Below are 56765 nucleotides of genomic sequence, written 5' to 3'. Positions count from 1 at the left end.
CGGCGAATGCGTGCCAAGAAACACTGGCCCACCGCCCCATCAGTAAAGGTGCCCGTATCTGCCCCACGCCGCCACTACCCTCTTACTTGCTCCACTTTACTCCACAAGCCCCCACAGTCAACGCAATCCGGCGTGTTTCTGCCCCACTTTCGAATGCGGGAGCCTGAAAACATGCGGCTCTCAGGGGTGGTTGGTGGTGGAGGAGACTTTGCGGCGGCGCTGCAAGGAGGTGTACGACGGCGGCTTCGCCAGTCGCGACTTGAGGCTCGCGAGGTGCGGCAAACATGGCGTTAAATGCGAAAAGACCCGAGATTCGGGTCTTTTCGCAATCAGGCCAGAGCCTGGTGGTGCAATGTGGAGGACTTGGCATCCGCCTGGAGGACAAGTCCCTGGATGGATCGTTCAGCTCTCCTCGCCGCGGCGGCGCTCGTCCCAGCGTTCCTCAAGGTTGCTCATGAATGAGTTCCTTGCCTTGCCCGGCTTGGCACTCTTCGACTTCCCGCCGGCCGCCCTTCTCAGGGTGGCAAAGTAAACGCCGGCGCCCATCACGATGAAGCCCAGCACTCCAAGGAAGATGTTCTGCAGGGACACACCTACCAACAACAAGAGAATCCCGGCGATAGTGCCTAGAACGCCAATAACGATGTGCCTGGTCGACCATGAGCGAATGGGGTCAGAGCCCATTGAATTGGCAAACTTTGGATCGTCCTCATGCAGTTGCTTCTCGAGTTGCTCGAGTAGCTTCTGTTCGTGCTCCGAGAGGGGCATCGCGACCTCCTTTAGTCGGCCAGCGTCTGGATACGCCGCGGCCGTTGCCTCTGTTCCCTTGAACGGACGAACCCAAAAAAGGGTTCCCGAAGACCGGGTCTTGTGAACACGGTCTCACGGAACAGACGCAACATGGCAATTTATCCAGACGGTCTAAATCTGTGTATCTCTAGGATAGTTTGTTGGCCGCTGTTCTGAAAGACACACCGGAGGGCATGCGAGGGCTGTTCGAAGCCTAGGGAGAGCCCGGCCCGTCCGGCTCCGCATGCGGCTCCAAAAGCGTCGCCGGAAGGACGGTCTTGCTGCCGAATCGCTCGGTGACACGGTCAAGCGCCTGTTCAGCCGCCCTCCAGTTGTCGTCCCGGCGATCGAAGCTTAACTGCAGCGAGGTATGTTCCGCCGGTTCGAGCTGCTCAGCCCGGACTCCTACAAGGCGCACGCTCATGGGGCGCTCCCCCAAGGACGCCAGCAACTGGCTCGCCACCTGATAGATCATCTGGGCGCTGTCCACCGGCGTATGCATTGTCTTGCTGCGGCTGATTGTCGAAAAATCCGCATAGCGCAGCTTCAGCGCGATGGTCCGGGCCAGCATTCCGGCCGTCCGCAGCCGTGAAGCGGTTCGGTGGGAGAGCCTTAGCAACTCGCGGTGCAGGAGCGCGTCATCCGGGGTGTCAACAGCGAATGTTTCCTCGGAACCAATGCTCTTTTCGAGGCGTGTGGGCGTGACCGGCCGCGGATCCAAGCCCATCGACAATCGGTGGACGTGCTCGCCCGAAGCTCCAAGGACCTTTTTCAACGAAGAAAGCGGCGTGGACGCAACATCGGCCACGGTACGAATCCCCAGCCTGGCAAGGACATCGGCGGTCTTGGCCCCGACTCCCCACAAGGCGTTCACCGGCAGGCTGTGCAAATAGGCGACGGTCTGCCCTTCCTCAATAAGGAGCAGTCCGTCGGGTTTGCAGCGCGTAGAAGCAATTTTGGCAACGAACTTGTTTGCGGCTATTCCCACAGACGCGGTGATTCCCAGCTCGGACGCAACACGGCGCCGGATCAAATGGCCGATCTGGAGTGGCGGACCAAGCCTCCTGATTGCGCCGCCGACATCCAGGAAAGCCTCGTCGACGCTCAAGGGCTCCACGAGGTCCGTTATCGATTCGAATATGCCCATCAACTGCGCGGACACCTCGTAGTAGAGGCTGTGGCGGGGCTCGATGATGACCGCGTTGGGGCACATCCGCATAGCGTTGGCCATGGGCATGGCAGACTTCACGCCCAACGCTCGCGCTTCGTAGGAGGCAGACAATACCACCGAGCGATCCACCGGGAAGCCCACAATGACGGGTTTTCCCTTGAGTTCCGTCCGGGTGCGCAATTCCACCGAGACGAAGAAGGCATCCATGTCCACGTGGAGGATGCTGGTGCGCCTCAGTTCCCGCAGAGCAGCGGGATCCGGGGCGAATTCTTGTCCGGGGCCCCGCCCGTTGTTCTCTGCTTGTGGTCTCACAAGGAAATCCTATGCCGCGGCACTGGTTACTGCTGGCTGCGTCCGGCGCCCTAAACTGGAGGCAGCATCCGGCGTCGTCCCCAGGAGGAAATCCCTGTGAAGCTCTTTGGAAAGCCTCAACCCGTCAGCCTGGCCTTGTTGGCCACGGGCGTCGCGTTGACCATCTCGGCTTGCGGGTCGTCCCCGGCAAGTACGGCATCCCAAGGGGCGGCGCCAACATCGTCCGGGGCAGCCACTGCCTCGGCAAGTCCGGCGCCGGGCGCAACTTCCACGGGGGCCGCGGGAGCTTCGGCGGCGGTCGGCGCCTTGGTCCCGGGATTCCCGCAGCAACTGATTCCATTGATGCCCAAGGCCGCTGTGGAATCCAGCAGTTTCGACAAGAACTCCTCCCCGGCGTCGGTGGCCCTGGTCGGTACCATTGCGTCCACGTCGGACTCAGTAGTGGCCTTTTATACCTCTGCGCTCACGGCGCAGGGCTTTAAGGAAGTTCCCGGCAGCACTGTCGGAAGTATCAAATCAAAGGATTTCCTCCGTGGCGACAATGAAACGGTGAATATCTCGGTGGTGGAAACCGCAGGCAAATCCACGTTCACCATCGGTGCCAACGTGGCCGCCGGGTCAATCAAGTGACCACGGAGAGCCTGGGTTCGGAACAGAGCCGTTTTGTGGCCGATGTCGCAGCCAAACTTAACGGTTTCCTTGGGGTGCAACAAGAAACCATGGCCACCATCTCCCCCGATGTCGCTCCGCTCATGGGCTCAATCACAAGCCTCGTGACAGGTGGCAAACGGCTCCGGGCCTTGATGTGCTACTGGGGATGGCGAGGTGCCGGCGGCGAGTCCGCGCACCCCGATATCATCACTGCCGGCTGCGCTTTGGAACTCTTCCAGGCTGCAGCCCTGATTCACGATGACATCATCGACCGCTCTGATACACGGCGCGGCGGCCCAAGCGTCCACAAGCGGTTCAGCCAGCTCCATGAGGGCGAAGGCTGGGCCCTCGACAGCGAACGCTTCGGGCAGGCGGCCGCGATTCTCACCGGAGACCTTTGTTTGTCCTTCAGCGAGGAGGCGTTCACAGAGATTGGTGGCAGGGCTTCTTCCGGCACGCCTGCACGGCGGATCTTCAACCTGATGCGGGCCGAGGTCATGGCCGGCCAATACCTGGACATCCTGGAGGAAGTTGCGGGCCCGGTGCGGGACCGCGCTGGTGCCGTCCACCGTGCCCAGTCCATCATCCGTTTCAAGTCGGCGAAGTACTCAACGGAACACCCGTTGGCCCTGGGAGGCGCCTTGGCCGGTGCCAGCGAAGAGCTCCTGCAAGGCTATTCCGCCTTCGCGTTGCCCCTTGGCGAAGCATTCCAGTTGCGCGACGACGTCCTGGGCGTGTTCGGAGACCCGGGGACGACAGGAAAACCCGCCGGAGATGACCTCCGCGAAGGCAAAAGGACGGTGCTGGTGGGCTTCGCCATCAACCAGGCGGGGAATACTGATTCGAGCTACATCGATACCATGCTCGGAAGGCAGGACCTTGGCGAGGCCGAGGTTGCCGAGATCCGGCGGATCATCGTGGATTGCGGTGCGCTCGAAGCCACGGAATCGATGATCGAGGAACTCAGCAACGAGGCTTTCGAGGCCTTGGAACGCCTCCCCCTGGCTGAACTCCCGCTTACCGCGCTGAGGCAGTTGGCCGAAGCCGCCGTCAGCCGGGCCGCGTGAACTCTTGCATAAAACCACGTTGAGGGCAGTCTAAACACCTGCCTTAAATACAGTGGTGGCGATCAGCTTGCTGATCGCCACCACTGTATTTAAGGCAGGATTCCCTTACCAGGCAAGCGATTGAGCCCTGCGTCGGATTTCAGTTTTGCGCCCTTCACGGAGCGCGTCGACAGGGCGGCCACGCAGCGACTCGTCCGGAGTGAAAAGCCACGCGATGAGCTCCTCATCCGTGTACCCGGCATCGCCAAGCACTGCGATGGTGCCCTTCAGGCTATCCACCACATGACCGTCCTGGATAAAGAGGGCAGGAATCGAACGGATATTGCGTTCGCCCACTCTCACAGCCACCACTGCACGCTCGTCCAGAAGACCGTGGACCTTGGTGATTGAAACGTTCAGCAGCTCTGCCACATCGGGCAGCGGCAGCCATTCGGAAACGAGGCTTTCTACATTACTCACGGATCAAGATTGCCACGCCCGCGCGCTTTGCGCCTAGCCGGACGGACGGTACGGGCGGAATTTGTGTCCCCGAATTGCCCAAGAATCGAATGCTCCGGGATTTCTTGTGCCGAATCGAAAAATGTGAGAGATTCACATTGATCACATTTGCATCACTACTAACTTTAGTAACACTGGCAACAGCGGCATTCCCAACATCCGCTGCTGAGATGAGGATTGCTCCCATGACGACGCCCCGCTCGCCCAAGAAGACAACGAGCATGCCCATTATTGCGGCCACCACAGCGGCCCTGCCCGCCGTCATGCTCTCTTCATTGGCGCTCGCCCAACCGGCAACAGCGCTTCCGGCGGTACAAACCCAGAAGATCCCCGCATCGCTGACTGCGGCCATCCGGGCCCAGGCCGCCGCCATGTCCGCAAACGTCATTCCCGCCTCCGCGGTTGCCGCGACGATCCCGGCAGCCATGCAACCCATGGCACCGGCGGCTCCGGCCACGTACACCATCGTCCGGGGCGATACCATCAGCGGCATCGCGGCGCGCTACGGGCTGGACACCAACACCGTCCTGCAGCTCAACGGGCTCTCGGGCAACACCATCATCTACCCGGGACAGCAGATCAAGTTGTCCGGTTCCGCAACGGCTCCAAGTGCCCCGGCACCCGCTCCGAGCCCGGCACCCAGCACGTCGTCGTCGGCTGCCAGCTACACAGTCGTATCCGGCGATACCCTGAGCGGTATTGCCGCCCGCCACGGCGTGGCGCTGTCCGATGTCTTCAATTGGAACGGCCTCAACGGCCGGTCCATCATCTACCCCGGACAGAAGATCAAGGTCGGCCCGGGAACGAACGCACCGGCCCCAGCGGCACCGGCTCCCGCTGTACTGGTCCCTGCATCAGCGCCGGCAACACCGGCACTTGCCAGCACCGGCCCCTACACCATCAAGTCGGGTGACACCTTGGGCGGCATCGCGTCCCGCCTTGGCGTGTCCCTGTCATCGCTGCTCTCGGCCAACAAGCTGTCCATGAGCACCATCATTTATCCGGGGCAGAAGCTCGCCATTCCGGGCGCCCCTGCGGCCTCGGCTCCGGCTCCGGTCAGCACCCCCTTGGTTCCGAGCACGTTCCTGGGCTACACCTACCCGGAGGCGGTGGTCAGTTCAGCCAACGCGAACAAGGCCCTGCTCAATGCGTCCCCGGTTCCCAGCACAGCCCAGATGAAGGGGATCGTAGCCGATACCGCGCGTCGGATGGGGGTGGACCCGTCGTTGGCCATGGCGTTCGCCTACCAGGAATCCGGCTTCAACCAGCGTGCGGTCTCTCCCGCCAACGCCATCGGCACGATGCAGGTGATTCCCTCCTCCGGTGAATGGGCTTCCCAACTGGTGGGACGCAAGCTCAACATCCTGGACCCGTATGACAACGTGACCGCAGGCGTCGCCATCATCCGGGCCCTCGTCAACACCAGCAAGGATCTGAACACGGCCATCGCAGGCTACTACCAGGGCCAATACTCGGTCAGCAAGCACGGCATGTACGACGACACCAAGACCTACGTCGCCTCGATCCTGGCCCTCAAGAAGAACTTCAGCTAAGTCGCGTCGCACAACACGGGCCCGGATCGCATGTCGATTCGGGCCCGTGTTTTTGCTCAACTAGGATCGTAGGGTGCAGGAACAAGTTTCGGACCAACTCCTCGGATCCCTCGTGGACGGGCGCTACCTGGTGCGATCGCGCCTCGCGAACGGCGGAATGTCAACCGTCTACCTCGCCACCGACGAGCGTCTCGACCGCGACGTGGCGCTCAAAGTGCTGCATCCGCACCTGTCCAATGACCAAAACTTCCTGGACCGCCTCCAGCGCGAGGCCCGGGCCGCGGCGAGCCTTTCCCACCCGCACGTCGTAGGTGTCCTCGACCAGGGACAAGACGGCCACATTGCGTACATCGTGATGGAATACATCAAAGGCCACACTCTGCGTGACGTCCTCAACGAGAAAGTAGCGCTTCCGCCCCGGCTGGCCTTCGCACTGATCGATCCCGTCATCGAAGGGCTCGCGGCCGCCCACGCGGCGGGGCTGATCCACCGCGACGTGAAACCCGAGAACGTCCTGATCGCAGATGACGGCCGCATCAAGGTGGGCGATTTCGGCCTGGCCCGGGCGGTCACTGCGACAACCAGCACCGGCGCCCTGATCGGCACAGTCGCATATCTGGCTCCCGAACTGGTCCTCGGCAAACCCGCGGATGCCCGGAGCGACATCTACTCCACCGGCATCATGCTTTACGAAATGCTTACCGGCGGCCAACCATATGGGGGCGACGTTCCCATCCAGGTTGCCTACCAGCACGTCAACGCGGCCGTCGCTCCGCCGTCGCTCGCGGTGCCCGGCCTTGCCGCGGACGTGGACGAACTCGTCCAGTGGTGCACGGCGAAGGAACCTGAAGATCGTCCTGTGGACGGATCCGCGCTCTTGTCCGAACTGCGGCATATCCGCACAACCTTGAGCGACGCGCAACTGGACATCAATCCGCCGGCCGCCAAGGCGGCAACGCCCGAAGGGCAACGGGAAGCCGCCGGGGCAACCGCGGTAGTCGCCCCTTTCCATGCCGAACGTACCGAGTCCCTGGAACGGATCGGCCGCCCGACGGAGATTATCTCAAGCCAGCGCAATCCAACCACGGTGCTTCCGCCGTCGGGGTTCTCCCCCGGCGCCGCGGCTTTCGACGTCCAGGTGCCACAGGACCGGGAACCCCAAGCTCCGGCCGAAGCCGCACCGAGCAAACGCGACATCAAGCGGATGGAGCGCCAGGAGGAAAAGGACCGCGCCCGGGCCGCGGCCACGCCGTCGCGCTCCTTGCGGGAAGGCAACCCGCGCCGCCGGGCAGTGATCTGGACAATTGTCGTGATTGTGCTGGCGATCCTGGCCAGTGCGGCAGGCTGGTTCTTCGGCATGGGGCCGGGCTCGCCCGGAACCATACCTGACACCAGGAACAAGACAGTTGCGGAGGCACAGCAACTGCTCAGGACCGCCGGCTTCCAATCCGAGCCAAAAGACGTGTTCGACGACGAAGTCACGGCAGGGTTGGCGGTTGGAACGGAACCCGCGTCCGGCCAGGTGGTCCGGAAGTTCCAAGCCGTGTCGCTCTTCGTCTCGAAGGGTCCGCAGTTGTTTCCGCTTACCGCGATGTCGGGTTTGACACTCGACCAGGCAAAGAATGCCCTTGGCGTGGCCGGAATGACCCTCGGCAAAGTCACCGAGCAGTTTGACGACAAAGTGCCTTCAGGCACGGTCATCTCCCAGTCCCCGGCCCAGGACACCGCGGTCCGCCACGGCACCCCGGTGGCATTGGTGGTTTCCAAGGGACCGCAGCCCCTCCCCGTACCAGATGTCCGCGGCCTGACCCAGCAAGCAGCCGTCAAAGCGATCAGCGACGCCGGATTGACCGCGAAAATTGCGCCGGAACCCGTCAACGACAAAAAGGTCCCCTCGGGAGCCGTGGTCAGCCAGACCCCTGCCAACGGTACCTTGATCCGCGGCGACTCCGTCATGTTGACCCTGTCCAAGGGGCCGAAAATGGTGCACGTCCCCAACTTCATCGGCAAGCAGGCGGACGTTGCCCGCAAGGCCTTGGAGCAGCTCGGATTCGACGTCAAGATCAACAACATCCTGGGTGGCTTCTTCGGCACTGTCCGTGACCAGAACCCCGTGGACAGCGATGCGCCGGAGGGCTCCGTCGTCACCTTGACCGTGGTGTAGGAACTAGCTATACGGGAAAGGCGATCCGGAGTCCCGGATCGCCTTTCCCGTATTCAAGCCTGCTCGCTGGATGGCCTGCTCGCCGGACTAGCGCTTGGTGAGGGCTCCAGCCACGAGGAATGCCATCTCGAGGGACTGCATGTGGTTCAGGCGGGGATCGCACACTGACTCGTAGCGGTCCAGGAAGGCATCCTGGTCAATCGGATCGGCGCCACCAAGGCATTCCGCGACGTCATCGCCGGTCATTTCCATGTGCAGGCCACCGGGTACCGTGCCCAAGGCGTGGTGGACTTCGAAGAAGCCGCGGACTTCGTCCACGACGTCGTCGAAGTTGCGGGTCTTGTACCCGTTGGGCGACGTGACCGTGTTCCCGTGCATGGGGTCCGTGACCCAAAGGACCTGCGCGCCGGAGGCCGTGACCTTTTCGACGACGGCGGGCAGCTTCTCGCGGATGTTCTTGGAACCCATCCGGGTGATGAACGTGAGGCGGCCAGGCTCGCGGTTCGGGTCCAGCTTGTCAATGAGCCGCAACGCGTCGTCTCCGGAGGTCCCGGGACCGAGCTTGACGCCGATCGGGTTTCGCACCCGGGACAGGAAGTCCACATGCGCATGGTCGAGCTCACGCGTGCGCTCACCGATCCAGAGGAAGTGCCCGGAGGTGTCGTAGGGAAGTCCCGTGCGGGAGTCGATGCGCGTCAGGGCACGCTCGTAGTCCAGCAGGAGCGCCTCGTGGCTCGCGAAGAACTCCACGCGCTTGAGGGCTTCGAAATCGGCACCGCAGGACGCCATGAACTTGATGGCACGGTCGATGTCCCTCGCCAGGGACTCGTAGCGGGCATGGGCGGGGTTTTCGGTGAAGCCCTTGTTCCAGAGGTGCACCAGGCGGAGATCGGCGAAGCCGCCCTGTGTGAAGGCGCGGATGAGGTTCAGTGTGGAAGCCGAGGTGTGGTAGGCCTTCAGCATTCGGCTGGCGTCGTGGGCGCGGGACTCCGGGGTGAAATCGTAGCCGTTGACGATGTCGCCGCGGTAAGCAGGCAAGGTCACGCCGTCGCGGGTTTCCTCGTTCGACGACCGGGGCTTGGCGAACTGGCCGGCCATACGGCCCATCTTGATGACGGGCATGGCCGCACCATAGGTGAGGACAACGGCCATCTGCAGGATGGTGCGGACCCTGGCACTGATCTTGTCAGCTGTGGCGTCCTCGAAGGTCTCGGCGCAGTCGCCGCCTTGGAGCAGGAATGCCTTGCCCTGGGCTGCGGCGGCCAAACGCTCGCGCAGTATGTCGACTTCGCCCGCGAAGACCAGCGGCGGAAGCACGGAGAGTTCTTTGACGGAGGCATCGAAGACGCCCCTATCGGTCCAGGTGGGTTGCTGCGAGATAGGCAGCTGGCGCCAATCGTCCAAGCCGGGATAGTTTGCCGCGCCACTTTGCGCGGTGCTGGTCAGGGGGCTGCCCAGGGAACTGTTCAGGGGGCCGGTCATGGACGGTGCGGGGTTCGCGGATAGCTCAGTCACTCTCCAAGACTAGTTGCCTTGCCCGCTGTTCGGGGCACGGCTTCCGTAACCCTTATTCGCCGGCCGTCACACTTTCCCGGCCACCGCACCGTCGCCGTCCGGCTCTGGACCGTTGCCAGTCGGGCGCCTGCCCTCCTCGCCGGCGTCGGCTGCATTCGCTTCGCTTCCGCCCGCCGGCTCCGGAAGCTGCCCGGCCAGCCGCTGCTTGACGACGGCGGCGTATTCGTACACGTAATCCTGCCCCGAGAGCCGCATGAGTTCGTACATGATTTCGTCAGTCACGGCGCGTTGAACGGAGTGGTCTTCTTCTTGGCCGTAGTACCGGCTGAAGTCCAATGGTTGACCGAAAATGATCCCTATCCGGCGGATGGTGGGCAAACGCTTACCGATGGGCTGGACTTTCTCGGTGCCGATCATCGCCACGGGAACAACGGGCACCCGGGTTTGGAGTGCAAGTTTGGCGACCCCTACTTTGCCTCGGTACAGCTTGGCATCGGGGCTGCGGGTGCCTTCCGGGTAGATGCCCAGCAGGCCGCCTGCGGCCAGGACGTCCCTGCCGGCCTGCAAGGACAACTCGGACGCGGCCCCGCCCGAACGGTCCATCGGCAATTGGTTGGTGAGCCGGAAGAACATGGCCGTAAGCCTGCCCTTGAGCCCGGTACCCGTGAAGTACTCGGACTTGGCCAGGAAACTGACGCGCCGGGGCACCATCACCGGCATGAAGATCGAGTCTGAAAAGGACAAATGATTGGAAGCGAGAATCGCGGCGCCATCGTGGGGAACATTGTCGAGGCCCTTGACCCAGGGGCGGAACAGCAATTTGAGAAGCGGACCCAAAAAGATCCGTTTCATGACCCAATAGAACACTTTGGTTCCTCTCCGGGGCGGCGTCTGCAAGGCGTCCGGACGGTCCCGGCCCGCATTCAGAAGCCACCATACTCCAGTGAGAAATGTCCCGAACAGTGACACGATGGACTCATCACGGAAAGCAGTGCCGCCAACAGAGTAGCCTCGGAGTCATCATGAACACTCTCCCCGATCCCTCGCCGTACGCCAGCGACTTCACCGGTAGTGGACCCAGCATCGGCGTCGTGATGAGCCACGGCTTCACGGGCAGCCCGCACAGCATGCGCCCCTGGGCCGAGTACCTGGCGGCCGAAGGCTACGCTGTCCGCCTCCCCCTGCTTCCAGGCCACGGGACCACGTGGCAGGACATGGCCACGCGGCACTGGCAGGAGTGGCACCGTGCGCTGGATGCGGCATATCTCCAGCTGCAGGCCGAGTGCGACTTCGTCTTCGCCGCCGGCTTGTCGATGGGAGGGACATTGGCTCTCCGGATCGCGGCGACCCGGCCCGTGGCCGGTACCGTCGTCGTGAATCCCGGGCTGGTGATCGATGATCCCCGCGCCGCCGTGGTCGGCATCCTCAAGCACGTCATGAAATCCACCCCGGCGATTGCCAACGACATCCTCAAACCAGGCATGGACGAGGGAGCGTATCCCAGGACACCGGTCGCCGCCGCCCATGAGTTGAAAAAGATGTACAGGGACACTGTCACCCTGCTCCCCCGGATTTCCGCACCGGTGCGCGTCTTCCGTTCCTCCGTGGACCACGTGGTTTCGGATCGAAGCATCAGGCAGTTGAAGGAGCGGGTCAAGGCTTCGATGGAGTTCAGCACCTTGGAGAACAGCTACCACGTGGCCACTCTGGACAACGATGCCTTGGAGATTTTCCGGGGCTCGGCCGAGTTCATCAGGAAAACGATGGCAGGACTGACAAGCAGTTCCACCGCTGCCAGCCAGTCCGCCGCCGAGCTTCGGGATTCACCCCATGAATAGGCCAGGGCCTGACTCCCCCGACCAGAGCGCCAACAAAGACGACGACGCCGTCTGGCTCGATTTGGTGGCCCGGCTTGAGTCGATGCCTTCCTCAGCCCTCGACGAGGCGCCGACGGCGGAGGAGCCCGGCAACGATTCCGGGACAGAGCCCGGGCCTGGTCCGGACGACGTTCCAGGGCGCTCATCATCCCGTTCCTTCCAAGACTTCGACCCTCTTGGATTGTCTGGAATGTCAAAAAGAAGCGCTGCGGAAGAACCCCCGGGCGGTGGGGACGGCAGCGAGGACAGCAGTGGAGCCACCGGTCCGCGTGACTACGACGTCGAGGACGGGAACGGCTTCGTCCCGGAGGACCCGCCGAGCCTGGCCGGTACCGAACCCCTGACCATGCTCGCCTGGATAGGAGCCGTGGGCGGCCCGCTTGCCCTGCTGTTCACCGCGATGTTCTGGCGCTCGGCGCCGCTCCTGGCAGTGATGGGCATCCTGGCGACCTTTCTGGCCTCAGTGGTTTACCTCATCATGAAGCTGCCCCAGGAAAAAGACGAGAACGACGACGGCGCCCGCGTCTAGGCGGACTGCCGCACCTTCGATCGCTGCACTGCGCATCCCCTCGCGGCGGAGCTCGTACTAGCCGCGTGCCCTGCCGCTGACCCGGGACAGGTCGGCAGCGCCGATCATCCCGGCCCGCGGTCCCAGTGCCGCAAGCTTGATGGCGGCCGCGGGACGGAAACCACGGCCGGTGAGGTTCCGGGTGAATGCTGTCCGCGCAGGGCCCACAAGAAGCTCACCGGCGTCGCACAGCCCACCACCGATAACGAACGTCCCTGGATCGAGCGCAGCCGCCAGGTTCGCCAGGCCGAGCCCGAGCCAGTGCCCCACTTCTTCCAAGAGCTCCCTCGAAGCGGAGTCCCCGGCTTTTGCCCGCTCCGTCACGGTAACGCCCGTGATGTTCCCGGCCGAGCCCCCGGCCGCCTTGAGCAGTTCGTAGGCAACCGGTGAATTCCGCAGGGCCAGCTCCCGGGCCTCCCTGCCGAGCGCGTTACCGGAAGCATACTGCTCCCAGCAGCCGCGGTTGCCGCATTCGCAGCGATGCCCGCCGGGCACCACGATCTGGTGGCCGAACTCCCCCGCTACACCGAAACGCCCACGCTCCACTCGTCCGTCCATGACCATGGCACCACCGATGCCGGTGCCGAGCGTGATGCAGACGAGGCGGCTCTCCCCTTGCCCTGCACCGAAGCGCCATTCAGCCCAGGCGGCAGCGTCGGCGTCGTTGGTGACGAGTACCGGGCGCCTCAGCAGGCTCTGCAGGTTTTCGCGGAGCGGCTCGTTACGCCAGGCGAGATGCGGGCTGAACAGCACCGTGCCGCCGTCGAGATCCATCCAACCGGCTGCGCCGATCCCCACAGAGGCAATCCGGTGGCTTCTGCCCAATTCCTGGACAAGCTCGACGATCACTCGCTCCACTGCCCGGGCGTCATTGCCCGGAGTGGAGCGCCGCGCTTCCTCGACCACACGGCCCGAGGGATCCACAACTCCCGCTGCCACCTTCGTGCCACCGATGTCGATCCCGATCGCCAGCCCCCTCCGGCCAAGATGGGAACGGCGCGCGGCCCATGGCACCGACTCCCAGCGCAGGCCGCCGTGCGTGGAGCCGGGGCGCCGGCCGGTTGACGCCGAACCGGACCAGGAAATCTTCCGAGCTCTTGCAGGGATCTGGTCGTTGGATGAATTCAGAGGCATGTCGCCATCCTATTCCGAGTGCCGCATATGTACTGACATGCAGGCCCTGCGGACGGGCCCCCGCACGCTGCATTGGCGGAATCCCGCGCTTCACGTAAAGTTACTCATCAGTAACTTGAGTAAGGTGAATTGCGCCACACCCATTACTTGGCCGTATAGAGTTAGAGCAGCCCCGCAATGGTCTGTTGATATCGAAGGAGCTATCGTGCGTGAATTCAGTGTTCCGCCCCTGGTGAATGTTGCCCCCGAAACCAACATCACGGACCTCGTGGTTCGTCAGGCCGCCAAGCCATCCAACCCGGCACTGTTTGCCAAGCTCAACAGCGCCGGCCACTGGCAGGACATCCGGGCAAAGGACTTCCTCAAGGACGTATCCGCCCTGGCCAAAGGCCTGATCGCGAACGGCGTTGGTGTGGGCGACCGCGTGGGCATCATGTCCAGGACCCGCTACGAATGGTCCCTCGTAGACTTCGCCGTCTGGTTTGCAGGCGGCATTTCCGTGCCGATCTATGAAACGTCATCGCCGTCGCAAGTGGCCTGGAACCTCGGCGACTCCGGCGCAGTCGCGGCATTCGCCGAGTCTTCGCACCACGAGGACGTCATCCGCCAAGCGGTCAACGCCGAAGGCCTCGGATCAGTCACCCATGTCTGGCAGCTTGAAGGCGGCGGCCTTGACGCCCTTCGCAATGCCGGCAGCAATGTCAGCGACGAGGAACTCGAGGCGCGCCGCAGCAGCGCGGAACTGGCCGACGTCGCCACGATCATCTACACCTCCGGCACCACGGGGCGCCCCAAGGGTTGCGAACTCACGCACGGCAACTTCGTGGAGCTCTCGGAGAACGCTTTGGCCTCTCTTGGCGATGTCGTCAACGAGAACGCCAAGACCATCATGTTCCTCCCGCTGGCCCACGTCTTTGCCCGTTTCATCTCGGTCCTGGCCGTCGCCGCAGGCGCCCAAGTGGCACACACGCCGGATATCAAGAACCTGTTGGCAGACCTGCAGAGCTTCCAGCCATCCTTCATCCTGGCTGTTCCACGTGTCTTCGAGAAGGTCTTCAACTCGGCCCTCACGAAGGCGGAGGACGGTGGCAAGGGTGCCATCTTCCACAAGGCCGTGGACACGGCGATTGCCTACTCAAGGGCACAGCAGTCGGGCTCCGTCGGGTTGGTGCTGAGGCTCAAGCACGCCGTATTCGACCGTTTGGTGTACGGGAAGCTTCGCGCTGCCATGGGTGGCCACGTCAGCCACGCAGTCTCCGGTGGCGGCCCCCTCGGCGAACGGCTGGGCCATTTCTTCCACGGTATCGGCTTGCAGATCCTGGAAGGTTACGGCCTCACGGAGACCACGGCACCCATTTCAGTCAACACCCCGTCCCTGATCAAGATCGGCACGGTGGGGGCCCCGCTCCCCGGCAATGCGGTCAAGATCGCCGACGACGGCGAAATCCTCGCCAAGGGCGTCTGCGTCATGAGGGGCTACTTCAAGCGGGACGACCTCGCCGCGGAAACCTTCGTGGACGGGTGGTTCCGCACAGGTGACATCGGCGAACTGGACGAACAGGGTTTCCTCAAGATCACCGGCCGCAAGAAGGAAATCATCGTCACGGCCAGCGGCAAGAACGTCGTGCCTGCCCTGCTGGAGGATCAGATCCGAGCAGACGCCCTGGTGTCCCAGGTCCTTGTCATCGGCGACAACCGGCCCTTCATCGGCGCGCTGGTCACCCTCGACGAGGAAGCCCTCCCGGGCTGGTTGGAGCGCCACGGCCTTCCCGCGTCCACGACGACGACGGCTGCCGCGGACAACGCCCTCGTCCGGGCAGCCGTCCAGGAACTGATCAGCCACGCCAACCAGTCCGTTTCCCATGCGGAAGCGATCAAGTCGTTCCGGATTGTGCCGTCCGACTTCACCGAGGCATCCGGCCACCTCACGCCGTCCTTGAAGGTCAAGCGCGCCCAGGTCATGAAGGACTTCGATGCAGTGATCGAGGAAATGTATTCGGCGCCCAAGGCGTCCTGACCCACCCCGCCTGGACTCCCCAGGAAACCAACGAAGAAAGGTCCCGGGCTTGACAGCCCGGGACCTTTCTTCTTGGGTGCGCCCGCGGAGGAGCGATCCGCTATTCGACCACGATCAACAGATCGCCGCCCTGGACCTGCTCCACGTTGTTGATGGCGAGGCGCGAGACCGTGCCGGCCACCGGCGTCGTGATGGATGCTTCCATCTTCATCGCCTCAATGGTGGCGACAGTGTCGCCGGCCTTGACGGTGTCGCCGGCCTTGACGGTCAGGGTCACGGCACCGGCGAACGGGGCTGCGACCTGGCCGGGCTGGGACGCATCCGCCTTCTCCGCGGCCTTCACGTTGCTGACCACCGACTTGTCGCGAACCACCACGGGGCGGGACTGACCATTGAGCTTGCACATGACGGTGCGCATGCCCTTTTCGTCGGGCTCCGAGACTGCTTCCAGGGAGGCGATCAGGCGCACGCCCTTTTCGAGCTCCATGACGTGTTCGGCACCGAGCTGGAGACCGTACAGGTAGTCGCGGGTGTCAAGCACCGACAGATTGCCGTAAGTGTCCACGCTCTTGAGGTAGTCCTTGGTGGGGCCCTCGAACAGCAGCCGGTTCAGGGTCCTCTGGCGGGACTTGGAATCGCCCTTGAGCGCCGCGCTGTCTTCTGCGCTCAGCTCGACGTCGCGGACCTTGATGCTGCGGCCCTGGAGCGCCTTGGTGCGGAACGGCTCCGGCCATCCTCCGGGAGGATCTCCCAATTCACCCGACAGGAAGCCGATGACGGAGTCCGGGATGTCGTAGTTCTGCGGGTTCTCGTTGAAGTCCGCAGGATCTGCATGGATTCCGACGAGGTGCAGCGCGAGATCGCCCACCACCTTGGACGACGGCGTCACCTTGACCAAGCGGCCCAACATGCGGTCCGCGGCGGTGTACATGTCCTCGATGGCCTCGAAACGCTCGCCAAGGCCCAGGGCGATGGCCTGCTGGCGCAGGTTGGACAGCTGGCCACCCGGGATTTCGTGCTGATAGACCCGGCCTGTGGGACCGGGAAGCCCGGACTCGAAAGGCGCGTAGACCCGGCGGACCGCTTCCCAGTAGGGCTCCAGGGAGCTGACGCTGGCCAGGCTGAGCCCGGTGTCGCGCGGGGTGTGTGCCAAGGCGGCCACAAGGGCCGACGCCGACGGCTGGCTCGTCGTACCGGCCAGGGACGCTGACGCGACGTCCACGGCGTCCACGCCGGCTTCCACGGCTGCCAGCAGGGTTGCTAGTTGGCCGCCTGCGGTGTCGTGCGTGTGCAAGTGGACCGGAAGGTCGAAGCGTTCACGCAAGGCGCTGACAAGTTTGGCTGCGGCTGCCGGGCGAAGGAGGCCGGCCATGTCCTTGATGGCGAGGATGTGTGCACCGGCGTCGACGATCTTCTGGGCGAGGTCCAGGTAGTAGTCGAGGGTGTACAGGTTCTCGTTCGGGTCGAGGAGGTCGCCGGTGTAGCACAGCGCCACCTCTGCTACCGCGGTGCCGGTGGCCCGCACTGCGCGGATGGCCGGAGCCATCTGGTTGACGTCGTTGAGGGCGTCGAAGATGCGGAAGATGTCGATGCCCGTTGCCGCCGCTTCGTTGACGAATGCCTCGGTGACTTCCTCGGGGTAGGGCGTGTACCCAACCGTGTTGCGGCCACGGAGCAGCATCTGCAGGCAGACATTGGGCAGGGCCTTGCGCAGGGCGGCCAGACGGTCCCAAGGATCCTCGCCGAGGAAGCGCAGGGCGACGTCGTAGGTGGCACCGCCCCAGGCTTCGACCGAGAGCAGTTCGGGCAACAGCGCGGAGACCGCCGGGCCTGCCGCGACGAGGTCGCGGGTACGGACACGCGTGGCGAGCAGCGACTGGTGGGCATCGCGGAAGGTGGTGTCCGTGATGGCCACGGCCTGCTGCTCGCGCAGCGCCTTCGCAAAGCCTTCGGGTCCCAACTCCTGCAGCCTCTGGCGCGAGCCGGCCGGTGCAACGATCCCTGCAAGCGATGGGAGCTTGGCTGCGGGGTCTGTGTGGACCTTGAGTTCGCCGTTGGGCTTGTTGACCGTCACATCGGCCAACCAGGTCAGCAGTTTGGTTCCACGGTCCGCGGAGACGTGGGACTTCAGCAGTTCAGGGCGCTTGTCGATGAAGTCGGTCGCTACGTTGCCCGCAATGAAGTCCGGGTCGGCAAGGACGGCTTGGAGGAAGGGGATATTGGTGGACACGCCACGGATCCGGAACTCGGCCAGGCCGCGCCGGGCTCGGGCCACCGCAGCCGGGTAGTCGCGTCCGCGGCAGGTCAGCTTGACCAGCATGGAGTCGAAGTGGGGGCTGATCTCGGCACCCGAGTAGACCGTGCCGCCGTCGAGACGGACGCCGGCGCCGCCCGCGGAACGGTAGCCGGTGATCTTTCCGACGTCGGGCCGGAAGCCGTTGGCGGGATCTTCCGTGGTGATGCGGCACTGCAGGGCGGCACCCTTGATGGATACCGACTCCTGGCTCAAGCCGAGGTCTGCAAGGGTCTCCCCCGAAGCGATGCGCATCTGTGCCTGGACGAGGTCCACGTCCGTGATTTCCTCGGTGACGGTGTGCTCAACCTGGATGCGGGGGTTCATCTCGATGAAGACGTGCTGGCCGGCCCGCTCGCCCTCGGTGTCCACGAGGAACTCGACCGTTCCGGCGTTGACGTAGTTCAGGGCCTTCGCGAAAGCCACGGCATCCCGGTAAAGGGCCTGGCGGATGGACTCGTCCAGGTTGGGGGCCGGAGCGATTTCCACGACCTTCTGGTGGCGGCGCTGCAAGGAGCAGTCGCGCTCAAAGAGGTGCATGACATTGCCCTCGGCATCGGCCAGGATCTGGACCTCGATGTGGCGAGGGCGCAGCACCGCCTGCTCCAGGAACATGGTGGGATCGCCGAACGCAGCGTCCGCCTCGCGCATGGCCGACTGGAGCGCTTCCGGAAGGTCCTCGCGGGTCTCCACCCGGCGCATGCCGCGGCCACCGCCACCAGCGACGGCCTTGGCGAAGATCGGGAATCCGACCTCGTCCGCCGCGGCAATGAGCTCGTCGATGTCGCGGGAAGGCGCGCTGGACTTCAAGACCGGTACGCCGGCCTTGCGGGCGGCTTCGAGTGCGGCGACCTTGTTGCCGGCGAGCTCCAGCACCTCCGCCGGTGGGCCGATAAACGTGATGCCTGCCTCTTGGGCCGCCCGGGCGAGGTCCGGGTTTTCGGACAGGAATCCGTAGCCCGGGTAGATTGCGTCAGCACCCGCTTCTTTGGCGACACGGACGATTTCATCTACGTCCAGGTAAGCACGGACCGGATGACCTTCCTGTCCGATCAGGTAGGCCTCATCAGCCTTCTGCCGGTGGATCGAGTTGCGATCCTCATACGGGAAGACCGCTACGGTCTTGGCGCCCAGTTCATAGCTAGCGCGGAAGGCCCTGATCGCGATTTCGCCGCGATTAGCCACCAGAATCTTGGAAAACATGCTTCTCCTGCATCATTGCGGGTGTAACGGTCGGTGGTCACAGTGTGTAAGACCTCCATACCCAAACACAAATCTTTGTGGTGACAGTCACACGGAGATTCGTCACGAGCAGTGTACCTTCGCGCACGGTGCAGTTTCACGTGCTAAAAGACGATCGAGCAATAGGCGGCCCGAACCGTTCCGGGCTGATAAGGCAGGAATCGGTGGCCACTCAACATATGATGTTGAAGGGCAGCGGCAGAGCCCCGGTTCCGGCAAGGCCGGAACACAAGCACCGCGACACGGCAACCGGCGTTAGGTTTTGGGTTTTCAAGTGCAAGTAGTCAGCATCAGCAGCCTCAAAGGCGGCGTGGGCAAGACATCCGTAACCACTGGGTTGGCCTCGGCCGCACTGGCCGCAGGGATCCCCACCCTTGTCGTGGACCTGGATCCCCACGCCGACGCCACCACGGCCCTCGGCGTCCAGGCCGGAGACCAGCTCGACATTGGCCGCATGCTGAAGAACCCCCGCAAGGCGAGGCTCTTGGACAATGTGGTCAGCAGCGGCTGGGTTGACCACCCCCGCGGCAACGGCGGAGGGACGGCCCTTGATGTCGCCGTCGGATCCGCCTACACCGGTATCTACGATCGGCCGGATCTTGGGCGCCGCGATCTCCGCCGCCTGACTGCGGTCCTTGCCGCGGCCGAAAAGTACGAGCTGGTACTCGTCGACTGTCCGCCGTCCCTCAACGGCCTCACCCGCATGGCCTGGAGCGCGAGCGACCGCGTGGTCCTTGTCGCCGAACCAGGGCTCTTCTCGGTAGCCGGCACGGAACGCACCATGCGCGCCATCCAGCTGTTCCGCCAGGAGTTCGCTCCGCAGCTGGCTCCTGCAGGGATTGTTGCCAACCGGGTCCGGGCGGCCTCGTCCGAGCACACGTTCCGGCTGGCAGAGATGGAATCGATGTTCGGCGAGCTTTTGCTGGCACCGCATATTCCGGAGCAGGCGAACTGGCAGCAAATACAGGGTGCCGCCCACGCCGTACACCACTGGCCTGGCGACTCCGCCAAGAACACCGCCAAGCTGTTTGACTCGCTTCTGGAGAACATGTTGTCCTCAAATAACGGCCCTCGGGAACGCCGCAAGCGTTGACAAACGCTGGGGAATCTTCGAGGCAGAAGCTACCCCCCCTCGAGAAAAGCGATGAAGCCGCCTTCCTGCTGGAAGGCGGCTTCATTGGTCTTCGGTGGCCGCTCGCGGCGATCCCGACGGCGGTTCAGCCAGTGCGGCGCGCGGAACGGCGCTTGCTGAGTTCGTCGTCCGGAAAGGACTGTTCTACAGCGTGCTCGCTCGGGAGTGCAGCAAGGCTGCCCTCGACTTCGCGCCATACGCGTCCTACGGCGATGCCGAAAACGCCTTGGCCACCCTGCACCAGGTCAATGACTTCGTCCGCTGAAGTACATTCATAGACACTCGCGCCATCGCTCATGAGCGTGATTTGCGCCAGGTCTTCCACTCCGCGTTCACGCAGATGTTCAACGGCCGTGCGGATCTGCTGGAGGGATACACCTGTGTCCAGGAGGCGCTTGACGACTTTGAGAACCAGGATGTCCCGGAAGCCATAGAGCCGCTGCGATCCGGAACCGGCGGCGCCTCGCACGGCGGGTTCAACAAGTCCTGTACGTGCCCAGTAGTCCAGCTGGCGGTAGGTGATCCCTGCCGCCTTGCACGCGGTGGGACCACGGTAGCCGGCATCTTCATCCAGGACCGGAAGGTCCTCGGTGAAAAGCAGACCCTGGGCACCGCTTGCGGGTACAGCAACGCCTGTCGAGGCCTGCTTTAGCTCGCCTGCTTCGCCTTTGGGACTCACGTGACCCTCCTTGTCAGAAGTTCCCTTGGGGATGGTGCATACGGCGGCTAACACGAAACGGGGAAATGCACTCGTGTAATTTCAACGCGTCCGCACCTTTCAGTGTGACTTGCGCGGGTCCTGTATGCAACGGGAACTTGATATCTTCGACGTTAGGCGTGCGGGAGCCTCAGGTCAAAGACGTCCGGGGCATTTTCAGATCGTGTCGAAACTTTCACCCTCAACTTTAACCTTAGGCTGCCTTCAGCCTTCGAAATCCTCCGGCTCCACGTCGTCCAGGAACTCCCGGAATCGGCGCAATTCCCGTTCTTCGTCAACTTCGGGACCCGGCTCGGTGTCTTCGCCCTCGTCGTGTTCAGTGATCCGGACTCCGGCTTCATCCATCACTGCGTCGGCACACCAGATGCGGCATTTCGCCCGCAACGCCAGCGCCAACGCGTCGGAAGCGCGGGAACTCACCACAGTGCCGTCGTCGAATTGGAGCTGACCGTAGAAGATGTTGTCCTCGACCGCCACAATGTTCACGCTGATGATGGTGTGGCCGAGTGCCTCAACGACGTCGATCATCAGATCGTGGGTCATGGGACGGGGCGGCACCACTCCTTGCTGGGCCAGGGCGATGGCACTGGCTTCGGGTGTGCCGATCCAGATGGGGACATGGCGTTCCCCGTGCATCTCCCGCAGGAGGACCAGAGGCTGGTTTGACGGCAGTTCAATCCGCACTCCAACGATCTCGACCTCAATCATCATGCGTCCATACGGGAGATTCGGTCCTGCACCAAGGCTCGATGCAGGCTGAGGCAGAGTTCGCTGATTTCCCGGGCAGCTTCCGCAGCCCGGGATTGCGACGCCGCATCCTTGCGGGACGTCAAGGGAGCGACGACCCGCTCCACCAAGCCGAATTCGCGCTCGGCCGCCGCTTGGAACGGACGGAGGTGCCTCGGCTCAAGTCCGTGGCTTTCAAGTTGGACACAGGCACGCGCCACTTGCAGGGCGTGTTCGTCGAATTTGCCGTTGACGTGGCTGATGAGTCCGAAACTGAGAAGGGACTGCAACAACGGGACGCTGGCCCCGGATTCCGTCCGCAACTGCTCCTCACTCAGGGCGCGTGCGCGGCCCTGCAGCTCAGCCGCAAGTTCGTCCGAGACAATCCGAGGGGAAACCGACACCCCCGGAGGAAGGTTTTCGGGACGCTCGCCACGGTCGATCGCGTCCAGGTAATCCTTGATGACTTTGAGGGGCAGGTACTGGTCACGCTGGAGTGCCAGCACGAAGCGCAGGCGCTCGACGTCACTTTCGGCGTATTGCCGATACCCGGCAGGAGTGCGCTTCGGATTGATCAGTCCCTTTTCCTCAAGAAAACGGATCTTGGACGCCGTCATGGTGGGAAAGTCGTCGCTGAGTTGGGCGAGGACCTCCCCGATGTTGAGGACCTGCGGTCCTCGCCGTTCCGGCTGGGGCATTGCCACAGGCGTACCCGGAATCAGTCTTGGCCTGCTGCGCGGGCAGGGCTCAGGTAGTAGGTGAGGCGGAACTTCCCGATCTGGACCTCGCTGCCGTTCTTGAGCAGGACGTTATCCACCCGGTCTTGGTTGACGTAGGTGCCATTGAGGCTTCCGGTGTCCACCACTTCGAAGCCCTCGGGGGTGCGCACGAATTCCACGTGCTTGCGCGAAACCGTCACATCATCCAGGAAGATGTCCGCATCCGGGTGGCGGCCAGCGGTGGTGGTGTCCGAGTCCAGGAGGAACCGCGCACCCGCATTGGGGCCGGTGTGGGCAATCAGCAAGGCCGATCCAGGAGGCAATGCCTGGACCGCAGCGCGCTCCTCGGCTGCCAGCGGCGGCCGGGCATCCGGCTCGTGGTGGCGCACAGGCGTGAGCTGGATCGAGGTGGTCTCCGAGGTTGGCTGTTCTACAGCACCGTGCTCGTCCCGGGCGTGGTTCCGCTTGCCGCCAACCATGGAAATCCTCCTCATCCGCCGGCAGTTGTCATCAACTGCCGGTTACGCAACTGCCCGGTTCCCCCGGGCCAAACAGGTCGCTGGCCCGCCGCCGCCGCTCCCCTGTTCCGGGGAGAACCGACTTGGCGGGCCAGATACCATTTAGCCTACCTGTTGTTCGTACTCTGATGCACTGAGAAGGGTTTCGATGGCGTCAGCTTCCGAAAGCTTTACTTCGAACAGCCAGCCGTCACCGTAGGGATCCGAGTTGATCAGGGCAGAGTCGGTGTCGAGAGCATCGTTGCGGGAGACAATTTCGCCGCTGACCGGGGCGTATATGTCGCTCACGCTCTTCGTGGACTCGACTTCACCCACGACGTCGTTGCCCTTCACCGTAGTGCCGGGCTCGGGTAGCTGGGCGTAGACGACATCGCCGAGTGCATCCTGGGCGAAGTCCGTGATGCCGACGCGCACGACGCCGTCTGCATTCGGGGCACTGACCCATTCATGTTCGGCGGTGTAGGAAAGATCGGCAGGAATGTTGCTCATGAGTCGCCTTTCATCGGGACATTTCGGACCACGACGGCGGCCCGGTCATCCGGCCACCGCTGAAAGTATAAGCACATCCCTGCCTCCTCCCCACAGGTCTCTGGAATGATTGGAAGCAGACTCAAGCCGCATAGTCCCGCAACGCCGTCGAAGGAACGCGATCATGCCGGAACTGCCCGAAATCACCGCCTTGACCGACTTTCTGGACGAGCGGCTATCCGGGGCGCGGCTTACCCGGTTCGTGCTGCCATCGGCGTTTGCCCTGAAAGTGGCCGACGTTCCCCCTGAATCGCTGGTCGGGCGGACAGTCGAATCCGTCGGCCGGCGGGGAAAGTTCCTCGTTTTCGAGATCGCGCCTGAAGCACCCCAGGACGGAGACTCGGCAGGGCCCCTGTACCTGATCGTCAATTTCGCGAAGGCCGGCTGGCTCACGTTGTCGGATAAACAGCCCCGCGACGACGCAACTGCGGCGGGCGGATACTTCGCCGCGCAATTGGGCTTTTCGAACAACGGCCACGATTTCGGCATTACTCTTAGCGACGCCGGAACCTGGAAAGGATTGGCCATCTTCATCGTTCGCCAGCCGGCGGAAGTCCATGGCATTGCGGAGCTAGGGCCGGATCCCCTTGACCCCGGCTTCGGCCTGGACGAGTTCAGCCGGCTTTTCACGCACAGGCAGCAGCTCAAGGGACTCCTGAAGAACCAGAAGCTCATGGCGGGTATCGGGAACGCCTACAGCGACGAAATCCTCCACGCAGCCAAGCTATCTCCCGTGGCCGCCGCTTCTTCGTTGGGCCCGGACGCAGTGGAGCGCATCTTCACTACTATGAAGGACATTCTCCTCGGCGCCGTCCAAGAGTTCTCGGGCAAGGAACCGAGCGAGTTGAAGCAGGCCAAGAAAGCCTCGATGCGCGTGCACGGCAGGACCGGCGAGCCTTGCCCGGTTTGCGGGGACACTGTGCGCGAGATTGCCTTCGTGGGGACTTCGCTGCAGTACTGCCCCACCTGCCAGACCAACGGCGAGATCCTGGCCAAACGCGGTTCGAGCGGCGACTGATTTCCGAACGGCTGTTCTCGTAGCCGCAGTCCGGTGGCGGGCTTTCGTACGTGTCGCCTAGGCGACCGGTGACCCCTCAGGTTCGCGTACGCCGTCGGGGGCTGCTTCCGGAGCGAAAGCAGACTGCCCCGCTCCCCCACGCCGCGCTGCTGCCGCGGCGGCGATCATGACGAGCAGGGCGGCAACGGTGATGGCGGCCCCGGCCCAGATCGGCGAGGTGTAGCCCAGACCCATGGTGATGGTGACGCCGCCCAGCCAGGCGCCCAGGGCGTTGCCCAAGTTGAAGGCGCCGATATTCGCGCCGGAGGCGAGGGTGGGCGCGGTGGCGGCAAAGTGCATGACGCGCATCTGCAGGCCCGGCACGGTAGCGAAGCCGAAGCCGCCCATGAGTGCGAGCGAGAACAGGGTGGCCACCGGGCTCGCGGCGGTGAGTGCGAAGAACACGAGCACCAGCACGAGGCCCGCGAGGATGACCACGAGGGTTTTGTCGATGGATTTGTCGGCTGCTTTGCCGCCGGCAATATTGCCGACGAACAGTCCGGCGCCAAACAGGACGAGGAGCCAAGGGACTGCGTGGGGATCGAATCCGGAGACGTCGGTCAGGGTGAAGGCGATGTAGGTGAAGGCTCCGAACATGCCGCCAAAACCGAGAATTGTGACGATGATCGACAGCCACACCTGACTGGACTTGAACGCACCAAGCTCGCTGCGGAGGCTGCTGGCGACGGCCCCTTCCTTGGTGCGCGGGACCATGAGGGCGATTCCGATGAGGGCGGCAACGCCGATGACGGTGATGGCCCAGAAGGTGGACCGCCAGCCGAGGTTCTGGCCAAGGAAGGTTCCGAAGGGGACACCCAGGACGTTGGCGGCGGTGAGGCCCGTGAACATGATGGCAATGGCTCCGGCCTTTTTGTGGGCCGGGACCAGGCTGGCCGCGACCACTGAGCCGATGCCGAAGAAGGCTCCGTGACAGAGGGCAGCGACAATGCGCCCTATCAGCATGGCCGTGTAGCTGTCCGCGATGGCGGAGAGGAAGTTGCCCGCGATGAACAGGACGAGGAGCCCGATCAGCACAGGCTTGCGGGGCAAGCGGGTGACGGCCGCTGTCACCAGGAGGGCGCCGACAACGACGCTCAGCGCATAGCCGGTGATGAACCATCCGGCGGCTGCTTCGCTGACTCCGAAGTCGGTGGCAATCTCGGGCAAGAGGCCCATGATGACGAACTCGGTCAAGCCAATGCCGAATCCGCCGAGGGCAAGGGCGATCAACCCTGCGGGCATGTTTTGCTCCTTTGTGGGGATGGATTCCCGTGAGAGTGGAAGTGCGTCGCCGAGAACCGTAGAATTAGTTGCAGACGCTGCATATATACTTGCACACGCCATGTAATTGCGCAAGCAACTACTTTTCGTGCGTCTGGTTCTTCATCGATCGGCAGGAGTTACGGGAGACATGGGCATCAAGGACGACGCCGTTGAGGTGCGGGCGCAGGGGTGGCGGACTCTCGCGGCGCTGCACGGCAACATCGAGGCGGCACTGGAAAAGGCGTTGCAATCGGCCGCGGATCTTTCCGTGGTCGAATACACAGTGCTCGACGCCTTGAGCCGCCAGGACGGCTGGCACATGCGGATGCAGCAGCTCGCCAGGGCCACAGCACTTTCCAGCAGCGCCACGACGCGCTTGGTGAACCGGCTCGAGGACCGTGGGCTGCTGACCAGGATCCTGTGTGCGGACGACCGCCGCGGGATCTATACGGAACTCACCGAGGCCGGCCAGAAGCTGTTGCTGGCCGCCAGGCCCGTACACGACGAAACCCTCGCGGAGTCCCTGACGGCCGCGGAATCGGTGCCGGAGCTTGAGCCCCTGGTGAAGGCGTTGGGGGCGTTGCAGGGGGCTTAGCGCGCCTCGTTAGACCTTCTTGACCACGCTTGACTTGAGCTGCATGGGGCCGAAGCCGTCCACTTTGCAGTCGATGTCGTGGTCCCCCACGCCGTTCACGAGGCGGATGTTGCGGACCTTGGTTCCGACCTTGATGGCCGTGGCGCTCCCCTTGACCTTGAGGTCCTTGATCACCGTCACGGTATCCCCGTCTGAGAGGACATTGCCGACGGCGTCCTTGATCTCGGTTGGCTCGGCTTCCGCTTCTTCAGAAGCCGCCGGCGACCATTCGTGGGCGCACTCGGGGCAGACCAGCAAGGCACCCATCTCGTAGGTGTATTCGCTGGCGCATTCGGGGCAAGGGGGAAGGGTTTCGCTCACCGTCCAATGATAGACGGGAGCGGTCCAACACGGAGACTGCCGCGGTCCAACACGGAGACGGCGACCCGGGCACACGGAGACGCCCGGCGAGAACCCCGGAATCTCGCGGAATAGAACACGTAGACGGGAACTGCAGACCACTTAATTCTTGGGTTTGACCACTGAGAGGCCACATATCGGCCATATATTGCCAATGCCCAAGACATCGAAAGTTGGTGCATGAACCGTGCAGTTGCCTACATGGGGCCTCGTCCTAGGATGGCTGGTCGTCAGCATATATCTTCGCTCGCTCAAGCTCTTCGCACTGATGACAGTCTGCGCTCTACCTGGGCTGGCAGCTCGTGCAGCGTCGACGCTATTCGCTGAACCTTTCCATTTGACGGCAAGCCAACAAGACGGGCTGAACGTCTTCTCTTCCATCTGGATCTACCTGACGCTGATCCTTTTCGTAGGAATCCGGCGCATGACCGGGCCAGGGTGAGGCTGCCGGCCCCACCTCCGAGGTTGAACGCGCACGTGTCAAGGACCGAGCTGATGCCTCTCTATGGAACGCTCCCGAACCAGTGGATTCCCGGGTACTTTGAGTTAATCGGCTTCAGAACCGTGCTGTCCCGTTCTCTTCCTTCATCCGTGGGTTCAACAACCTCTCCAAGCACGATGCCCATGGCGGTTTGAATTGGCTGGCGACGGTCGAAGTCCAGCTCTTCAAGGAGACGCAGGTCATAAACTCGACCAGCCAGCGCACCTCGCCAATCGTCGTAGACGACCGCGATCCGGGTGGCATCAATAGACGCAGCGTGCCTGTATCTCACACGGCCCATAATGCTTTCGTCCACAAGCTTGAAGCCTTCCTCAAATGCTCGTGCCCAAGCGTCCGCACTGTTCATGGGTGCCTGCGAATCCGCGAGGCCCGAGGGTCACTTGCTTGATGCAGTTGCATTGAGGCTTTTGAAACTCTTCTGCTGCTCATCAAAGTCCGCCCTATTGATCTTGGCCCCAAAATTGATCGGCGAGTCACATCACTTCAAAGCTCTTGACCTTCAAACAAGGTCACGACGGCGAGGTCACACTGCCGGATTCTGCTGGATAATTCTCGTCGCCGAAGTTTCGGGCAGCGAGGTCCCGCGGATCCGGAATTTGTCCATTCGAATGATTGAGCGGCGCCGGACTGAGACCGCTCAGGCTCAATCCGCGGGTACTCGCTTCCTGCGAGCGGACACCCAATGGATCACAGATAGAACCACGGCAACAATGAGTCCCACTGTTCCACTTTGGAAGAGAAACAATGCGATGGGTGAATGCGGAGCTGCACCATCCGCAAAAGCACGGACATGCGACACGGCGAATCCCATGGCCGTGTCCGGAAAGATCAGCAGCATCGACGGAACAGCGTAGGCGAACAACACGAAAGGAGCCACCTTCCTGGCATCGAACGATCTAGCAATCCTCCGCACAAGCGTCCAACAAACCATGCCGGTCGTTCCGCTCCAAACTACGAACCAAATGACGTTGCCAAGGTTAGACCCGCCCTGAAACGCCACGTAAGACTCGAAGAGGCCCAATCCGGTGTACTGCGCTGAAACGAAGAACACGGCATAGGCGCCGAGTATCCACGGAATGGCAGCAGCAAAGGCTATCGTCATGACCGCCGCTCGCATCCTCATATTCAGCCCTTCGAATTACCAGTTGCAGGTAGCACTTGGTGGCCAGACCGCGCCAATTCGGCTCCGCCAGTTCGGGTTGGATCTCCGCTCGTACTCGAGATCAAAAGTCCCCCACTCAGCCAGTCCTCCAAGGACATGACACTCCCACTGCTGCCGCATCGAATCAGTGAAGATCCACGAGGAGTGCTTTTGCTTGAGAAGATTCCATCCGGAAGTCAGGAACTGTCCGGCGTTGAAGATCACGTCGTGGCGTCCCCATGCTGAGAGTGCCACTAGAAAGCGCCCTTGGCGTCAAGCTACCCGTGGAATTGCCCGCCAGGTTGTCCCATGCTGCAAATTGAGTGCTCAAACACCTCAAAATGAGTGCCTTTTCACGAAAAATAGGTACAGAAGAGGGCCGGAGCCGTGAGGAGTAGCCGGCGCTTGCACGCGCTGCTTCGATGAAAATGGCCGAACTCCTCTATTTGTCGGGGTCCGTGCCCATGGCCTTGGAAATGAGTGCGCCTTCCCCGGACAGCACCGGATTCCGGTGGATCATTCCGCACCTCGATGCGTGCGCCGTCCTGACCTTCTTTGGTTTGGGAAATCGTTTTCGACACGGCGAGTCACGTCACTTCCACGCCCTGGCCCTTCAAACAAGGTCAGGACGGCGAGGTCAGGTCGGGAGAATCATGCAGACTGTCGGATTCTGCTGGATCATTCTCCCCGCCGAAAGGTGGCGGCCCCGGCAATACCAACGCTTAAACGCAAAAGCCGTGGGAACCCTTGAGTTCCCACGGCTTTCATTGGTCGGGCTGACAGGATTTGAACCTGCGACCCCTTGACCCCCAGTCAAGTGCGCTACCAAGCTGCGCTACAGCCCGTCAGTCCTGCCGTTCTCCGCCTAGATTTTCACCTAAGCAGTCCGGCCGAACCACCTCAAAAAGCTTACACGATGTTCGAGGTTCTCAATGACACCTTGGCGGGTGTCACCTGTGATGCGCGTCTCAATTAGCGCTTCTTGCCGCGCTTTTCGCGGACGCGCATGTTGACCTCGATCGGCGTGCCGTCGAAGCCGAAGGTTTCGCGCAGCCGGCGAGTGATGAATCGGCGGTATCCGGGGTCCAGGAAGCCCGTGGTGAAGAGCACGAACTTCGGCGGACGGCTGGATGCCTGGGTGCCGAACAGGATGCGGGGCTGCTTGCCGCCGCGGACGGGGTGCGGGTGGGCAGCCACGAGCTCGCCCAGGAACGCGTTGAGGCGTCCCGTGGGGATGCGCTTGTCCCAGCTCTCCAACGCGAGGTCCAGTGCGGGCACCAGGCGGTCCTTGTGCCAGCCGGTCTTGGCGGAGATGTTGACGCGCGGGGCCCATTCAACGTGTGCCAGGTCCTGCTCGATTTCACGCTCAAGGTAGCGGCGACGTTCGTCGTCGAGCAGGTCCCACTTGTTGAAAGCGAGGACAAGCGCGCGGCCCGACTCGATGGCGAGCTGCAGGATGCGGACGTCCTGCTCGCTGAGCACCTCGTCAACGGCCAGGAGCACGACGGCGACCTCCGCCTTTTCGAGCGCGGCCTGCGTACGCAGGGAAGCGTAGAAGTCTGCGCCCTGGGCCATGTGCTGGCGGCGGCGGATACCTGCGGTGTCCACGAAGCGCCAGGTGCGGTCGCCGAGTTCAATGAATTCATCCACGGGGTCGCGTGTGGTCCCGGCGAGCGGATCAACGACGACGCGCTCGGAGCCGGCCAGCTTGTTCAGCAAGGAGGACTTGCCGACGTTCGGGCGGCCGATGAGGGCGATGCGGCGGGGACCGCCTGAACGCTCGACGCCTTCCACGGTGGAGAACTCGGGCAGGGTGTCCATGACGTGGTCCAGGAGGTCGGCAACGCCGCGGCCATGGAGGGCGGACACCGGGTACGGCTCGCCGAAGCCAAGGCCCCAAAGCGCAGCCGAGTCGGCTTCCTGCGCAAAGTCGTCAACCTTGTTGGCCACCATGATGACCGGCTTCTTGGACTTGCGCAGCATCTTCATGACGCCTTCGTCCGTGGCAGTGGCGCCAACGGCGGAGTCCACCACGAAGAGCACGGCGTCGGCCAGTTCCACGGCCATCTCGGCCTGCTCGGCGACGCGGGCGTGAATGCCCCTCGCGTCGCGCTCCCAGCCGCCGGTGTCCACCAGCGTGAAGTTGCGGCCGTTCCAGTGTGCCGAGTACATGACCCGGTCACGGGTAACGCCAGGGGTGTCCTCGACGACGGCCTCGCGGCGGCCGAGGATACGGTTAACCAGCGTGGACTTGCCGACGTTGGGGCGGCCAATGATGGCCAGGACCGGGTCTAGCTTGAGGGGGCCGTCTTCGCCTTCGTCGTCGTAGAGTCCGCTCAGCAGGGCGGCGTCGTCCTCGTCGAGGTCATAGTCTTCCAGGCCTGCCCGGAGGGAGGCCGCGCGGAGTTCGGCTTCGTCGTCGTCCAGGGCGGCGAGGTTTTCAGCCACCTGGTCGGTGCCGGTGGGCGTGTATTCGTCGTCGCCGGCTCCGATGTTGCCGGATTTGTGAGTCGTATCGCTCATTGCACTTTCCTTAGTGGTGATCTGCCGGCGTCCCGGCTACTTCTTCTTGGCGGTGCTGCATTGGCTGTGGGCCGGTTCATTTAGTCCCCCGGAAGGGACTGACCGGTGGTCTTGACGGCATCCTGGACGTGTCCAGCCAGCGCAGCGCGGATCTCCGCAGCCGCCCTGTCCATTGAAACACGCCCCGGCTCGCCATTTCTGCGGGTCACATTCAAGGGAGCCCCGAAACTGACGTGCACGCGGCGGCGCAGCCCCGGAATGGAGTCACGGTGTTCGTCTCCGATCCGCGTTCCGAGGATGGCCACGGGAATTACTGTGGCACCGGACATCAGGGCGAGCCATGCGACGCCGTTGCCGATGTTGCCGGCAGTGCCGCTCCCTCGCGTTCCTTCAGGGAGAATCCCCACGCAACGGCCGGCGTCGAGCGCTTGTCTTCCGAGCTGGAGCGCCGCGCGGTCGCCGGAGCGGTCGATGGAAATCTGCCCCGAGGCACGAAGAACCTTTCCCAGGAAACCCTTGAACATCTCCTTCTTGACGAGGATGTGCATGGGCCGTGGAGCCGCGCCGAACATCACCGGCCCGTCCAGGAAGCTGATGTGGTTGCCCGCGAAAATGACCGGGCCGGATTTGGGAACGTTGGAGCGTCCCGTTATCGCGGTCCGGTACAGGACATGGTCCAACATCCAGCCAACAGGCCGGCTCCATATCATGGTCCAGCGTGCCGGGAGCCGGGCTTCAGTCACCGTAGATGACCTTGCCCACAATGCTCAGTGCCGTTTCGACCGTTTCTTCGAAGTCCAGGTCCGAGGAATCCAGGGTCACGACGCCGTCGGCCGCCTGGGTGAAGTTCACCACAGTGGAGTCCTTGGCATCGCGGTGGATCACTTGGGCGGCGAGCTGCTCTTTGCTCTGCGTTCCGCCCAACTGCAGGCCGCGGCGCCGCAGCCGGGCTTCCTCGCTGGCGGTCAACAGCATGCGGACCTCCGCATAGGGCGCGACGACGGTGGTGATGTCCCGTCCTTCGACCACCATGCGGCGGTGGTGCTGTTCAATCAGCTGGCGCTGTCGACGAATCAATTCGTTGCGGGCACCCAGGGTGGTTGCAACGGCGCTGACGGACGAGGAGATCCTCGGCTCACGGATTTCCTCCGTGATATCCACTCCGGCAACACTGACGTATTCCGCGTTGGCGCTGGTGCTGAGTTCCAGCGGCAGATCCTTTGAGGCCTGCTCGACGGCGGCACCGTCCGCGAGGTCGATCCCGGTCTTGAGGCAGTACCAGGTCAACGCACGGTACATCGCACCCGTGTCCAGATAGGCGAGCTTCAAGCGCCGGGCAACTTCCTTGCTGACGCTGGACTTGCCGGAGCCGGACGGGCCGTCGATTGCGACAACCAGCGGCTTTCCCGGACGTACTACGGTCTCCGGGCCGAAAAGTTCACGTTTCATTACTGGAGTACCCGCCATCCACGGTCGGTCAAGGCTTCAACAAGGAGGTCGTGCTTGTTGGGCATGACGGAGAGTTCCACCATGCCAACGTTCTGCCCGGACGAGTGGTCCAGGCGGAGGTCTTCAACGTTGACGCCGATCTCACCGATCTCCGTCAACAGCCTGGCGATCTGCCCCGGCCGGTCGTCTACCAGAACTGTAAGCCATGAATATGCCTGCGGGGGTCCGCCGTGCTTTCCCGGGATCCTTGCCTGCCCGGCGTTGCCCTCGCTGATGAGCTGGGCAAGGTCCAGGCGGGCGCCGGGGGCAGTGGGATCCTCCAGGGTACCGATCAATCGGTTGAGGTCTTCACGGACACCATGGAGGATATCCACCATCTTGGCCGCATTGTTGCCAAGGATCTGCACCCACAGGGTGGGATCGCTGGCAGCAATCCTCGTGGTGTCCCGCAACCCGTTGCCGGCCAGGGAGAGCGCGTGAAGCGGTGTCCCCTGCAAGCGGCTGGCAAGAAGCGAAGACATCACCTGGGGCAAATGCGATACCAAGGCAACCGCTTCATCGTGTTCCTCCGCCGTGAACTGGGAGACTATGGCCCCCAGGTCACCGGCAAGGGAACGTGCGGTCTGAAGTGAGTCGGCACTGGTCTCGTCGGACGGGCAAAGAACCCAAGGCATGGACGTGAAGAGCTCGCCGCGGGCAGCGACGGGCCCCGACTTCTCGCGCCCCGCCATCGGGTGCGTCCCGACGTAACGGGACATGTCCACTCCCCGGCCCCGGAGCTCGGCCTGGATTGCCAGCTTGACGCTGGCAATGTCCACCACAACGGCCTCCGGGTATTCACCCAGGGCACGCTCGACGACGTCGGCCGTGACATCCGGTGGCGCCGCGACAACAACCAGCTGGGGTGCATTCTCAAGCTCGGACAGAGGCCTGCCCGCACCGATATCCACGGCCACGGCCTGGTTGGTTGGCGACGGGTCCGAAAGGAACACGGAGACACCCCGGCCACGCAGGCCGAGACCGATGCTGGCTCCGAGCAGGCCGGTGCCGAAAACGACCACCGGGCCGTCAAGGTGGCCCCGGCCGTGCGAGTGGAATGCCGACATGCCTTACAGTCCTACGGAGGCCAGGAGGTGTCCGACTTCCTGCTTGCCGAGGTTCCGGATGCTGCCCTGGCGCTGGTCGCCCAGGCCGATGGGGCCGATCTTGACGCGCACGAGACGCAGCACGGGGAAACCCACGGCTTCGAACAGGCGGCGGACAATACGGTTCTTCCCCGAGTGCAGCACGACCTCGATCAACACGTGGCCCGGAGTGGAATCCACGAGCTTGAAGGAGTCGACGGAAGCGATGCCATCTTCGAGCTCGATGCCCGCCTTCAGCTGCGCACCGACGCCCTGCGGGAAGGGGCCACGGACCTGTACCAGGTACGTCTTGGGGACCTCATAGGAAGGGTGCGTCAAGCGGTTGGCGAGTTCGCCGTCGTTGGTCAGCAGCAGCAGGCCCTCGGTGGCGACGTCAAGGCGGCCGACGTGGAAGAGACGCTCGCCCTTGTTCTTGGCGGACTTGAGGAAATCGCTGATGCATGGACGACCCTCCGGGTCTTCCATGGTGGAAACGACACCCTTGGGCTTGTTGAACACCATGTAGAGCATGGTGTCATCGAGCTGGATGCGAATTCCGTCGACGTGGATCACGGCGGTCGCGGGATCGACGCGCATGCCGAGCTCGGTGGTGAGCTGGCCGTTGACCTCGACGCGGCCTTCCTCGATCATTTCCTCGCACACGCGGCGGGAAGCCACGCCGGCCTGGGCCATGACCTTCTGCAGGCGCACGCCATCGGCGTCGTGCTGCTCGGACTGGGCCACCTCGCCGCGGCGGCCGCGGGGCTTGCGGATCGGGCCAAGGTTCTGGCCGAAGCGCTCACTGCCGAAGGCGCGGGAAGCGTACTGTTTCTTGTTGCTGGCCTTGGGCTTCAATGCGCCCGGCGTGCCCGGAGCCTTGCCGAAGCCGGGCTTGTTGGAGCCCGGCTTGCGGGGGGCCTTGGCCGGCCTGGGATCTTGGCGTCCGGCGTCTTCACGACGCCCGTAGCCTCCGGCCGAAGTGGGGTTGTCCGGATCGAAGGGGCGTTCTTCACGCGGACGAGTGGGCTTGAAGGGGCGTTCTCCGCCCGGGGAGAAGCTGCGCTTGCTGCCTCCGGAGGCGCCACCGGCACGGCTTGCGCCACCCCGGCCGGCACCAAAACTGCTGCCTCCTGCGCGGCCGGCACTGCTGCGGCCGGCATTGCCGCGGCCTGAGTCTTGCGACTCGTTGCGTCCGGAATTGTTTCGTCCCGAACTATTACGTGGTGAACCCTGGCGTCCCGCCTGTGTCATGACCCGTCCTTTTGTTATGGTGGCCGGCTTGTTCTTTCTCAACATAAGCCAGCCGGACAGAGGATATCTGCCCTGTGTGTCTGCCCGCTACTAGCCGGGCGTTTGTAGATCCTTGCAGTATTGAGTTGTTTCGATTTGCCTGCGGCCGCGGTGTTTCCCGCGACTACATGCGTTCGGCGTCGAAGAACTCCTCGATGCCCTCCAGCCCCGGAAGGTGGGGGGACAATTGAGGCAGTTCCGCCACCGAGCCAATGCCCATGCGCTCGAGGAAGTACGAGGTGGTCCGGTAAAGGATCGCCCCCGATTCAGGATCGGTACCCGAGTCCTCGATCAGCCCGCGTTGGACAAGGGTCCGGACGACTGAATCGACATTGACGCCGCGGATGGCAGACACCCTGGCCCTGGAAACCGGCTGCCGGTACGCGATGACCGCCATGGTTTCAAGGGCTGCCTGCGTCAGCCGCGCGGTCTGGCCTTCGAGAACGAACCTTCCCACGACGTCGGCAAAATCCGCGCGTGAATAGATCCGCCACCCTCCGGCAACGTTCCGCAACTCAAAACCCCGGGGTGCAGCGCTGGCACTTGCATCAGTGTGCAAGTCATCAGCGTCCCTGCCCGGGGCTTTAACAGTATAGCCGCTATACTCCTGCCGCAGTCCCTCCAGCAAATCCTCGACGATGGCGATCGTTACGTTGAGCCCGGCAGCGAGCTCTTCCGCGGTGGCCGGTTCGTCGATCACCATCAGGACGGCTTCGAGAGCCGCGCGGGCGCCACCGGGCAGGGCTTCAAGCTCGGCGAGGCCATCCCCGCCTGTTTCCTGCTCGCTCACAGCGGTTCCTCTCCTTTGTCGATCTGCTCATACTCGTCGCTCAAGTTGTCGCTGCTCCAGCCTTCGGGGCGCCCTGTCCAGCGGACGGTCAGTTCGGCGAGCGGACCCGGCTGCTCAAACGCCACGACACGGTCGCGGAACAGCTCGAGGAGTGCCAGGAACCGGGCCACGACAACAAGCGTGGACTCGGCATCGGCAATCAGTGCCCTGAAGGATTGTGGCTGGCCGCGCTGCAGGCGGTACCCGATGATCTCGGCTTGTTCCTTGACGCTGACGGGTGTTCCGTGAAGGTGGTCGAGCCCGACTTCCTCCGGCGTGTTGTCCTTCGGAGCCAGGGTCTTGGCCGCCAGTGCGGCGAACTGTTCGGGCGTATGGCGCCAGATAAGTTCGGGCAGCATTGCCGCGAAATGCCCTTCCAACGCAACTTGCCGCGGGAAGCGCCGGGCTTCCGACTCCAACGTGCCGGACATAATCGCGGCCACCTGTTTGAAAGCCTTGTACTGCAGGAGCCGGGCGAAGAGAAGATCCCTGGCTTCCAGCAAGGCAATGTCCTCGGCATCTTCGACTTCGCCAGCTGGCAGGAGCCTTGCGGCTTTGAGGTCCAGGAGCGTCGCGGCGATGACCAGGAATTCGCTGGCTTCGTCCAGTGCCCAGTCCTCGCCCAGTTCCTGCAGACGCCGGATGTACTTGATGAACTCATCCGTGACGGTGGCCAGCGCAACTTCCGTGATGTCCAGCTTGTGCTTGGAGATCAGACCGAGCAGGAGATCGAACGGGCCGGTGAAGTTCGCCAGCCTGACCTCAAAGCCGGCCTTTCGTCCGGAAGGCGACGCTCCGGCGTCGTCCGCGCTGCTTGCAGACGAGTACGACGGCGGCGCGTCGCCCATCCGGGCGGGCGCGCCTTCAGCGGTGAGTGGCTCTGCCACGCGGGCTAGGGTGCGCCGCCGCGCGAAATCAGTTCCTTGGCCAGGCGGCGGTAGGCGTCGGCACCGATGTGGTTTCCGGCGTAGCTGGTGATGGGCTCCGCGGCAACCGTGGCGTCGGCGAACTTGATGGAACGCTTGATGACGGTCTCGAAGACCTTGTCCCCGAACGCCTCCACGAGCCTCGAAATGACTTCGCGGCTGTGCAGGGTGCGGGCGTCGTACATCGTGGCGAGCACGCCGTCCACCTGCAGGCGCGGGTTCAACCGGTCCTGGACCTTTTCGATCGTTTCGACGAGCAGTGCCACCGCGCGGAGGGCGAAGAATTCGCAGATCAGCGGGATGATGACGCCGTGCGCAGCCGTCAAGGCGTTGACCGTGAGGAGGCCGAGGGACGGCTGGCAGTCGATGAGCACGACGTCGTAGTCGTCCTCGACGCTCTTGAGCGCGCGGTCCAGCACTTGCTCGCGGGCTACTTCGTTGACCAGCTGGACCTCGGCGGCGGAGAGGTCGATGTTCGCCGGCAGGAGGTCGATACCTTCGACGCCGGTCTTCTGGATGGCGTCGCGGATGTCCACTTTGCGGTCCATCAGGACGTTGTAGACGGTGAGGTCGAGCTCGTGCGGGTTCGCGCCCAGGCCCGCGGAAAGAGCTCCCTGCGGGTCGAAGTCAACGAGCAGGACGCGCCGGCCGAATTCTGCGAGCGCAGCGGCGAGGTTGATGGTTGACGTGGTCTTGCCCACGCCACCCTTCTGGTTGACCATGGCGATGACGCGGGCCGGGCCGTGGGAGGCCAGTGGCGCGGGCTCGGGGAAGTCGCGGTGCGGGCGGCCCGTGGGCCCCATGACGGCGTCTTCCAGATCGAAATCCGTGCCCTCCAGCGTAGTCGTTCCCCGTTCGCTGCTCACGTATCTATCCACTCTCTCCACGACGGTCATTTCCTGCGGCTGTCTCCAGCACCAGCACTGCTCCCCACCTAGGCTACAGCGCCCGACACGGCATTCTGCGGAACTTGACATTGCCCGCAGTTTGAGCCTTTACCTTCTAGCTGAGGTAGAAGGTTGGCCCCCGGTACTAATAAAACGTAAGCAAGGCAGGTCCCCGAACGGGTTCCTGCCTTGCTTGCGTGGATGCTTCCAAACAGGGTGCCCGGCTAAGCGGCCACGGTCTCTTTCACTTCGGGTTCAGCGTGGTGGCTGATCATGGTCAGCTCGTCGAACGGCGTCGCACCGGACAGGACGTTAGTGACCTGGTTGCGGTCGATTTCCTTGACCCAGGTACCGATCAACACGGTGGCGACGGCGTTGCCCGTGAAGTTGGTCAGGGCGCGGGCTTCCGACATGAAGCGGTCGATGCCGACGATCATGCCGACGCCGCCCAGCAGTTCGGGCCGGTGTGCCTGCAGGCCTGCGGCGAGGGTGGCCAGGCCGGCACCGGAAACGCCGGCAGCTCCCTTGGACGCAATGATCATGAAGACCAGCAGCGATACCTGGGCGCCAAGGTCCAGCGGAATACCCATGGCGTTGGCGACGAACAGTGAAGCCATGGTCAGGTAGATGGCAGTTCCATCCAGGTTGAAGGAGTAGCCGGTAGGCACCGTGACACCGACAACCGGCTTGGAAACGCCGAGGTGCTCCATCTTGGCGATGAGCCTGGGCAGCGCCGCTTCGGAGGACGAAGTGGAGAAGATGAGCAGGTACTCGCGGGCCAGGTACTTCATCAGCTGGAAAATGCTGACGCCAGCCACTACCCGAAGCAAGGTGCCGAGCACCACGACGATGAACAGTGCGCAGGTGATGTAGAAGGCGACCATCAGGGTGAGCATTCCGAAGATTGCCTTCACTCCGGTGGCACCAACCACTGCGGCGATCGCGCCGAAGGCACCGACGGGTGCCAGCCACATGATCATGATGAGGATGCGGAAGACGAGTGCCTGCCCGTGCTGGATGGCCTTGAGCACCGGCTGGCCCTGGGAGCCCATGCGCTGCAGCGCAAAGCCCACCAGAATGGCGGCCAGGAGCGTCGGCAGGACCGGAATGTCTCCGGGGATGATGCCCAGCAGGAAATCGGCGGTGCTGTTTGTGGCAGCCTTCGCGTTGGGGTCGTACGGGATCAGCTTCAGGCCCTCGCCCGGGTGGATGATGTTGCCAACCACCAAACCGATGGCGAGCGCGAAGGTGGACATCACCAGGAAGTAGATCAGGGCGAGCCCGCCGACCTTGCCAACGGTGGCAGCCTTGGCGATCGACCCGATGCCCAGGACGATGGTGCAGAAGATGACGGGGGCGATCATCATCTTGATGAGCTTGATGAAGCCGTCACCCAAAGGCTTGAGGGATTTACCCACCTCGGGGAAAAGCAGGCCGACGACGGCGCCCAGCACAACTGCGGCGATCACGGCGATGTAGAGGTAATGCGACTTGTCCAGCCCCTTGCGCCCGGCCTTCGCGGGTGCAATCTCTCCTCTTTGAGAGGTCATGGCTTTGCTCCTTATAGATACTCTGGAAAGCGCCGTGGTTCCTGCAAAATGTCCCTGCGCCGCTCTGCTGTGATATCCATCATTGGGCGCGGCGTGACATGTATCACTGTTGCGTTCATATTGGTCACAGGATTGCCCGCAGAAAGGAGCACGTGATCCGACGCTGGAGCATTGCCCGGAGACTCTTTGTGGCAAATCTGCTGTTCATCCTGGCGCTCACCGCGATCGTGGGAACGGTGGCCTTTGTGGACGCCAGGGACCGGGCCTACAACGACGCCGGCCAGCGCATGCAGGCCGTGGCCGCGGCGATAGCCGCCAATCCCCTCGTCCTCCAGGCAGCAGGTACGCCGAATCCCTCCGCCGCCCTGCAGCCTTACGCCCAGGTGGTCATGGCTAACGCCCATACCGACTTCATCACCATCATGGCCCCGGACCGGACGCGCTGGACCCATGCGAACCCCGACGAAATCGGCAAACCCTATATCGGCACCATCGACCCTGCCCTCCACGGGCAGACGTTCACTGAGGTCACTGCCGGTACGCTCGGCCCGTCCGTCCGCACCATCGTTCCCGTCGAGGATTCATCCGGAAAAGTCCGGGCCCTGGTGGCCGCGGGCGTCACGGTGCGGACAGTGGATGTCGCGGTATCAGCCCGGCTCACCACGATCATCGCCTTCTCCCTGGCCATGTTCGCCGGAGGCTCCCTGGCCTCCTGGCTGCTGGGCCGATACCTGCGTTCGGTCACCCGGGGCTGGGGACCAGAGCAATTGGCGCAATTGTTCGCATATTACGAGTCGGTCCTGCACTCGGTCCGCGAAGGCGTGGTCCTGATCGACACGGGCGGCCGCGTGGTCATGTACAACGACCAGGCCGCGGATCTGCTGGGACTGGAACGGTCCGACGTCGATCCCGCCGCAGGAGCCGCACCGCGCCTTTCGGACCTGCCCCTGGAGCCCAGCCTCCACGGGCTCTTCGAATCCGGCCGGACGGCACACGACGAGATCCACCTCAGCGGGTCCCGGATCCTGGTGGTGAACCAGGCGCCCGCGGTGGGCCCGCCCGGGATAAGGGGCCGGCAGCGGCCTGCCGTGTTCGGCACCGTTGCCACGCTCCGCGACAGGACGGAAATCGAGTCCCTGGGCAGTGAACTCGAAACCATGAAGACCCTGTCCGACGCCTTGCGGGCCCAGACCCACGAACACGCCAACCGGCTGCACACCATCGTGTCCCTCATGGAGCTCGGGCGAACCACCGACGCCTTGGACTTTGCCACCAAGGACCTTGAACTGAGCCAACAGTTGACCGACCATCTCGTGGCATCAGTGGACGAGCCTGTCCTGAGTGCACTCATCATGGGGAAGTCCGCCGAGGCGCACGAACGCGGCGCGGAGCTGACCGTCACGGTGACCGGCGGGGACGGCCTCCAGGGCCTGGCCGTCCAGGACCTCGTGACGATTTTGGGAAACCTGCTGGACAACGCACTCGACGCCGCCACGGCCGCTCCCCCGCCGCGCAAAGTGGAACTGGGCATCGAATCCGGACCTGAGGGAACCACATTCACGGTGGTCGATTCCGGCCACGGAATCGATCCCGGCATCGTGGACGACGTCTGGCAATACGGATTCAGCACGAAGGCCGCCGGCATCGGACAGGCCGGCCAACCCGGGGCTCCTTCCCGCGGCGTGGGCCTGGCCCTGGTACGGCAAGCGGTGCAGCGGCTTGGCGGTACGCTGTCCATCAGCGAATCCACGAGCGCCTTGGGCGGTGCGTTCTTCCGCGTGGCGCTCCCCGCGCCGGACTCCAGGAAAGAAGCCGAATGACCGAAATCCGCGTTCTTGTTGTCGAGGACGAACCCATCGCCGCCGACGCCCATGGCGTCTACGTCGGCCGAATCGACGGCTTCATTGTTGCGGGAACCGCCCGGGACGGACAGTCGGCCCTGCGGCTACTCAATGAATTCGCCGTTGCCGGGCAACCAGTGGACCTCGTCCTGCTGGATATGAACCTGCCGGATCTTCACGGGCTGGATGTTGCCCGCCGGATGCGCGCTTCGGGGCTGCTCGCCGACATCATCGCCATCACCGCCGTCAGGGAAGTGAACATTGTCCGGAGCGCGGTGTCGATCGGCGTCGTGCAGTACCTCATCAAGCCGTTCACGTTCGCAACGTTCGCGGACAAACTCGCCAGCTACCGCACCTTCCGTGAGCAACTCGCCGCCCCGGCGTCGGGCGCGCGGGCGAGTGGAGCCTCGCAAAGCGATGTGGACCAGGCGTTTGCCAGTCTCCGCGCACCCACCGAAGTCCCGCTGCCCAAGGGCCTCTCCGCCCATAGCCTGGAGTCCGTCAAAGACCTCCTGGCCGGCCTTGGCCGGGCCGTGTCCGCGAGCGAGGCAACTGTCGCCCTGGGGATGTCCAGGGTCACCGTGCGCCGCTATCTCGAGTATCTGGCCGACGCCGGGATGGTCACGAGGAATCCGCGATACGGCACTCCTGGACGGCCGGAGAACGAGTACCGCTGGAATCGGAGTTAGCCCACGATTCACCGTGGATGTATACACAGTTCGATCACAGGCCTGATTTTATCGCCAAAAGCTAGGCCTAATCGCGGTTTATGTATACACTAAGGGCATCCGCCCAGTGAAGGAGGGTCCATGCGTGCCAGCGACAAAGCCTATGCGGCCCTGCGCGAAGACATCATTGAGTGGCGCCTGGCACCCGGAACGGTCCTCGCGGAAGTGGAACAATCCGAACGCCTGGGCGTGTCCCGCACACCCGTCCGGGAGGCGCTGAGCCGGCTCACCGCCGAAGGGCTGACGACGGCGGCAGGCGGACGCGGCGTCGTCGTCACCGACATCTCGCTGGAGGACATCGACGAACTGTTCGAGCTGCGCGAAACCCTGGAAGGCAAAGCCGCCGCCCTCGCCGCGGAACGCGGCGAACGCCCGGTGTTCGCCCGACTCCACGCAGAACTCCTCCGGGCCCCGGAGATGCTCAACGATTCCGATCCCGCACGGCACGACTACTACGCCTTGGTGGGAAGGCTCGACGAAGCGATCGACGAAGCCATCTCCAATTCCTACCTCGCCCAGGCCATGCGCAGCCTGCGCGTCCACCTGGTGCGGGTCCGGCGCCTCGCGGCCGACGACGCCGAACGCCTCCATGCCGCCGCGGCCGAGCACGCCGCGATCGCCGAAGCCATCGCGGCAGGCAACCCCAGGCTCGCCGAAGCCGCCACCACCCTTCATCTGCACCGCAGTCTTTCCCACGTCAAAGCCACCCACACACCTCACTAAAGGAGCACCATGGTGAAGAACAACCACGTCCGCGTCTATAAGAGCGAAGAGAACCTTGCCCGTGAGGAGCAGCTGGCGCACAAGATCGCCACGGTCGCCGCCGACCCCGTCGAGGTGACTCCCGAGGTCACCGACATGATCATCAACCGGATCATCGACAATGCCTCGGTCGCCATTGCCTCCCTGAACCGCGCCCCGATCATCGCCGCCCGGGCGCAGGCCCTGACCCACGCCCCCACCACCAACGGCAAGGGCTCCTCCGTTTTCGGAATCAGCGACAAGGTCTCCCCCGAGTGGGCCGCCTGGGCCAACGGCGTCGCCGTGCGTGAACTCGACTACCACGACACGTTCCTGGCCGCGGACTACTCCCACCCGGGCGACAACATCCCGCCGATCCTGGCCGTCGCCCAGCACGTCGGCGCCGGCGGCAAGGACCTGATCCGCGGCATCGCCACCGGATACGAGATCCAGGTGAACCTGGTCAAGGCCATCTGCCTGCACAAACACAAGATCGACCACGTCGCCCACCTCGGCCCCTCCGCCGCCGCCGGCATCGGCACCCTCCTGGGCCTGGACGTCGAAACGATCTTCCAGTCCGTCGGCCAGGCCCTGCACACCACCACGGCCACGCGCCAGTCCCGCAAGGGCGAAATCTCCACCTGGAAGGCCCACGCCCCCGCGTTCGCCGGCAAAATGGCCGTCGAAGCCGTAGACCGCTCCATGCGCGGCCAGACCTCCCCCGTGCCGATCTACGAAGGCGAAGACGGCGTCATCGCCTGGATGCTCGACGGCCCGGACGCCTCCTACGAGGTCCCGCTGCCCGAGGCCGGGGAGCCCAAGCGCGCCATCCTGGACACCTACACCAAGGAACACTCCGCGGAGTACCAGGCCCAGGCCTGGATCGACCTCGCCCGCAAGCTCCACAAAGAGCACCCCGAGGCCACGGACCCGGCCAACGTGGAATCCGTCCTGATCAAGACCAGCCACCACACGCACTACGTGATCGGTTCCGGCGCCAACGACCCCCAGAAATACTCGCCCACCGCCTCCCGTGAGACGCTGGACCACTCCATCCCCTACATCTTCACCGTCGCGCTGCAGGACGGCTCCTGGCACCACGTCGACTCCTACAGCCCCGAACGCGCGGCCCGTCCCGACACCGTGGAACTCTGGCACAAGGTCACCACCGTGGAAGACCCGGAATGGACCCGCCGCTACCACTCCCTGGACATCTCCGAGAAGGCCTTCGGCGGCACCGTTGTCATCACGCTCACGGATGGAACGGTCATCACGGATGAGATCGCCGTGGCCGATGCCCACCCGCTCGGCGCCCGGCCGTTTGCCCGGGAACAGTACGTGAACAAGTTCCGCACGCTTGCTGCCGGTTTGGTCGAGGAGGCCGAGATCGAAAGGTTCCTGGACGCCGTCGAGCGCCTCCCGGACCTGGGCCCGGGAGAGCTGGACCAGCTGAACATCGCTGCCGCCCCCGGCGTCATCGACCTCGCCGCCGCACCGAAGGGACTGTTCTAGATGCTCTACTCCAAGACCACGCCCGAGCAGAAGCGCCTCGCCCTGCGCGAGATGCTCGCTTCCGGGACCATCGTCCAGTTCCCCGGCGCCTTCAACCCGCTCTCGGCACGACTGATCGAAGAGAAAGGCTTCCCCGGCGTCTACATCTCCGGTGCCGTCCTCGCCAACGACCTCGGCCTGCCGGACATCGGGCTCACGACACTTACGGAGGTCGTGACCCGGGCGGGGCAGATCGCCCGCATGACCGAGCTCCCGTGCCTGGTGGACGCGGACACCGGATTCGGCGAACCGATGAACGTCGCCCGCACCATCCAGGAACTCGAAAACGCCGGACTCGCCGGGTGCCACATCGAGGACCAGTTCAACCCCAAGCGCTGCGGGCACCTGGACGGCAAGAACGTCGTCGACACCGACACCGCCGCCAAGCGCATCCGCGCCGCCGCCGACGCCCGCCGGGATGCGAACTTCCTCATCATGGCCCGCACCGACATCCGCGCCGTCGACGGCATCGAAGCAGCCCAGGAACGTGCCCGGGCGCTCGTCGACGCCGGCGCCGACGCCATCTTCCCCGAAGCCATGAAGGACCTCAGCGAGTTCCAAGCCATCCGTGATGCAGTGGATGTGCCGATCCTGGCCAACATGACCGAGTTCGGCAAAAGCGAGCTATTCACCGTGGAACAGCTCCAGGGCGTCGGCGTAAACATAGTGATCTACCCGGTCACCCTGCTCCGCATTGCCATGGGGGCTGCAGAGCGTACGCTGGAAACGATCAAGGCCACAGGAACGCAGGAGGCGCAGGTGGAGAACATGCTCACCCGTGCGCGGCTCTATGACCTCGTGGACTACGAGGCTTACAACCACTTCGACACGAGCGTTTTCAACTTCCAGGTTCCTGGGCTCAGCCGGTAACTGGATCAACCAAGGGATGCAGGCGTTCCGGCTATTCCGGAGTGCTTGCCGATGAACGAAGGAGAACAGCATGGTAGCTGTTGAGATCAAGAAAGGCCTGGCCGGCGTCGTGGTTGACTATACCGCGATCTCCAAGGTCAACCCGGACACCAACTCGCTGCTGTACCGCGGCTACCCCGTGCAGGAACTCGCCGCCAAGTGCAGCTTCGAAGAAGTCGCCTTCCTGCTGTGGAACGGTGAGTTGCCCACGCCGGAGGAACTTGCAGAGTTCACAGCCCGCGAGCGCGCGGGCCGCGCCCTTGACCCCGTCGTGAAGCAGGTCATCGACACGCTGCCGACGACGGCCCACCCCATGGATGTCTGCCGGACGGCCGCTTCGGTGCTGGGAGCACGGCACCCGCTGGCCGAGGATTCCACGCCGGAAGCCAACATGGCCAAGGCCATTGACTTGTTCGCGGCCATGCCCGCGGTGGTCGCCTACGACCAGCGCCGCCGTCGCGGCCAGGGCGTCGTGGAACCCCGCGAAGACCTGGGCTACTCCGCGAATTTCCTGTGGATGACCTTCGGCGAGGACCCGGTGGACGAGGTCGTGAAGGCATTCAACGTCTCGATGATCCTTTACGCCGAGCACTCCTTCAACGCGTCCACCTTCACGGCCCGCGTTGTCACCTCCACCCTCTCGGACCTGCACTCCGCGGTCACCGCGGCAATCGGCGCCCTCAAGGGCCCGCTGCACGGCGGCGCCAACGAGGCCGTCATGCACACCTTCGAGGAAATCGGTATCCGCACCGAAGAATCCCTCGATGAGGCCGCCAGCCGGGCGAAGACCTGGATGGAGCACGCCCTGGCGCAGAAGAAAAAGGTCATGGGATTCGGGCACCGCGTCTACAAGCACGGCGACTCCAGGGTGCCCACCATGAAGGCCGCACTGGACAAGATGATCGCCCACTACGGCCGGCCCGAGATCCTGGGCCTGTACAACGGCCTCGAACAGGCCATGGACGAAGCCAAGGCCATCAAACCCAACCTCGACTACCCCGCCGGGCCCACGTACCACCTCATGGGCTTCGACACCCCGACCTTCACCCCGCTGTTCGTCGCCAGCCGCATCACCGGCTGGACCGCGCACATCATGGAGCAGCTCGGATCAAACTCGCTGATCCGCCCGCTCAGCGAATACAACGGCGTGGACGAACGGCACCTGCCGTAATTTCACGATGTACGACGCCGGGCCGGTCACCCGGGTGACCGGCCCGGCGTCGTTCTCGTTGCTATTGCTGTTGCCGCCCGGAAGTCAGCGCTCGCCCGGATCCAGCCATTCCGCGGTGTGCACTTCCGCGACGCTTTCGTTGTCATCCGCGAGCACCACCTCAACTGCGATGCGCTGGCCGGAAATCATCGCAGGCAACCAGTGTTCGGCGTCGGCCCACATCCGCTCGACGGGGAGCCCGGCCACTCGGTACCACTGTGGTGCTATTTCATCGCTTTCGGCTGGTTCGCCGGTCCATTGCTCGGTCAGATACACCGTGGTGAACATGTTCCACTCGGCCTTGGCTGGGAAGACGAAGTCCACTGTCCCGGCGGGAATGAGATGCCGCTTTGCCACGTGGACGAAGATTTCTTCTTCCACTTCCCGGCAGACAGCCTCGGCAGCAGTCTCTCCGGGCTCCACATGTCCGCCTACGCCCACAATCTTCCCTGTGCCGAAGCCGGTCTTCTTCCGGCCCAGGAGCACCTCCTGGCCGGCGTCGCCGTCGCGGAGCAGGAAGCACAGGGTGACGTGGGCTGCAGTCATTGACCAAGCCTAACTCTGCGCGGATCTTCGCAAGCGCGTCCTTGCTACAGTTGGCCCATGAGCGTGGACGAGGGTGAGGGGCCCACGCCGACGGAGGCCCCGCCAGGAGAGGCAGCTGCCGCGGCAGGGCAGGCCTCCGAGGCATGGCTGCCCGGCTGGCTGGTCCGGCATCCGCTCTACGCCGGGTGGGTATGGACCGGATTCTGGGCGTTGTTGATCGTCCTCGATGAATTCCTGGACCTGGCCGGCTGGAGCTGGTACCTGCTGGTCGGCATGGCCGCACTGCCGACCCTTCTGTCCACACTCGCGGTCCTGCACGCGACTCCCCGCAGGCATTTGAAACCACAAAACGAATCAGTGCTGGGCCACTTCTTCGTGCGATTCCTGGCACTGGTGACTGCATTCCTCGTGTGGGGCGTTTCGGTGGTCATGAGCGCTTCGATCTCCACCGCTGTCCAGGCTGCCGTCGGAAATTCCGAGCGCGAAGTCACGTCCTTGGGGTTCAACTTGCTCGTGGCAGCTGTCCCGCTTGTCATTTCGGTGCTGTGGATGGCTTTCATCGTCCGCTGCGCATGGTTCCTGCGCCGTCTGCGTGGCTGGAGTCAAAGTCCCGCCAGCTCACGGGTGCCGAAGAAATTCCTGCGCACCCGGCCGAATCTGAGGCGGGTGGTTGTCGGCTTGGCGCATCCGGGCCTTCTGCTCGTGGCCGGCCTCGGCATGTCCATTCTGGCGCTGTTCCTGAACGCTGTGGAGCTGACCTTCAGGGTCTTGACGTGACCGGCACCGGACCGCGGTAAGTGGCCTGGGTCAGCCGAGCGCCCGCGGATGCGCAGCCGCATACACCTCGCGCAAGGTGTCGGCAGTGACCAAGGTGTACACCTGTGTGGTGGTCACCGAGGCGTGACCCAGGAGTTCCTGCACCACCCGGACATCGGCGCCGCCCTCAAGCAGATGCGTGGCGAAAGAATGCCGGAGGGTGTGCGGGGAGACGTCCTTGGTGATGTTGGCCTTCTCCGCCGCAGTCTTGAGAATGGTCCAGGCACTCTGCCGGCTGATCCGGCCTCCGCGGGCATTCAGGAACAGCGCCGGAGTGCCTTTACCCTTGGCGGCCAACGCAGGCCGTCCGCGAACCACATAGGAGCCGACGGCGCGGGCACCGTAGGACCCCAGTGGCACCAAGCGCTCCTTGGAGCCTTTTCCGAAGAGCCGTACGATCGCGGGGCCATCGGCTTCCGCTTCGAGGGAGACATCGTCAACGTCGAGGCCCACAGCTTCGCTGATGCGCGCACCTGTGGAGTAGAGGAACTCCAAAAGGGCCCGGTCCCTCAACCCGGTGGCGGTATCGGCACCGGCGGCTTCGAGGATCCGGGTCACTTCGCCGACGCTAATGGCCTTCGGCAGACGCTTGCCCGGCATTGGCGGGTGGACATCGCTCGCCGGGTCCGCCGTCGTCGTCCCCTCCAGCGCCCAAAACTTGTGGAGCCCCCGGACGGCAACCACCGTGCGTGCCGCCGAGCGGACGCCGAGTGCGGCGCCGCCGTCGGAGCCGTCGGCCAGGGCCTGCACAAAGGCAGTGACATCGTGGCGCGAGATATTGCGCGGGTTGTCGACGCCGGACGCTGCCAGGAAAGTCGAATACCTGGACAGATCCCGGCGGTAGGCGGACAGAGTGTTGCTTGCAAGGCCTCGTTCCACGCCGAGGTGTTGCAGGTAGTCCGTGACGGCCCGGTCAATGGCCGTCTGGACCCGGGTCTCCGCGAGCTGGGGCACGGTCAGCGCTGGCTCGGGTGGGCGGGCCAGGGAGCGTTGCCCGGCCGCAGGTTCCTGAAGCCATCGGCGCGTGCGGCGGCGGCTGCGAGGATCCCGACGACGGCGGACGGGTTGTGCAGGCGGCCTTCGAGCACAGCTGAAACAGCTTCGTCGAGCGTGACCCACACCAGCTCGATTTCGGCCTCTTCATCTGTGCGGACGTGCCGTTCCGCCTCGGGAACGTTTCCCAATCCGCGCGCCAGATAGATTCGAATCGCTTCGCTTGAGGAGCCAGGGGAATTGAAGAAGTCCGCTAGGACATTCCACGTGGCCGCCGTAAGATCGGCCTCTTCCGCGAGTTCCCTGGCCGCGCCAACCACGAAGTCTTCGCCGGCCACGTCGAGAAGCCCGGCAGGAATCTCCCACAGGTCCATGCCCACAGGGTGGCGATATTGCTTGAGCAACAGGATTTCGCCGTCGACGTTCATCGGCAGCACCGCTACAGCGCCGGGATGGTCGATGTAGTCGCGGACCAAGGTGCCGGTGTCTTCGCCCAGTTCGAAGGCGTCACTGACGACGTCCCAAATGCGGCCTTCATAGACCTTGTTGGACGACAAAAGACGGCGCGGGCTCGGCATGTCCGAAACCTTCCGAAAAGTGCTGGGGGTTTCAGAAATACCGGGCATCGCGCCGTCCTTCGTTTGTGTGAGCGATTACTTCGCAGCTACCTTGCGGGCTGACTTTGCTGCCGAATCCACGCCTGACTGACGTTCCAGCGCAGCCCTCACGAGACCGGCAAACAGCGGGTGGGGGCGCGTGGGGCGGGAGCTGAGCTCGGGGTGGGCCTGCGTCGCCACGTAGTACGGGTGTACTTCGCGCGGCAGTTCCACGAACTCAACCAGCTTGCCATCGGGAGACGTTCCGGAGAACACGAGTCCCTCGGCGGCGATCTGCTCGCGGTACTTGTTGTTGACCTCGTAGCGGTGCCGGTGACGCTCGCTAACGGTCGTTGTGCCATAGGTCTCTGCAACCACGGAGCCTTCATCCAGCTTGGCTTCGTACAGGCCCAGGCGCATCGTGCCGCCAAGGTCGCCCTTGCCGTCCACGATGTCGAGCTGTTCTTCCATGGTGGCGATGACCGGGTACTTGGAGTCGGGCTCGAACTCGCTGGAGGACGCACCCTCGAGGCCGACCACATTGCGGGCGTATTCGATGACCATGCACTGAAGTCCGAGGCAAAGGCCCAGCACCGGAAGCTTCGTCTCGCGGGCAAACTTGAGCGCGCCGAGCTTGCCCTCCAGTCCACGGATACCAAAGCCGCCGGGAACGCAAATGGCATCGACGCCGGCCAAGGACTTGGTGGCGCCTTCGAGGGTTTCGCATTCGTCGGACGGGACCCAGCGGATCTTGACCTTGGTTTCGTTCGCGAAACCGCCGGCACGCAAGGCCTCGGTCACGGACAGGTAAGCGTCCGGAAGGTCGATGTACTTGCCCACGAGGGCAACTTCAACCTGGTGCTTGGGGTTGTGGACAGCTTCGAGGAGCTTGTCCCAGCTGGTCCAGTCGACGTCCTTGAACGGAAGGTCCAAAGCACGGACGATATAGGAGTCAAGACCCTGGGAGTGCAGCGTCTTGGGGATGTCGTAGATGCTGGGGGCATCGGCGGCGTTGACCACGGCGTCAATATCGACGTCGCACATGCGGCCGATCTTTTCGCGCATGGCGTCCGGCACTTCGCGGTCCGAGCGGATCACGATCGCCTCCGGCTGGATGCCGATGGAGCGCAGCGCGGCAACGGAGTGCTGCGTTGGCTTGGTCTTCAGTTCCTGCGAGGGGCCGATGTACGGCACCAAGGAGACGTGGAGGAAAAAGACGTTGTTCCGGCCGATGTCCTGGCGGACCTGGCGTGCGGACTCGAGGAAAGGCTGCGACTCGATGTCGCCAACGGTGCCGCCGATTTCGGTGATGATGACATCAGGAGCGTTCTTGCCCTCAGCGGGGAGGCGCATGCGGCGCTTGATCTCATCCGTGATGTGCGGGATGACCTGGACGGTGTCGCCGAGGTACTCACCACGCCGTTCCTTGGCGATGACTGTCGAGTAGATCTGGCCGGTTGTCACGTTGGCCGAACCCTCAAGGTTTTCGTCGAGGAAGCGCTCGTAGTGTCCGATGTCGAGGTCGGTTTCGGCGCCGTCGTCAGTGACGAAGACTTCGCCGTGTTGGAAGGGGTTCATCGTGCCCGGATCCACGTTGAGATAGGGATCGAGCTTCTGCATAGTTACAGACAAACCGCGTGCCCGCAGCAAGTGGCCGAGGCTCGAAGCCGTCAGTCCCTTACCGAGCGAGGACGCCACACCGCCAGTGACAAAGATGTGTTTGGTCGTCTTGGACGAGCCCGGGAACCGGGAATTTATACGGGAATTTGATCGCTGCACCACGGAATTCGAGCCTATCATCAATTGCGCCTCCAAAGGATCCGCTAGCCGTTTTCCCAAATGCTCAATAGTCCCCTGCCGTGGGGCAAGGATCAAGAGTAAAGTCCACCCGACCGGGGAAAACAGCTCAGCCGGCCGGGAATCCGCAGCGTGGGAAAGGTACCGCAGATGCGTGCCCCCGGCCCGGCGAATGCGTTCATGTGACCGATGTCCCAGACCCCAGCCGGCCGGCTACGCCTGCTGGGGCAGGAGCTTCGCGTCGTCCAGCAACTCCTGGGCATGAGCCCGCGCAGACTCCGAGTCTTCCTGTCCTGCCAGCATCCTGGCAAGCTCCTTCACGCGTTCCTCGTCATCAAGGAGCTGGACGTCGCTGGACGTGAAGCCCGTGGCGGTCTTGCCGTCGCTTCCCCTGACCGAGGTCTTGGTGACCCGAATGTGTTGGTCGGCGAAGGCGGCCACCTGCGGCAGATGGGTTACCACCAGCACCTGGACGTGGCGGGCCAGCATGGCAAGCCGGCGTCCGATCTCGACGGCGGCACGCCCGCCCACTCCGGCATCCACCTCGTCAAAGACGAAGGTGGGCACCGGATCAACGGCGGCGAGGACCACTTCGATGGCGAGCATGACACGGGACAACTCACCACCGGACGCGCCCTTGCCGAGCGGGCGGGCGGGGGCACCTGAGTGCGGTTGCAGGAGGAAGGAAATGTCGTCGACGCCGTGCGGCCCCAACTGTCCTTGGCTGTCCACCTCGATCACCAGGGTCGCATCGGCCATGGCAAGAGCGGTAAGTTCCGCACTCACGCGCGCGGAGAGTTCTTTGGCCGCCTTCGATCGCGACTTCGAGATGCGCGCGGCTTGCTTTCGCAATGTTGATTCCGCGGCAGTTACTTCGGCGTCAAGGGCTTCGATCCGGCTTGAGTCATCCTGCAGTTCGTCCAGCCGGGTCCTCGACGCTGCTGCCCATTCCAAGACCTCATCGATGCTCGGAGCGTACTTCCGGATGAGTTTGGCCAGTGCTGCGCGCCGCTCCTCGATCTCCGAAAGCCGTTCGGGCCCCTCGGAGTCCAGGGAGGCTTGGTAGCTGGACAGCTCCCCCGCGATGTCGTTGATGAGGAAGCCGATTTCGGCGAGACGTGCGGCGGCTCCCGCCAACGCTTCGTCATGTTCCGAAACCTGGTCCAGCGCCCGTTTGGCCGAGTCAATCAGCGTCGTGGCATCGGCTGTTTCGCCGAATTCCTCCGAAATCAGTGCTTCATGCGCTGCCGCTGCGGCGATGCGTAGCTCTTCCACGTTGGCCAGCTTCACGGCTTCGGCTTTGAGGGATTCGTCCTCGCCCGGCTGGGGATCGACGTCGTCGATTTCCTGGAGTGCGACCTCGAGCGATTCCGCCTCGCGCAGCCTTTCCCGGGCCTCGCCGCGGAGGGAATCGAGCTCCGCCTGGCTGGACTTCCAATGACTGTGGAGCTCTTGGTATTCCGTGAGCGTCGCGGCGAGGTCGGCCCCGGCGAAGCGGTCCAGTGCGTGCCGCTGCGCCACGGCACCTTTGAGCCGTATCTGGTCCGACTGGCCATGTACTACCACCAGGCTCTCGCCAAGTTCCGCCAGCACGCCCACAGGCGCCGCCCGGCCGCCGACGAAAGCACGGCTGCGGCCGTCTGCGCCCACGGTGCGGGCCAGCAGGAGCTGGGTGCCGCCGTCGTACTCTTCCGCGTCGCCGCCGGCCTCCACAGCCCGTTCCACGGCGGCGTGCCCCGGATCAAGCAAGAGCCGGGCCTCAGCAGAGGCCGACTTGGCACCGGAGCGTACCGCACCGGCGTCGGACCGCGCTCCCAGAAGGAGGCCGACGGCGGTGACCACCATGGTCTTGCCGGCGCCGGTTTCGCCCGTGACGACGCTCAGGCCGGGCCCCAACGGCAACGTGGCGTCGGTGATGACGCCGAGATCACGGATCCGGAGTTCCTCGATCATGGGTTTACATCTCCTTTGTGGGGTCGGCCGCTCTGCCTGTCCGCACGTCCTGGGGTGTCGGCAAAGGGCTGGGCTTGAAGGTCCTGATAACGGGGGTCGGACCGGTGTGGATGTCAGCCGAACGGGGCGCCGGACCCCGCCAGCCGTGGATGGGGAGCTCAAACTTCCGGACGAGCCGCGCTGAAAACGGCGTCTGGTGGGTACGGGCAAGCCGCACCGGCCGGGTGGACCGGGTTACTTCGATCCGGGCGCCGGGCGGCAGGTCTACGGAACGACGGCCATCGCACCAAAGCACGCCTTGGGCGTCGGTCCGGCTGAGGATCTCCACGGCCAGCCTGGACCGCGGCGAAACCACGAGGGGTTTGGCGAAGAGGGCATGGGCGCTGATGGGGACAATCACCAGGGCCTCCACCTCGGGCCACACCACCGGGCCGCCGGATGAGAAGGCATAGGCCGTGGAGCCCGTAGGGGTAGCAAGCACCACTCCATCACAGCCGAACGACGTCAGCGGACGTTCATCCACTTCCGTCACCACTTCGATCATGCGCTCCCGGTCGGCCTTTTCAATCGCGGCTTCGTTCAGGGCCCAGGTATGCCAGATCTTCTGGCCACGGACCCACACTTGGACATCGATCGTCATGCGCTCTTCCACCGTGTATTCACGGCTGGCAATCCACTCGACGGTCTGGGCAAGATCGGCCCGCTCGCTCTCGGCAAGGAAACCGACATGCCCGAGGTTGACGCCCAGCAGGGGAACATCGACGTTGCGGACCAGCTCGGCCGCGCGCAGGATAGTGCCGTCGCCGCCAAGAACCATGACGAGTTCGACGTCCTCCAATCGGACATCCTCATGCAGTATCTCGATCGGCTTGTCCACCACACCAAAGAACCGTTCGATGTCGTCCAGTTCGGACTTCTGCATCACGGGGATCAGGCCGGAGTGGTGGAGCTGCCCGCAGGCATCCCAGGCCGCGCGAAGGGAGTCCTCACGCCCTGTGTGGGCAAGGACCAAAACGCGCCTGCTCATGGTGTTCTGCTTTCTAGTGGGTGGTCCAGATTCGTTCCATCAGTGCAGCAACTTCCTCGTCCCGCTCTTCGATCTTAGGCAAGTCCGACTGCATCCTGCGTTTCATCCACAGGAAGTACTCCACATTTCCGTCCTGGCCCGGCAAGGGACTGGGTGCCAGGCCGCAGAGTTCAAGCCCTGCATCCACGGCCGCTTTGGCGACTTGGGCCACCGCGCGCCGCCGTTCATGATCGGAGGTGACCACGCCGGTGCGGCTCAGCCGTTCCTTGCCGACCTCGAACTGCGGCTTCACCATGAGCACCAGGTCTCCCCCGGGTTCGGTGCACGCCGCGAGCGGATGCAGAACAAGGGTGAGGGAAATGAAGGACAGGTCTGCCACAGTGAGCGCGGCCGGCCCACCGATTTGCCCGGGCGTCATGTAGCGGACGTTGAGTCCCTCATGGACTGCGACGCGGGGATCGTTCCGCAGGGACGGCACCAACTGGTCATGCCCGACGTCGACCGCCACCACCCGCGCGGCACCGTGGCGGAGCAGCACGTCAGTAAAGCCACCGGTGGAGGCTCCGGCGTCGAGGCACCGATTCCCTTCCACGACAACGGAAGGGAAAGCCGCCAGCGCCCCGGCAAGTTTGTGTCCGGCGCGGCTGGCGTAGACGTCCTCGGCGTGGGCTTGAACATCAATTTCCGTCTCTTCGGAGACTTGTTGCGCTGCCTTGGCGAGAACGGTTCCCCCGGAACTGACTTTTCCGTCCGCAATGAGTTTCGCGGCATGGGTCCGCGATCTCGCCAATCCACGGCTGACGAGTTCCTGGTCGAGTCTTGCCATGCTCAGCGTTCTTCGTCGTCGAGGGACGCCATCAGGGAGTCGTGGATCTCGGCGTAGATACCGCTGTGCTCGAACACCGGCACAGAGGAGATACCCGCCAGTCGCTCCAAGACGGAATCCACGGCGGCGTCACCTGTAGCGGCCGTGTCGTCCGGCCACGGGGCATCGTGCGGTTCGACGCCGTGCAGGTCGACGGCACTCTCCGGGTGATCGTTCAACTCGCTCATTGGTCCAGTCTAGTTTTCCAGCCACTCGAGCCGCGGTGATGTAGCCTCTGCCGCGTCGGGATTGGCGGCCCACCATGCTGCGCACGCAGCACGCCAGGCGTCCAGATCCTTCTCGGACCCGGAGACGGTGATGAGGCCATCTTGGACTTCGGCAGTTGCCTTTCCGCAGCGGAACGTGCTGTCCTCCTCGACGATCTCGGGGTACGGCTCGTACAGTTCCGTGAGATCAGCCAGCAAGTAGCCGGGGCGCTCCGAGCTGCGTGCAGCCAGGATTGACGCGGGAGTGTCGACGCCCGTGAGCACGGCCGCCGTCGCGAAGCCCGCACGGTTGCCGCCAAGGATGTCGGTGTCCAGGCGGTCTCCGACAACGATCGGGCGCTCGGACTTCAGCCTCCGTGCCGCCGAGTGGAACAGCGGGGCCTCCGGCTTGCCAGCGACCCGCGGCTGTTTGCCTGTGGCAGACGCGACGGCGGCCACGAGGGTGCCGTTTCCGGGAGCAATCCCGCGGGCCTGGGGAATGGACATGTCCGTATTGGTAGCCACCCAGAGGGCGCCTGCGGCAACAACGTAGGACGCCTCGGCCAGATCCTTCCACGCGATTTCCGGGTTGAAGCCCTGGACCACAGCCACAGGGTTCTCTTTGGCGCTGTGGACAGGCGTGAGGCCCACGAGTTCGATTTCGTGGGCCAGCGCCGGACTGCCGGTAATCATTACCCGCGAACCCGGAGCCAGGAGTCCAGCCAGAAGATCCCCGGCGGCCTGCGAAGAACTGACCACTTGGTTGTCCTCAGCCGGCGCGCCAAGTTCACGAAGATGCGCCGCCACCTGTGCCGGGGTACGCGAGGCGTTGTTGGTTACATAGCCCAGCCGCACCCCGACCGATTCAAGCCGCTGCAGGGACTCCACAGCGCCGGGAATGGCGCGCGGACCTGCGTAGACAACTCCGTCCAGATCGGATAGAACGGCGTCGAAACGCGAAACCAGTGAGGCCTCAGTCATTCTTGGTCTCTTCGCCGCCCTCGGAAGCCTCTTCTCCGTCTTCCTCGTCTTCTTCGTCTTCCTCGGTGTCCTCGGTGTCCTCGACGGAATCGCGGTCCGACTCGGCGTCGTCTGACTCAAAGTAGTCAGACTCGACGTCGTCAAGTTCCACGTCGTCCTGCTCGGTGGCTTCAGAGCCGATGACCGTCTCCGCGCTTGCGGGCGCATTTTGTGACGTGTCCGCCTCGGTCCGCTCCGCGTTCTCCTCGATGTTCCGGAAACGAGGCTTGCGAGCTTCGTTTTCATCGTCCTCGCCGAGGTCGATGATGTCCGGGTCCTCGAAGTCTCCAACGCCGAGGGCATTTTCAGCCACGACTGCCTGGCGCTGCCACTTGCCGGCTTCTTCCGTGCGTCCCACTGCCGTCAGGGCGTCTGCGTAGGCACGGAACAGGCGCGGGCTGTAGGAGAAGGCGCGGTTGATGTCGAGCTGGATGATCTCCAGCTCGGCCACTGCCGCGTCCGACTGACCAAGGTCGGTCCTGGCTCCCGAGGCCACGATTGCCAGCTCAACCTTGCCGGGCGCGTCGAGGTCCTGTGCTTCGGGAGAACGGACGACGTCCAGTGCACGGTCCGGCCGCCCCAGACCTCGTTCGCAGTCAGCCATGAGGGGCAAATGGACGTTGGAGCCGCTGATCCGGCGGTAGGTGCGGAATTCGCGAAGCGCCTCGCCATAGTGACCTGCAGCGTAGGCGGTCAGGCCCACGGCTTCGCGGACAGCTGCCAAACGTCCACCACGGCGGCTGGCAGCCAAGGCGTGCTGGAAGGACAGCTCAGGGTCGATATCGATGAGGCGGCCCGCCATCACCAGGTGCTTGGCGACCCAATCGGCATTGGTCCCTTCAAGGGTCTTGATCTGGTGCTTCGTGACCCGGTCGAGCTCCTGGCCCGTAACATCGTCGTCGATCTCCGGGGAACGCTCGCGGTCCGGGCGGTTGGCGCTACGCAGATCCGCGGCGTTCGGAACCCGCGCGGGACGATCTTCCCAGGATCCGCCGCCGAAGCTACGTCCCTCGGTGCGTGGGCCATCGAATTTACGGGGACCGCGCTCGGGGCGGTCACCGAAGCTACGGCGCTCTCCGTCGCCTTCGCGGCGCGGACGGTCGCCGAACGGCTTACGGTCACGATCGCCGAAGCTCGGGCGCGCATCCCCATCACGACGCGGACGGTCGCCGAACGGCTTACGGTCACGATCGCCAAAAGGTTTGCGGTCACGATCGCCCTCACGGCTCGGACGATCGC

At 63.9% G+C, this 56765-nt stretch carries 53 protein-coding genes, 1 tRNA gene and 2 pseudogenes (1 of these 56 running past the window's edge); 18 read left to right on the top strand and 38 right to left on the bottom strand.

Going from position 1 to position 56765, the window contains the following annotated elements; genetic code table 11:
• From mraZ to QRN59_RS24580, 4 genes are all read right to left on the bottom strand, one after another.
• Positions 1-24, bottom strand: the beginning of a protein-coding gene (gene mraZ, locus QRN59_RS18045; RefSeq protein WP_059389147.1) for a division/cell wall cluster transcriptional repressor MraZ. The gene continues 408 nt to the left of window position 1, outside the view; only the first 24 of its 432 coding nucleotides appear in the window; its start codon is at positions 22-24; its stop codon lies off the left edge, out of view.
• A 378-nt stretch (positions 25-402) separates the two neighbouring features.
• Entirely contained in the window at positions 403-768 is a 366-nt protein-coding gene (locus QRN59_RS18040) for an SCO2097 family morphological protein (RefSeq protein ID WP_284983844.1), read from the bottom strand.
• Positions 769-1003: 235 nt separating this feature from the next.
• Complete coding sequence (dinB, locus tag QRN59_RS18035) at positions 1004-2206, bottom strand: DNA polymerase IV (protein WP_284983881.1); 1203 nt, start codon at positions 2204-2206, stop codon at positions 1004-1006.
• Positions 2207-2388: 182 nt separating this feature from the next.
• Entirely contained in the window at positions 2389-2700 is a 312-nt protein-coding gene (locus QRN59_RS24580) for a hypothetical protein (protein ID WP_350225245.1), read from the bottom strand.
• Positions 2701-2713: 13 nt separating this feature from the next.
• Between QRN59_RS24580 and QRN59_RS24575 the strand changes: the two genes are divergently transcribed.
• Together QRN59_RS24575 and QRN59_RS18025 are read left to right on the top strand one after the other, a co-directional pair.
• Positions 2714-2902, top strand: coding sequence for a hypothetical protein (locus QRN59_RS24575; protein WP_308193892.1), 189 nt, complete (start codon positions 2714-2716; stop codon positions 2900-2902).
• An 89-nt stretch (positions 2903-2991) separates the two neighbouring features.
• Positions 2992-3990 carry a polyprenyl synthetase family protein gene (locus tag QRN59_RS18025; RefSeq protein WP_502871081.1) on the top strand — a complete coding sequence of 333 codons (999 nt, stop codon included), beginning with the start codon at positions 2992-2994 and terminating at the stop codon, positions 3988-3990.
• 105 nt (positions 3991-4095) lie between these two features.
• On the opposite strand, the gene QRN59_RS18020 is transcribed toward QRN59_RS18025, so the two are convergent.
• Complete coding sequence (locus tag QRN59_RS18020) at positions 4096-4449, bottom strand: Rv2175c family DNA-binding protein (protein WP_236816870.1); 354 nt, start codon at positions 4447-4449, stop codon at positions 4096-4098.
• Between the two features lie 224 nt (positions 4450-4673).
• Between QRN59_RS18020 and QRN59_RS18015 the strand changes: the two genes are divergently transcribed.
• Both QRN59_RS18015 and pknB read left to right on the top strand, forming a co-directional pair.
• Entirely contained in the window at positions 4674-6041 is a 1368-nt protein-coding gene (locus tag QRN59_RS18015; RefSeq protein WP_284983840.1) for a lytic transglycosylase domain-containing protein, read from the top strand.
• 73 nt (positions 6042-6114) lie between these two features.
• Complete coding sequence (gene pknB / locus QRN59_RS18010) at positions 6115-8205, top strand: Stk1 family PASTA domain-containing Ser/Thr kinase (RefSeq protein ID WP_284983839.1); 2091 nt, start codon at positions 6115-6117, stop codon at positions 8203-8205.
• Between the two features lie 87 nt (positions 8206-8292).
• Here the strand turns inward: pknB and QRN59_RS18005 are convergent, their stop codons facing one another.
• The gene (locus tag QRN59_RS18005) at positions 8293-9720 is read right to left on the bottom strand and encodes a class II 3-deoxy-7-phosphoheptulonate synthase (protein ID WP_502871078.1); all 1428 of its coding nucleotides are present in this window, start codon (positions 9718-9720) and stop codon (positions 8293-8295) included.
• 66 nt (positions 9721-9786) lie between these two features.
• Complete coding sequence (locus tag QRN59_RS18000; RefSeq protein WP_284983838.1) at positions 9787-10587, bottom strand: lysophospholipid acyltransferase family protein; 801 nt, start codon at positions 10585-10587, stop codon at positions 9787-9789.
• A 155-nt stretch (positions 10588-10742) separates the two neighbouring features.
• Between QRN59_RS18000 and QRN59_RS17995 the strand changes: the two genes are divergently transcribed.
• A complete protein-coding gene (locus QRN59_RS17995) occupies positions 10743-11558 on the top strand; it encodes an alpha/beta hydrolase (RefSeq protein ID WP_284983837.1) in 816 nt (271 codons plus the stop codon).
• On the top strand, positions 11551-12126 hold the full coding sequence (locus tag QRN59_RS17990) for a hypothetical protein (RefSeq protein WP_284983836.1): 576 nt from the start codon (positions 11551-11553) through the stop codon (positions 12124-12126). Before QRN59_RS17995 ends, QRN59_RS17990 begins: the two co-directional genes overlap by 8 nt.
• A gap of 57 nt (positions 12127-12183) precedes the next feature.
• On the opposite strand, the gene QRN59_RS17985 is transcribed toward QRN59_RS17990, so the two are convergent.
• Positions 12184-13299 (bottom strand): ROK family glucokinase, encoded by a 1116-nt coding sequence (locus tag QRN59_RS17985; protein ID WP_284983835.1) that lies wholly within the window; start codon positions 13297-13299, stop codon positions 12184-12186.
• Positions 13300-13504: 205 nt separating this feature from the next.
• Between QRN59_RS17985 and QRN59_RS17980 the strand changes: the two genes are divergently transcribed.
• Positions 13505-15316, top strand: coding sequence for an AMP-dependent synthetase/ligase (locus QRN59_RS17980; protein ID WP_284983834.1), 1812 nt, complete (start codon positions 13505-13507; stop codon positions 15314-15316).
• A 100-nt stretch (positions 15317-15416) separates the two neighbouring features.
• Here the strand turns inward: QRN59_RS17980 and QRN59_RS17975 are convergent, their stop codons facing one another.
• A complete protein-coding gene (locus QRN59_RS17975) occupies positions 15417-18812 on the bottom strand; it encodes a pyruvate carboxylase (RefSeq protein ID WP_284983833.1) in 3396 nt (1131 codons plus the stop codon).
• 313 nt (positions 18813-19125) lie between these two features.
• Here QRN59_RS17975 and QRN59_RS17970 point away from each other — a divergent pair, with 313 nt between their 5' ends.
• Entirely contained in the window at positions 19126-19944 is an 819-nt protein-coding gene (locus tag QRN59_RS17970; RefSeq protein ID WP_284983832.1) for a ParA family protein, read from the top strand.
• Between the two features lie 124 nt (positions 19945-20068).
• Here the strand turns inward: QRN59_RS17970 and QRN59_RS17965 are convergent, their stop codons facing one another.
• The 5 genes from QRN59_RS17965 to gcvH form a co-directional block, all read right to left on the bottom strand.
• Entirely contained in the window at positions 20069-20662 is a 594-nt protein-coding gene (locus QRN59_RS17965; RefSeq protein WP_284983831.1) for a MerR family transcriptional regulator, read from the bottom strand.
• Positions 20663-20905: 243 nt separating this feature from the next.
• A complete protein-coding gene (locus QRN59_RS17960) occupies positions 20906-21409 on the bottom strand; it encodes a bifunctional nuclease family protein (protein ID WP_234753890.1) in 504 nt (167 codons plus the stop codon).
• The gene (gene ftsR, locus QRN59_RS17955) at positions 21409-22125 is read right to left on the bottom strand and encodes a transcriptional regulator FtsR (RefSeq protein WP_234753791.1); all 717 of its coding nucleotides are present in this window, start codon (positions 22123-22125) and stop codon (positions 21409-21411) included. Before ftsR ends, QRN59_RS17960 begins: the two co-directional genes overlap by 1 nt.
• A gap of 20 nt (positions 22126-22145) precedes the next feature.
• Positions 22146-22625, bottom strand: a complete 480-nt coding sequence (locus tag QRN59_RS17950) for an FHA domain-containing protein (protein ID WP_234753790.1) — start codon at positions 22623-22625, stop codon at positions 22146-22148.
• A gap of 141 nt (positions 22626-22766) precedes the next feature.
• A complete protein-coding gene (gene gcvH / locus QRN59_RS17945) occupies positions 22767-23153 on the bottom strand; it encodes a glycine cleavage system protein GcvH (RefSeq protein WP_234753789.1) in 387 nt (128 codons plus the stop codon).
• Between the two features lie 163 nt (positions 23154-23316).
• Between gcvH and QRN59_RS17940 the strand changes: the two genes are divergently transcribed.
• Entirely contained in the window at positions 23317-24210 is an 894-nt protein-coding gene (locus QRN59_RS17940) for a DNA-formamidopyrimidine glycosylase family protein (RefSeq protein WP_284983829.1), read from the top strand.
• 57 nt (positions 24211-24267) lie between these two features.
• Here the strand turns inward: QRN59_RS17940 and QRN59_RS17935 are convergent, their stop codons facing one another.
• Positions 24268-25491, bottom strand: a complete 1224-nt coding sequence (locus QRN59_RS17935) for an MFS transporter (RefSeq protein ID WP_284983828.1) — start codon at positions 25489-25491, stop codon at positions 24268-24270.
• Between the two features lie 169 nt (positions 25492-25660).
• On the opposite strand from QRN59_RS17935, the gene QRN59_RS17930 reads away from it, so the two are divergent.
• Complete coding sequence (locus tag QRN59_RS17930) at positions 25661-26107, top strand: MarR family winged helix-turn-helix transcriptional regulator (RefSeq protein ID WP_078105600.1); 447 nt, start codon at positions 25661-25663, stop codon at positions 26105-26107.
• A gap of 9 nt (positions 26108-26116) precedes the next feature.
• Here QRN59_RS17930 and QRN59_RS17925 read toward each other — a convergent pair whose 3' ends face one another.
• From QRN59_RS17925 to QRN59_RS17865, 13 genes and pseudogenes are all read right to left on the bottom strand, one after another.
• Positions 26117-26467: a zinc ribbon domain-containing protein YjdM gene (locus QRN59_RS17925; RefSeq protein ID WP_284983827.1), complete on the bottom strand. Its 351-nt coding sequence runs from the start codon at positions 26465-26467 to the stop codon at positions 26117-26119.
• 542 nt (positions 26468-27009) lie between these two features.
• Complete coding sequence (locus QRN59_RS17920) at positions 27010-27354, bottom strand: hypothetical protein (protein WP_284983826.1); 345 nt, start codon at positions 27352-27354, stop codon at positions 27010-27012.
• A 297-nt stretch (positions 27355-27651) separates the two neighbouring features.
• The gene (locus QRN59_RS17915) at positions 27652-28125 is read right to left on the bottom strand and encodes a hypothetical protein (RefSeq protein ID WP_284983825.1); all 474 of its coding nucleotides are present in this window, start codon (positions 28123-28125) and stop codon (positions 27652-27654) included.
• Between the two features lie 792 nt (positions 28126-28917).
• Positions 28918-28994: transfer RNA gene (locus tag QRN59_RS17910), tRNA-Pro, on the bottom strand.
• Between the two features lie 127 nt (positions 28995-29121).
• The gene (der, locus tag QRN59_RS17905; RefSeq protein ID WP_284983824.1) at positions 29122-30672 is read right to left on the bottom strand and encodes a ribosome biogenesis GTPase Der; all 1551 of its coding nucleotides are present in this window, start codon (positions 30670-30672) and stop codon (positions 29122-29124) included.
• Between the two features lie 10 nt (positions 30673-30682).
• Positions 30683-31382 (bottom strand): annotated as a pseudogene (locus tag QRN59_RS17900) (lysophospholipid acyltransferase family protein).
• Between the two features lie 25 nt (positions 31383-31407).
• Positions 31408-32121: a (d)CMP kinase gene (gene cmk / locus QRN59_RS17895; RefSeq protein WP_284983822.1), complete on the bottom strand. Its 714-nt coding sequence runs from the start codon at positions 32119-32121 to the stop codon at positions 31408-31410.
• The gene (locus QRN59_RS17890) at positions 32121-33227 is read right to left on the bottom strand and encodes a prephenate dehydrogenase (RefSeq protein WP_284983821.1); all 1107 of its coding nucleotides are present in this window, start codon (positions 33225-33227) and stop codon (positions 32121-32123) included. Before QRN59_RS17890 ends, cmk begins: the two co-directional genes overlap by 1 nt.
• A gap of 3 nt (positions 33228-33230) precedes the next feature.
• Positions 33231-34496 carry a pseudouridine synthase gene (locus tag QRN59_RS17885; RefSeq protein ID WP_284983820.1) on the bottom strand — a complete coding sequence of 422 codons (1266 nt, stop codon included), beginning with the start codon at positions 34494-34496 and terminating at the stop codon, positions 33231-33233.
• A gap of 163 nt (positions 34497-34659) precedes the next feature.
• Positions 34660-35325, bottom strand: coding sequence for an SMC-Scp complex subunit ScpB (gene scpB / locus QRN59_RS17880; protein ID WP_284983819.1), 666 nt, complete (start codon positions 35323-35325; stop codon positions 34660-34662).
• Complete coding sequence (locus QRN59_RS17875) at positions 35322-36212, bottom strand: segregation and condensation protein A (RefSeq protein WP_284983879.1); 891 nt, start codon at positions 36210-36212, stop codon at positions 35322-35324. Before QRN59_RS17875 ends, scpB begins: the two co-directional genes overlap by 4 nt.
• Positions 36213-36256: 44 nt before the next feature.
• The gene (locus QRN59_RS17870; protein WP_078105609.1) at positions 36257-37156 is read right to left on the bottom strand and encodes a ParA family protein; all 900 of its coding nucleotides are present in this window, start codon (positions 37154-37156) and stop codon (positions 36257-36259) included.
• A gap of 245 nt (positions 37157-37401) precedes the next feature.
• Positions 37402-38727 (bottom strand): cation:dicarboxylate symporter family transporter, encoded by a 1326-nt coding sequence (locus QRN59_RS17865; protein WP_284983818.1) that lies wholly within the window; start codon positions 38725-38727, stop codon positions 37402-37404.
• A gap of 152 nt (positions 38728-38879) precedes the next feature.
• Here QRN59_RS17865 and QRN59_RS17860 point away from each other — a divergent pair, with 152 nt between their 5' ends.
• From QRN59_RS17860 to QRN59_RS17835, 6 genes and pseudogenes are all read left to right on the top strand, one after another.
• Complete coding sequence (locus QRN59_RS17860; protein ID WP_284983817.1) at positions 38880-40547, top strand: sensor histidine kinase; 1668 nt, start codon at positions 38880-38882, stop codon at positions 40545-40547.
• Positions 40544-41257: a response regulator gene (locus QRN59_RS17855; protein WP_284983816.1), complete on the top strand. Its 714-nt coding sequence runs from the start codon at positions 40544-40546 to the stop codon at positions 41255-41257. Before QRN59_RS17860 ends, QRN59_RS17855 begins: the two co-directional genes overlap by 4 nt.
• Positions 41258-41377: 120 nt before the next feature.
• Positions 41378-42060, top strand: a pseudogene (locus QRN59_RS17850) (GntR family transcriptional regulator).
• Positions 42029-43549, top strand: a complete 1521-nt coding sequence (locus QRN59_RS17845; protein ID WP_284983814.1) for an MmgE/PrpD family protein — start codon at positions 42029-42031, stop codon at positions 43547-43549. Before QRN59_RS17850 ends, QRN59_RS17845 begins: the two are co-directional and overlap by 32 nt.
• Positions 43550-44458, top strand: a complete 909-nt coding sequence (prpB, locus tag QRN59_RS17840; RefSeq protein WP_284983813.1) for a methylisocitrate lyase — start codon at positions 43550-43552, stop codon at positions 44456-44458.
• 70 nt (positions 44459-44528) lie between these two features.
• Positions 44529-45668 carry a bifunctional 2-methylcitrate synthase/citrate synthase gene (locus QRN59_RS17835; RefSeq protein WP_284983812.1) on the top strand — a complete coding sequence of 380 codons (1140 nt, stop codon included), beginning with the start codon at positions 44529-44531 and terminating at the stop codon, positions 45666-45668.
• 84 nt (positions 45669-45752) lie between these two features.
• Here the strand turns inward: QRN59_RS17835 and QRN59_RS17830 are convergent, their stop codons facing one another.
• Positions 45753-46253, bottom strand: coding sequence for an 8-oxo-dGTP diphosphatase (locus tag QRN59_RS17830; RefSeq protein WP_284983811.1), 501 nt, complete (start codon positions 46251-46253; stop codon positions 45753-45755).
• A gap of 57 nt (positions 46254-46310) precedes the next feature.
• Here QRN59_RS17830 and QRN59_RS17825 point away from each other — a divergent pair, with 57 nt between their 5' ends.
• A complete protein-coding gene (locus tag QRN59_RS17825) occupies positions 46311-47030 on the top strand; it encodes a hypothetical protein (protein WP_284983810.1) in 720 nt (239 codons plus the stop codon).
• 30 nt (positions 47031-47060) lie between these two features.
• On the opposite strand, the gene xerD is transcribed toward QRN59_RS17825, so the two are convergent.
• From xerD to QRN59_RS17780, 9 genes are all read right to left on the bottom strand, one after another.
• The gene (gene xerD, locus QRN59_RS17820; RefSeq protein ID WP_502871080.1) at positions 47061-48053 is read right to left on the bottom strand and encodes a site-specific tyrosine recombinase XerD; all 993 of its coding nucleotides are present in this window, start codon (positions 48051-48053) and stop codon (positions 47061-47063) included.
• Positions 48026-48688 carry an NUDIX domain-containing protein gene (locus tag QRN59_RS17815; protein ID WP_284983808.1) on the bottom strand — a complete coding sequence of 221 codons (663 nt, stop codon included), beginning with the start codon at positions 48686-48688 and terminating at the stop codon, positions 48026-48028. The genes xerD and QRN59_RS17815 overlap by 28 nt, the downstream gene beginning before the upstream one ends.
• A gap of 27 nt (positions 48689-48715) precedes the next feature.
• On the bottom strand, positions 48716-50458 hold the full coding sequence (gene pyrG, locus QRN59_RS17810; RefSeq protein WP_284983807.1) for a CTP synthase: 1743 nt from the start codon (positions 50456-50458) through the stop codon (positions 48716-48718).
• 210 nt (positions 50459-50668) lie between these two features.
• Positions 50669-52408, bottom strand: a complete 1740-nt coding sequence (gene recN, locus QRN59_RS17805) for a DNA repair protein RecN (protein WP_284983806.1) — start codon at positions 52406-52408, stop codon at positions 50669-50671.
• Positions 52409-52412: 4 nt separating this feature from the next.
• The gene (locus tag QRN59_RS17800) at positions 52413-53435 is read right to left on the bottom strand and encodes an NAD kinase (RefSeq protein ID WP_284983805.1); all 1023 of its coding nucleotides are present in this window, start codon (positions 53433-53435) and stop codon (positions 52413-52415) included.
• 13 nt (positions 53436-53448) lie between these two features.
• Positions 53449-54261 carry a TlyA family RNA methyltransferase gene (locus QRN59_RS17795; RefSeq protein WP_284983804.1) on the bottom strand — a complete coding sequence of 271 codons (813 nt, stop codon included), beginning with the start codon at positions 54259-54261 and terminating at the stop codon, positions 53449-53451.
• 2 nt (positions 54262-54263) lie between these two features.
• Positions 54264-54488: a hypothetical protein gene (locus tag QRN59_RS17790; protein ID WP_284983803.1), complete on the bottom strand. Its 225-nt coding sequence runs from the start codon at positions 54486-54488 to the stop codon at positions 54264-54266.
• A 9-nt stretch (positions 54489-54497) separates the two neighbouring features.
• Positions 54498-55487 carry an HAD-IIA family hydrolase gene (locus QRN59_RS17785; RefSeq protein ID WP_284983802.1) on the bottom strand — a complete coding sequence of 330 codons (990 nt, stop codon included), beginning with the start codon at positions 55485-55487 and terminating at the stop codon, positions 54498-54500.
• Complete coding sequence (locus tag QRN59_RS17780) at positions 55480-56328, bottom strand: hypothetical protein (protein WP_284983801.1); 849 nt, start codon at positions 56326-56328, stop codon at positions 55480-55482. Before QRN59_RS17780 ends, QRN59_RS17785 begins: the two co-directional genes overlap by 8 nt.
• Before the next feature lie 6 nt (positions 56329-56334).
• Here QRN59_RS17780 and QRN59_RS17775 point away from each other — a divergent pair.
• Positions 56335-56765 (top strand): hypothetical protein (locus QRN59_RS17775; RefSeq protein ID WP_284983800.1); only part of this gene is annotated, 431 nt, incomplete at its 3' end.

Origin of the sequence: Arthrobacter sp. efr-133-TYG-118 (genome assembly GCF_030209755.1) — a bacterium.
GTDB lineage: Bacteria > Actinomycetota > Actinomycetes > Actinomycetales > Micrococcaceae > Arthrobacter.
This window is presented reverse-complemented; position numbering and strand designations above follow the sequence as displayed.

Excerpts from the sequence above, each read along its gene's own strand:
- QRN59_RS18040 (WP_284983844.1), bottom strand. The coding sequence starts at position 768 with ATGCCCCTCTCGGAGCACGAACAGAAGCTACTCGAGCAACTCGAGAAG.
- QRN59_RS18025 (WP_502871081.1), top strand. The coding sequence starts at position 2,992 with ATGGCCACCATCTCCCCCGATGTCGCTCCGCTCATGGGCTCAATCACA.
- QRN59_RS18015 (WP_284983840.1), top strand. The coding sequence starts at position 4,674 with ATGACGACGCCCCGCTCGCCCAAGAAGACAACGAGCATGCCCATTATT.
- QRN59_RS17995 (WP_284983837.1), top strand. The coding sequence starts at position 10,743 with ATGAACACTCTCCCCGATCCCTCGCCGTACGCCAGCGACTTCACCGGT.
- QRN59_RS17990 (WP_284983836.1), top strand. The coding sequence starts at position 11,551 with ATGAATAGGCCAGGGCCTGACTCCCCCGACCAGAGCGCCAACAAAGAC.
- QRN59_RS17985 (WP_284983835.1), bottom strand. The coding sequence starts at position 13,299 with ATGCCTCTGAATTCATCCAACGACCAGATCCCTGCAAGAGCTCGGAAG.
- QRN59_RS17975 (WP_284983833.1), bottom strand. The coding sequence starts at position 18,812 with ATGTTTTCCAAGATTCTGGTGGCTAATCGCGGCGAAATCGCGATCAGG.
- QRN59_RS17960 (WP_234753890.1), bottom strand. The coding sequence starts at position 21,409 with ATGATTGAGGTCGAGATCGTTGGAGTGCGGATTGAACTGCCGTCAAAC.
- ftsR (WP_234753791.1), bottom strand. The coding sequence starts at position 22,125 with ATGCCCCAGCCGGAACGGCGAGGACCGCAGGTCCTCAACATCGGGGAG.
- QRN59_RS17950 (WP_234753790.1), bottom strand. The coding sequence starts at position 22,625 with ATGGTTGGCGGCAAGCGGAACCACGCCCGGGACGAGCACGGTGCTGTA.
- gcvH (WP_234753789.1), bottom strand. The coding sequence starts at position 23,153 with ATGAGCAACATTCCTGCCGATCTTTCCTACACCGCCGAACATGAATGG.
- QRN59_RS17940 (WP_284983829.1), top strand. The coding sequence starts at position 23,317 with ATGCCGGAACTGCCCGAAATCACCGCCTTGACCGACTTTCTGGACGAG.
- QRN59_RS17935 (WP_284983828.1), bottom strand. The coding sequence starts at position 25,491 with ATGCCCGCAGGGTTGATCGCCCTTGCCCTCGGCGGATTCGGCATTGGC.
- QRN59_RS17930 (WP_078105600.1), top strand. The coding sequence starts at position 25,661 with ATGGGCATCAAGGACGACGCCGTTGAGGTGCGGGCGCAGGGGTGGCGG.
- QRN59_RS17920 (WP_284983826.1), bottom strand. The coding sequence starts at position 27,354 with ATGAACAGTGCGGACGCTTGGGCACGAGCATTTGAGGAAGGCTTCAAG.
- QRN59_RS17915 (WP_284983825.1), bottom strand. The coding sequence starts at position 28,125 with ATGCGAGCGGCGGTCATGACGATAGCCTTTGCTGCTGCCATTCCGTGG.
- der (WP_284983824.1), bottom strand. The coding sequence starts at position 30,672 with ATGAGCGATACGACTCACAAATCCGGCAACATCGGAGCCGGCGACGAC.
- cmk (WP_284983822.1), bottom strand. The coding sequence starts at position 32,121 with ATGAAACGTGAACTTTTCGGCCCGGAGACCGTAGTACGTCCGGGAAAG.
- QRN59_RS17890 (WP_284983821.1), bottom strand. The coding sequence starts at position 33,227 with ATGTCGGCATTCCACTCGCACGGCCGGGGCCACCTTGACGGCCCGGTG.
- QRN59_RS17885 (WP_284983820.1), bottom strand. The coding sequence starts at position 34,496 with ATGACACAGGCGGGACGCCAGGGTTCACCACGTAATAGTTCGGGACGA.
- QRN59_RS17875 (WP_284983879.1), bottom strand. The coding sequence starts at position 36,212 with ATGGGCGACGCGCCGCCGTCGTACTCGTCTGCAAGCAGCGCGGACGAC.
- QRN59_RS17865 (WP_284983818.1), bottom strand. The coding sequence starts at position 38,727 with ATGACCTCTCAAAGAGGAGAGATTGCACCCGCGAAGGCCGGGCGCAAG.
- QRN59_RS17855 (WP_284983816.1), top strand. The coding sequence starts at position 40,544 with ATGACCGAAATCCGCGTTCTTGTTGTCGAGGACGAACCCATCGCCGCC.
- QRN59_RS17845 (WP_284983814.1), top strand. The coding sequence starts at position 42,029 with ATGGTGAAGAACAACCACGTCCGCGTCTATAAGAGCGAAGAGAACCTT.
- prpB (WP_284983813.1), top strand. The coding sequence starts at position 43,550 with ATGCTCTACTCCAAGACCACGCCCGAGCAGAAGCGCCTCGCCCTGCGC.
- QRN59_RS17835 (WP_284983812.1), top strand. The coding sequence starts at position 44,529 with ATGGTAGCTGTTGAGATCAAGAAAGGCCTGGCCGGCGTCGTGGTTGAC.
- QRN59_RS17830 (WP_284983811.1), bottom strand. The coding sequence starts at position 46,253 with ATGACTGCAGCCCACGTCACCCTGTGCTTCCTGCTCCGCGACGGCGAC.
- QRN59_RS17825 (WP_284983810.1), top strand. The coding sequence starts at position 46,311 with ATGAGCGTGGACGAGGGTGAGGGGCCCACGCCGACGGAGGCCCCGCCA.
- QRN59_RS17815 (WP_284983808.1), bottom strand. The coding sequence starts at position 48,688 with ATGCCCGGTATTTCTGAAACCCCCAGCACTTTTCGGAAGGTTTCGGAC.
- pyrG (WP_284983807.1), bottom strand. The coding sequence starts at position 50,458 with ATGATAGGCTCGAATTCCGTGGTGCAGCGATCAAATTCCCGTATAAAT.
- recN (WP_284983806.1), bottom strand. The coding sequence starts at position 52,408 with ATGATCGAGGAACTCCGGATCCGTGATCTCGGCGTCATCACCGACGCC.
- QRN59_RS17800 (WP_284983805.1), bottom strand. The coding sequence starts at position 53,435 with ATGAGCAGGCGCGTTTTGGTCCTTGCCCACACAGGGCGTGAGGACTCC.
- QRN59_RS17795 (WP_284983804.1), bottom strand. The coding sequence starts at position 54,261 with ATGGCAAGACTCGACCAGGAACTCGTCAGCCGTGGATTGGCGAGATCG.
- QRN59_RS17790 (WP_284983803.1), bottom strand. The coding sequence starts at position 54,488 with ATGAGCGAGTTGAACGATCACCCGGAGAGTGCCGTCGACCTGCACGGC.
- QRN59_RS17785 (WP_284983802.1), bottom strand. The coding sequence starts at position 55,487 with ATGACTGAGGCCTCACTGGTTTCGCGTTTCGACGCCGTTCTATCCGAT.
- QRN59_RS17780 (WP_284983801.1), bottom strand. The coding sequence starts at position 56,328 with ATGGCGGGCCGCCTCATCGATATCGACCCTGAGCTGTCCTTCCAGCAC.